This is a genomic window from Klebsiella michiganensis (genome assembly GCF_002925905.1).
Lineage (GTDB): Bacteria > Pseudomonadota > Gammaproteobacteria > Enterobacterales > Enterobacteriaceae > Klebsiella > Klebsiella michiganensis.
Window position 1 is genome coordinate 1 of the sequence record NZ_PRDB01000032.1, and the last position, 57386, is coordinate 57386.

The 57386-nt window shown below is 52.3% G+C and carries 59 protein-coding genes and 5 pseudogenes (1 of these 64 running past the window's edge); 38 read left to right on the forward strand and 26 right to left on the reverse strand.

Translation table 11 applies throughout. The annotated features are described in order from the left end of the window. From CDA56_RS29745 to CDA56_RS29790, 7 genes and pseudogenes are all read left to right on the forward strand, one after another. Positions 1–298, forward strand: a 298-nt coding sequence (locus CDA56_RS29745; protein ID WP_139536120.1) for an ABC transporter permease, incomplete at its 5' end; no start/stop codon positions are given. After that, positions 291–1103 carry an ABC transporter ATP-binding protein gene (locus tag CDA56_RS29750; RefSeq protein ID WP_032489966.1) on the forward strand — a complete coding sequence of 271 codons (813 nt, stop codon included), beginning with the start codon at positions 291–293 and terminating at the stop codon, positions 1101–1103. The genes CDA56_RS29745 and CDA56_RS29750, both read left to right, overlap by 8 nt. Positions 1104–1194: 91 nt before the next feature. Beyond that, a complete protein-coding gene (gene atzF / locus CDA56_RS29755) occupies positions 1195–2982 on the forward strand; it encodes an allophanate hydrolase (protein WP_044257532.1) in 1788 nt (595 codons plus the stop codon). 105 nt (positions 2983–3087) lie between these two features. After that, positions 3088–4485 (forward strand): annotated as a pseudogene (locus CDA56_RS29760) (dihydrolipoyl dehydrogenase). A 77-nt stretch (positions 4486–4562) separates the two neighbouring features. Next, positions 4563–5060, forward strand: coding sequence for a DinB family protein (locus tag CDA56_RS29765; protein ID WP_044257530.1), 498 nt, complete (start codon positions 4563–4565; stop codon positions 5058–5060). Between the two features lie 278 nt (positions 5061–5338). Beyond that, positions 5339–6043, forward strand: coding sequence for an IS6-like element IS26 family transposase (locus tag CDA56_RS29775; RefSeq protein WP_001067855.1), 705 nt, complete (start codon positions 5339–5341; stop codon positions 6041–6043). Positions 6044–6251: 208 nt separating this feature from the next. Beyond that, positions 6252–7232 (forward strand): IS5-like element IS5 family transposase, encoded by a 981-nt coding sequence (locus tag CDA56_RS29790; protein WP_000019402.1) that lies wholly within the window; start codon positions 6252–6254, stop codon positions 7230–7232. Between the two features lie 794 nt (positions 7233–8026). Here CDA56_RS29790 and CDA56_RS29795 read toward each other — a convergent pair. From CDA56_RS29795 to CDA56_RS29830, 8 genes and pseudogenes are all read right to left on the reverse strand, one after another. Continuing rightward, positions 8027–8929 carry a LysR substrate-binding domain-containing protein gene (locus CDA56_RS29795; protein ID WP_001549940.1) on the reverse strand — a complete coding sequence of 301 codons (903 nt, stop codon included), beginning with the start codon at positions 8927–8929 and terminating at the stop codon, positions 8027–8029. 247 nt (positions 8930–9176) lie between these two features. Continuing rightward, on the reverse strand, positions 9177–10139 hold the full coding sequence (locus tag CDA56_RS29800; RefSeq protein WP_001549941.1) for a carbamate kinase: 963 nt from the start codon (positions 10137–10139) through the stop codon (positions 9177–9179). Further along, entirely contained in the window at positions 10136–11557 is a 1422-nt protein-coding gene (locus CDA56_RS29805) for a YlbE family protein (protein ID WP_001549942.1), read from the reverse strand. The genes CDA56_RS29800 and CDA56_RS29805 overlap by 4 nt, the downstream gene beginning before the upstream one ends. Positions 11558–11566: 9 nt before the next feature. Beyond that, the gene (gene fdrA / locus CDA56_RS29810; RefSeq protein WP_024194858.1) at positions 11567–13117 is read right to left on the reverse strand and encodes an acyl-CoA synthetase FdrA; all 1551 of its coding nucleotides are present in this window, start codon (positions 13115–13117) and stop codon (positions 11567–11569) included. A gap of 95 nt (positions 13118–13212) precedes the next feature. Beyond that, positions 13213–14091 carry an oxamate carbamoyltransferase subunit AllH family protein gene (locus CDA56_RS31040; RefSeq protein WP_044257108.1) on the reverse strand — a complete coding sequence of 293 codons (879 nt, stop codon included), beginning with the start codon at positions 14089–14091 and terminating at the stop codon, positions 13213–13215. A gap of 197 nt (positions 14092–14288) precedes the next feature. After that, positions 14289–15593, reverse strand: coding sequence for a uracil-xanthine permease family protein (locus CDA56_RS29820; protein WP_001549946.1), 1305 nt, complete (start codon positions 15591–15593; stop codon positions 14289–14291). A 121-nt stretch (positions 15594–15714) separates the two neighbouring features. Continuing rightward, positions 15715–16817: pseudogene (atzD, locus tag CDA56_RS29825) on the reverse strand (cyanuric acid amidohydrolase). 52 nt (positions 16818–16869) lie between these two features. Beyond that, positions 16870–18105, reverse strand: coding sequence for a hypothetical protein (locus CDA56_RS29830; protein ID WP_001549948.1), 1236 nt, complete (start codon positions 18103–18105; stop codon positions 16870–16872). 1232 nt (positions 18106–19337) lie between these two features. On the opposite strand from CDA56_RS29830, the gene CDA56_RS29835 reads away from it, so the two are divergent. Beyond that, positions 19338–20473 (forward strand): IS3 family transposase gene (locus tag CDA56_RS29835; RefSeq protein WP_104011511.1). Its coding sequence is split into 2 segments (ribosomal slippage): positions 19338–19584 and positions 19584–20473, totalling 1137 coding nucleotides; the frame shifts between segments, so codons are not numbered across the junction. Between the two features lie 101 nt (positions 20474–20574). Here the strand turns inward: CDA56_RS29835 and CDA56_RS29840 are convergent. Both CDA56_RS29840 and CDA56_RS29845 read right to left on the reverse strand, forming a co-directional pair. Next, positions 20575–21255, reverse strand: coding sequence for a hypothetical protein (locus CDA56_RS29840; protein WP_228276624.1), 681 nt, complete (start codon positions 21253–21255; stop codon positions 20575–20577). A gap of 133 nt (positions 21256–21388) precedes the next feature. After that, positions 21389–22093, reverse strand: coding sequence for an IS6-like element IS26 family transposase (locus CDA56_RS29845; protein WP_001067855.1), 705 nt, complete (start codon positions 22091–22093; stop codon positions 21389–21391). Between the two features lie 799 nt (positions 22094–22892). Between CDA56_RS29845 and CDA56_RS29860 the strand changes: the two genes are divergently transcribed. Beyond that, entirely contained in the window at positions 22893–24368 is a 1476-nt protein-coding gene (locus CDA56_RS29860; RefSeq protein ID WP_020324153.1) for a YecA family protein, read from the forward strand. 1374 nt (positions 24369–25742) lie between these two features. Here CDA56_RS29860 and CDA56_RS29870 read toward each other — a convergent pair. Both CDA56_RS29870 and CDA56_RS29875 read right to left on the reverse strand, forming a co-directional pair. Beyond that, complete coding sequence (locus CDA56_RS29870; RefSeq protein ID WP_000427623.1) at positions 25743–26747, reverse strand: IS110-like element IS4321 family transposase; 1005 nt, start codon at positions 26745–26747, stop codon at positions 25743–25745. Positions 26748–26825: 78 nt separating this feature from the next. After that, a complete protein-coding gene (locus tag CDA56_RS29875) occupies positions 26826–29792 on the reverse strand; it encodes a Tn3 family transposase (protein ID WP_032673378.1) in 2967 nt (988 codons plus the stop codon). A 156-nt stretch (positions 29793–29948) separates the two neighbouring features. Between CDA56_RS29875 and CDA56_RS29880 the strand changes: the two genes are divergently transcribed. The 5 genes from CDA56_RS29880 to CDA56_RS29900 all read left to right on the forward strand — a co-directional run bounded on the left by CDA56_RS29880 (position 29949) and on the right by CDA56_RS29900 (position 32798). Further along, positions 29949–30239: a nucleotidyltransferase family protein gene (locus CDA56_RS29880; protein WP_025999361.1), complete on the forward strand. Its 291-nt coding sequence runs from the start codon at positions 29949–29951 to the stop codon at positions 30237–30239. Next, positions 30236–30625, forward strand: coding sequence for a HepT-like ribonuclease domain-containing protein (locus tag CDA56_RS29885; RefSeq protein WP_017901438.1), 390 nt, complete (start codon positions 30236–30238; stop codon positions 30623–30625). Before CDA56_RS29880 ends, CDA56_RS29885 begins: the two co-directional genes overlap by 4 nt. A 150-nt stretch (positions 30626–30775) precedes the next feature. After that, entirely contained in the window at positions 30776–31135 is a 360-nt protein-coding gene (locus CDA56_RS29890) for a cupin domain-containing protein (protein WP_017901436.1), read from the forward strand. A 22-nt stretch (positions 31136–31157) separates the two neighbouring features. Then, complete coding sequence (locus tag CDA56_RS29895; RefSeq protein ID WP_017901435.1) at positions 31158–31715, forward strand: recombinase family protein; 558 nt, start codon at positions 31158–31160, stop codon at positions 31713–31715. 78 nt (positions 31716–31793) lie between these two features. Continuing rightward, complete coding sequence (locus tag CDA56_RS29900; protein ID WP_000427623.1) at positions 31794–32798, forward strand: IS110-like element IS4321 family transposase; 1005 nt, start codon at positions 31794–31796, stop codon at positions 32796–32798. A 181-nt stretch (positions 32799–32979) separates the two neighbouring features. Here the strand turns inward: CDA56_RS29900 and CDA56_RS29905 are convergent, their stop codons facing one another. The 6 genes from CDA56_RS29905 to CDA56_RS29930 are packed head-to-tail and all read right to left on the reverse strand — an operon-like array spanning position 32980 to position 35188. Beyond that, complete coding sequence (locus CDA56_RS29905) at positions 32980–33183, reverse strand: hypothetical protein (RefSeq protein WP_004197809.1); 204 nt, start codon at positions 33181–33183, stop codon at positions 32980–32982. A 13-nt stretch (positions 33184–33196) separates the two neighbouring features. Beyond that, a complete protein-coding gene (locus CDA56_RS29910) occupies positions 33197–33400 on the reverse strand; it encodes an HHA domain-containing protein (RefSeq protein WP_004197808.1) in 204 nt (67 codons plus the stop codon). 33 nt (positions 33401–33433) lie between these two features. Beyond that, complete coding sequence (locus CDA56_RS29915; RefSeq protein ID WP_004197807.1) at positions 33434–33802, reverse strand: hypothetical protein; 369 nt, start codon at positions 33800–33802, stop codon at positions 33434–33436. Positions 33803–33845: 43 nt separating this feature from the next. After that, entirely contained in the window at positions 33846–34340 is a 495-nt protein-coding gene (locus CDA56_RS29920; protein WP_020805591.1) for a hypothetical protein, read from the reverse strand. 30 nt (positions 34341–34370) lie between these two features. Continuing rightward, positions 34371–34943 (reverse strand): hypothetical protein, encoded by a 573-nt coding sequence (locus CDA56_RS29925; protein WP_020805590.1) that lies wholly within the window; start codon positions 34941–34943, stop codon positions 34371–34373. Then, entirely contained in the window at positions 34940–35188 is a 249-nt protein-coding gene (locus CDA56_RS29930) for a hypothetical protein (RefSeq protein ID WP_000272716.1), read from the reverse strand. The genes CDA56_RS29925 and CDA56_RS29930 overlap by 4 nt, the downstream gene beginning before the upstream one ends. Before the next feature lie 174 nt (positions 35189–35362). Here CDA56_RS29930 and CDA56_RS29935 point away from each other — a divergent pair. From CDA56_RS29935 to CDA56_RS29970, 7 genes and pseudogenes are all read left to right on the forward strand, one after another. Further along, positions 35363–35575, forward strand: a pseudogene (locus CDA56_RS29935) (hypothetical protein); the annotation flags it as partial. Between the two features lie 208 nt (positions 35576–35783). Continuing rightward, positions 35784–36002, forward strand: a complete 219-nt coding sequence (gene ccdA, locus CDA56_RS29945; RefSeq protein ID WP_004197642.1) for a type II toxin-antitoxin system antitoxin CcdA — start codon at positions 35784–35786, stop codon at positions 36000–36002. A gap of 1 nt (position 36003) precedes the next feature. Beyond that, positions 36004–36309, forward strand: a complete 306-nt coding sequence (gene ccdB, locus CDA56_RS29950; RefSeq protein WP_004197633.1) for a type II toxin-antitoxin system toxin CcdB — start codon at positions 36004–36006, stop codon at positions 36307–36309. 168 nt (positions 36310–36477) lie between these two features. After that, positions 36478–36879, forward strand: a complete 402-nt coding sequence (locus CDA56_RS29955) for a hypothetical protein (protein ID WP_072199347.1) — start codon at positions 36478–36480, stop codon at positions 36877–36879. A gap of 26 nt (positions 36880–36905) precedes the next feature. Continuing rightward, positions 36906–37229, forward strand: coding sequence for a hypothetical protein (locus CDA56_RS29960; protein ID WP_004197641.1), 324 nt, complete (start codon positions 36906–36908; stop codon positions 37227–37229). Further along, positions 37226–38241: pseudogene (locus CDA56_RS29965) on the forward strand (hypothetical protein). The gene CDA56_RS29960 and the pseudogene CDA56_RS29965 overlap by 4 nt, the downstream one beginning before the upstream one ends. Positions 38242–38438: 197 nt before the next feature. Beyond that, positions 38439–39233 carry a site-specific integrase gene (locus tag CDA56_RS29970; protein ID WP_004197635.1) on the forward strand — a complete coding sequence of 265 codons (795 nt, stop codon included), beginning with the start codon at positions 38439–38441 and terminating at the stop codon, positions 39231–39233. 447 nt (positions 39234–39680) lie between these two features. Here the strand turns inward: CDA56_RS29970 and CDA56_RS31460 are convergent, their stop codons facing one another. From CDA56_RS31460 to umuD, 8 genes are all read right to left on the reverse strand, one after another. Beyond that, the gene (locus CDA56_RS31460) at positions 39681–39983 is read right to left on the reverse strand and encodes a hypothetical protein (protein WP_004197636.1); all 303 of its coding nucleotides are present in this window, start codon (positions 39981–39983) and stop codon (positions 39681–39683) included. Next, complete coding sequence (locus CDA56_RS29980) at positions 39980–40606, reverse strand: ParA family plasmid-partitioning AAA ATPase (protein WP_004197649.1); 627 nt, start codon at positions 40604–40606, stop codon at positions 39980–39982. The genes CDA56_RS31460 and CDA56_RS29980 overlap by 4 nt, the downstream gene beginning before the upstream one ends. 313 nt (positions 40607–40919) lie before the next feature. After that, positions 40920–42458 (reverse strand): IS66 family transposase, encoded by a 1539-nt coding sequence (tnpC, locus tag CDA56_RS29985; RefSeq protein ID WP_004181747.1) that lies wholly within the window; start codon positions 42456–42458, stop codon positions 40920–40922. 49 nt (positions 42459–42507) lie between these two features. Then, positions 42508–42855 carry an IS66 family insertion sequence element accessory protein TnpB gene (gene tnpB, locus CDA56_RS29990; RefSeq protein WP_004114612.1) on the reverse strand — a complete coding sequence of 116 codons (348 nt, stop codon included), beginning with the start codon at positions 42853–42855 and terminating at the stop codon, positions 42508–42510. Then, entirely contained in the window at positions 42852–43229 is a 378-nt protein-coding gene (tnpA, locus tag CDA56_RS29995) for an IS66-like element accessory protein TnpA (RefSeq protein WP_023280007.1), read from the reverse strand. The genes tnpB and tnpA overlap by 4 nt, the downstream gene beginning before the upstream one ends. 456 nt (positions 43230–43685) lie before the next feature. After that, positions 43686–44561, reverse strand: a complete 876-nt coding sequence (locus CDA56_RS30000) for a RepB family plasmid replication initiator protein (RefSeq protein WP_004197644.1) — start codon at positions 44559–44561, stop codon at positions 43686–43688. 411 nt (positions 44562–44972) lie between these two features. Next, positions 44973–46244, reverse strand: coding sequence for a Y-family DNA polymerase (locus CDA56_RS30005; RefSeq protein ID WP_004197646.1), 1272 nt, complete (start codon positions 46242–46244; stop codon positions 44973–44975). Further along, positions 46244–46675, reverse strand: coding sequence for a translesion error-prone DNA polymerase V autoproteolytic subunit (gene umuD, locus CDA56_RS30010; RefSeq protein WP_001568036.1), 432 nt, complete (start codon positions 46673–46675; stop codon positions 46244–46246). Before umuD ends, CDA56_RS30005 begins: the two co-directional genes overlap by 1 nt. A 406-nt stretch (positions 46676–47081) precedes the next feature. Here umuD and ltrA point away from each other — a divergent pair, with 406 nt between their 5' ends. From ltrA to CDA56_RS30100, 17 genes and pseudogenes are all read left to right on the forward strand, one after another. Beyond that, entirely contained in the window at positions 47082–48569 is a 1488-nt protein-coding gene (gene ltrA, locus CDA56_RS30020) for a group II intron reverse transcriptase/maturase (RefSeq protein WP_004178082.1), read from the forward strand. A 248-nt stretch (positions 48570–48817) separates the two neighbouring features. After that, positions 48818–49789 (forward strand): plasmid segregation protein ParM domain-containing protein, encoded by a 972-nt coding sequence (gene parM / locus CDA56_RS30025; protein ID WP_001568038.1) that lies wholly within the window; start codon positions 48818–48820, stop codon positions 49787–49789. A gap of 2 nt (positions 49790–49791) precedes the next feature. Continuing rightward, entirely contained in the window at positions 49792–50463 is a 672-nt protein-coding gene (locus tag CDA56_RS30030) for a plasmid partitioning/stability family protein (protein ID WP_015345000.1), read from the forward strand. A gap of 62 nt (positions 50464–50525) precedes the next feature. Beyond that, positions 50526–50756, forward strand: coding sequence for a hypothetical protein (locus tag CDA56_RS30035; protein WP_001568040.1), 231 nt, complete (start codon positions 50526–50528; stop codon positions 50754–50756). Between the two features lie 195 nt (positions 50757–50951). Then, positions 50952–51121 (forward strand): annotated as a pseudogene (locus tag CDA56_RS31465) (hypothetical protein); the annotation flags it as partial. A gap of 71 nt (positions 51122–51192) precedes the next feature. After that, on the forward strand, positions 51193–51894 hold the full coding sequence (locus CDA56_RS30040) for a DNA methylase (RefSeq protein ID WP_001568041.1): 702 nt from the start codon (positions 51193–51195) through the stop codon (positions 51892–51894). After that, positions 51894–52115: a hypothetical protein gene (locus CDA56_RS30045; RefSeq protein WP_032411297.1), complete on the forward strand. Its 222-nt coding sequence runs from the start codon at positions 51894–51896 to the stop codon at positions 52113–52115. The genes CDA56_RS30040 and CDA56_RS30045 overlap by 1 nt, the downstream gene beginning before the upstream one ends. A 9-nt stretch (positions 52116–52124) precedes the next feature. Continuing rightward, positions 52125–52544: a DUF1380 domain-containing protein gene (locus CDA56_RS30050; RefSeq protein ID WP_001568043.1), complete on the forward strand. Its 420-nt coding sequence runs from the start codon at positions 52125–52127 to the stop codon at positions 52542–52544. Positions 52545–52597: 53 nt separating this feature from the next. Beyond that, the gene (locus tag CDA56_RS30055) at positions 52598–53365 is read left to right on the forward strand and encodes a hypothetical protein (protein WP_013214013.1); all 768 of its coding nucleotides are present in this window, start codon (positions 52598–52600) and stop codon (positions 53363–53365) included. Between the two features lie 680 nt (positions 53366–54045). Continuing rightward, positions 54046–54474, forward strand: a complete 429-nt coding sequence (locus CDA56_RS31165) for an antirestriction protein (RefSeq protein WP_023279469.1) — start codon at positions 54046–54048, stop codon at positions 54472–54474. A gap of 42 nt (positions 54475–54516) precedes the next feature. After that, positions 54517–55023 (forward strand): antirestriction protein ArdA, encoded by a 507-nt coding sequence (locus CDA56_RS30065; RefSeq protein ID WP_013214014.1) that lies wholly within the window; start codon positions 54517–54519, stop codon positions 55021–55023. A gap of 42 nt (positions 55024–55065) precedes the next feature. Beyond that, the gene (locus CDA56_RS30070; protein WP_104011513.1) at positions 55066–55257 is read left to right on the forward strand and encodes a hypothetical protein; all 192 of its coding nucleotides are present in this window, start codon (positions 55066–55068) and stop codon (positions 55255–55257) included. 187 nt (positions 55258–55444) lie between these two features. Further along, positions 55445–55699, forward strand: coding sequence for a DNA polymerase III subunit theta (locus CDA56_RS30075; protein ID WP_004152357.1), 255 nt, complete (start codon positions 55445–55447; stop codon positions 55697–55699). 34 nt (positions 55700–55733) lie between these two features. After that, positions 55734–56054 (forward strand): hypothetical protein, encoded by a 321-nt coding sequence (locus CDA56_RS30080; RefSeq protein ID WP_023287108.1) that lies wholly within the window; start codon positions 55734–55736, stop codon positions 56052–56054. Positions 56055–56761: 707 nt separating this feature from the next. Further along, complete coding sequence (locus CDA56_RS30090; protein WP_001568050.1) at positions 56762–56989, forward strand: hypothetical protein; 228 nt, start codon at positions 56762–56764, stop codon at positions 56987–56989. Positions 56990–57080: 91 nt separating this feature from the next. Continuing rightward, positions 57081–57311: a CCDC81 family HU domain 1-containing protein gene (locus tag CDA56_RS30095; RefSeq protein WP_001568051.1), complete on the forward strand. Its 231-nt coding sequence runs from the start codon at positions 57081–57083 to the stop codon at positions 57309–57311. Between the two features lie 51 nt (positions 57312–57362). Next, a protein-coding gene (locus CDA56_RS30100) for a DUF3560 domain-containing protein (protein WP_013054814.1) crosses the window boundary here: on the forward strand, positions 57363–57386 show its start. 1332 nt of this gene lie beyond the right edge of the window; the window shows 24 of its 1356 coding nt (coding positions 1–24); its start codon is at positions 57363–57365; its stop codon lies off the right edge, out of view.

A 57386-nucleotide genomic window follows, 5' to 3' on the forward strand; every position in this document is an offset into this window, starting at 1 on the left:
GTTGGGATGTAAAGGACCATCTATGTTCCGTCAGGTTGTATTGCCTGCAGCAATGCCATCAATTTTCAATGGATTACGCATGGGGCATGCTATCGCCTGGTTCTTGATTGTTGTTGGAGAAATGACCGGAGTACCTGAAGGACTGGGTGCGGCCATTATGGATGGCCGGATGCTTTCACGCACCGATGTGGTTATCGCGGGTATGGTAGTCATCGGTCTCACAGGTTTTATCACCGATCGCCTTTTGGTAACACTCAATAATCGTTTACTCAAATGGAGTCCACAACACAATGCCTGACACTATCACAGCCTTTGCCACCCCTTCTCAAAAAGGGATGCCCATCCTCGATATCGCAGGTGTAAGCAAAGTCTTCAGCCTGAATGGTCGTCCTATTCATGCTCTGAAAGACGTGAATCTGCAGATTTGGAAGGGAGAGTTCATCTGTTTGATTGGCGCCTCGGGTTGCGGCAAGTCCACACTGTTACGCATTATGGGGGGATTCGAATCCGTATCCTCAGGTATGGCGCGTATGTATCGCACCCCGATTACCGAACCTGCATCAGAGCGGGGTATGGTTTTCCAGGATTATGGATTATTCCCCTGGTTGACAGTGCGGCAAAACATTGCTTTCGGCCCTAAGCAGCGTGGACTATCCAAAGCCATGCTACGTGAGATTACCGATCGTTATTTGAATATGGTCGGTCTCACAAAATTTGCAGATCACTTTCCAGGCCAACTCTCCGGCGGCATGAAACAACGAGTTTCCATTGCACGGGCATTAGCCAATGATTGCGAGGTCTTGCTTATGGACGAACCCTTTGGTGCCCTTGATGCGTTAACCCGGGACGCCCTGCAGCAGGAACTACTTGAAATTTGGGAACGGACCCGACTTACCGTGGTATTTGTTACTCATGCTGTAGAGGAGGCTGTCTTGCTGGCTGATCGCGTGGTGGTAATGACGGCCGGTCCTGGACGGGTAGAAACAGATTTTTGTGTGCCACTCGACAGACCTCGTTGCATTACTGCGCCGGAGTTTAACGACGTGCGTCAGCAGTTAACCGAGATGTTAACAAGCCATGTGGTACACACCAAAGCAGTGTGAAAAGAAACGAGCTAAATACCAACAATCACCTTTTCTAGACTATAACGTTGGATATAACTGCAATATGAATTTGACAATTACACATTCTTTAATGACATCTACCGTACTCGAACAGCAGGCTCCACTTAATCTGGCATCATTCAAACATGCATATGCATATTGTTCTGATCCAAAAGATGTTCTGCGCGAAATTTACCACCGCATTGATATCGCTGGAACACATCCTGTATGGATTAGTCTGCTTCCACTAAATGTGGCCCTCGACATGCTAGAACAAGCTATGGCCCGAAAAGCCAGAGGTGAGGAGCTTCCGTTGTTTGGCATCCCATTCGGAGTGAAGGATAACATTGACGTTTTTGGGCTGCCTACAACGGCGGGTTGCCCTGAGTTCTCCTATATGCCTCAGAGCCATGCCTTTGTCGTAGAACAGTTGATTGCTGCTGGTGCTATTCCTATAGGAAAGACTAATCTGGATCAGTTTGCTACTGGGCTTAATGGGACTCGGTCGCCTTATGGGATCCCAACTTGTGTGTTTGATGAGCGCTACATATCGGGTGGCTCCAGTAGCGGGTCCGCGGTAGCAGTGGGCAGTGGTTTTGTACCATTTTCACTTGGCACTGACACGGCAGGATCTGGCCGGGTACCGGCTGCCTTCAATAATTTGGTAGGTATCAAACCGACAAAAGGTACCATATCAACCAGAGGACTCGTCCCTGCTGCGAGAAGTCTGGATTGCATATCCATATTTGCGCACAGTGTAGATGATGCGCTGACTGTTGCACGTATCGCTTCCGCCTACGATGCGGCTGACTCATTCTCACGGCAGGTTCAGTCATCCACCTGGACCGAAAGGAAGTGGCCAGCACGCTTTACCTTTGGAGTGCCGTCCGCATCACAACTCAAGTTTTTTGATGACATGCAAGCTGAGGGGCTCTTCGAGGAGGCTATTCGTAAGCTGGAAAAGATGGGGGGGCAATGTGTACGTTTCGACTATACTCCATTCCAGGAAACGGCTGAACTGCTCTATAGCGGCCCTTGGGTGGCCGAGCGGCTTGCGGCCATCCAAAGTTTTACTGACGAACACCCTGGTGCGATCCACCCGGTAGTGCGGGACATAATCCTGTCGGCCCAGGACATGAGCGCGGCTGACGCATTCCGGGGCAGCTACCGTCTCAGCGAGCTGAACCGGCGCACACAGGCTCTTTGGCAGCAGATCGATGTGATGTTGCTACCCACAGCTCCGACGATTTATACCGTTGAAGATATGTTAACCGATCCCGTGTGCTTGAACAGCAATCTGGGCTTCTACACGAATTTCGTGAATTTAATGGATCTCTCAGCAATAGCCGTTCCGGCTGGCTTTCGTCCAGATGGGCTACCGTTCGGTATTACTTTCATCGGCCAGGCATTCGAAGATGGTACGATCGCGAGCCTGGGTAAAGCATTTATGGCCAGGGACCGGGAGGAATCTCCGTGGGAGGCATTACAGGAAAGCGCTATCCGTATCGCTGTTGTGGGAGCTCATTTGTCTGGTCAGCCACTGAATCACCAGCTGACCGGCCGCGGTGGAACCCTGCATGCGACAACGAAAACATCCGCCGGTTATGCGCTGTATGCCATTAATGATTCCAATCCTCCAAAACCCGGTTTGCTCCGCGACAGGAATGCTGCAGGGTATATCGAAGTCGAGATCTGGGAACTGTCAGCAACTGCATTTGGCTATTTTGTTGCCGAGATACCTCCCCCCCTGGGAATAGGCACTCTGACACTGGAAGACGGCAGCCAGGCCAAAGGTTTTGTATGCGAACCTTACGCTATTGAACATGCAACCGACATTACTCACTACGGAGGCTGGAGAGCATATCTTGCCGATCAATAGCATACATGTTTACATTAAAAATCAATTGTTTGAAAAATGATGATGAGTAATCATCGCTATATAAACAACAATATCAAGACTGCTGATATCAAAGAACATGGGCAACTGGAGAAGGTTGAAACTGATGTTGCAGTCATTGGCGCAGGGACTGTCGGGCTTGCATCCTAAAGAGCAGCACGTGAGGCCAGAAAGCGCGTCGTAATTATTGAGGGCGGAGTTGGGGGCACTACCTGTGCACGTGTTGGATACATGCCTTCCAAGCTATTGATTTCCGCCCCAGAAGCGGCATACGAAGTTTGTTATACCACACCATTCGGTATTCATATCGAGGGTGAAATTCGTATTAATGGACGGGAGGTCATGGCGCGGGTTTGGTCTGAACGTGATCGTTTTGTCGGCCGAGTACTAGGCCGAGCTGCAAGTATTCCTGCACAAGACAGATATACCGGATATGCGTGTTTTATCGATGATACAGTGCTGGCTATTGGTGATTATGCTACCGTCCAAGCCCATTCCGTCGTCATCGCAACGGGGTCAGGCCCTTACATTCCACCGGCATTACTTGTTTTCGGAGATCGTCTGGTTGTAAATGACGACGTATTCAACTGGGAAGACTTGCCGCATCGTATTGCCGTATTTGGTCCTGGAGTGATTGGGCTTGAAGTAGGACAGGCATTTGCTCGTTTAGGAGTACAGGTTCGTGTATTTGATGTACAGGAAGCTGTCGGTCTGTTAACTGATCCGATGGTTGTCGAACAAGTTAAGTTTGACCTTGGCGAGGAGTTCTACCTTCATCCAGATGCAACCATTCATGAGATGAAGCTTGATGACAACGAGGCCGTAATTGTTTTCACCGAACTCGATGGTTCTGTCGTGACAGGACGATTCAACTATGTACTCGCATGTACAGGGAGAAAATCCAATGTGGACTCACTGAATCTCGAAAACACCACCTTACAGCTTAATAAGCTGGGTATTCTAGTTTTCGATGCTAAGACCTTACAATGTGGTACCGCGCCTGTGTTTATCGCAGGAGATGCCAACAATATTCTCCTGTTGCTTCATGAGGCTGCTGATGAAGGGAAAATGGCTGGCCGGAACGCAGCACACTACCCAGATATCGAAGTTTTACCAAGGCGGGCACCAATTAGCATCGTATCCGCTGACCCTCAGATCGCCATGGTAGGGCAGCGTTATGTGGATCAGGAACCAAGAAATATTGTCACGGAAGCAATGGATTTCACAGATCAAGGACGCAGCTGAGTTATGCTAAAAAACCGTGGAAGGATGCATATTTATGCTGATATTAAAACTGGTCTATTTCTTGGAGCTGAGTGGTCCGGACCAAGAGCAGAAAATATCGCTCATTTGCTGGCATGGACCTATCAGCAAGAACTCACTATTTCCAGAATGTTAGAAATACCTTTCAACCACCCAGTGGTCGAAGAAGAATTAGCGAATGCAATGCAGAATGCGGCACCTAAACTAAAAGTTTGTTTATAGTTTTAGTCGTGTTATAAATTTAATTTGATTAATGATTAGCCATCTTAATGTAAGTAGTTTAATCGAGGAATAAAATCATGATGAAAGTCGAAACAGCAATAAATTTAGCAAAATACAGCAACTGGGCAGACCAAGTTTTATTTACTGCTATGAAATCACTTCCCGAAGGTGCTATTTATCAGAAAAGCAATACTCTCTTCAAGTCTATGGTTGGCACGTTAAACCATAACTATGTTGTTGACCTTATTTGGAGAGCACATTTGCTTGGGGAAAAACATAATTTTTCAACACGACGAGATGTTCTACATCCAGTATTTAATGATTTAATTGATGCGCAATCTCGGGTTAATCAATGGTATATCGATTGGGCAGGTGAACAGACCATTGAAACTTTTAGCGAATGTCTGAAATTTAACTTCGTCTCCGGTCAATCTGGTGAGATGACCCGAGGTGACATGTTCCTGCATATCATTAATCATAAAACTTATCATCGCGGATGGGTTAGTCAGATGTTTTTTGAATATGAAATAAATCCTCCTGAGACAGACTTATGTGTGTTTTTATGTGATCAATGATAGATGCCTGATGATTTCAAATGGTATAAATCACTTTTTCGATCCGAACATCGATATAACACTTTAACCCTGAGTAACGCTATTGTCGCGATAAAGGAAAATATGTATGCTAGAACAACAGCAACCGCATACATTCATATCAGTGAGAATCAATTTATTTAAATTAACCTGGTATATGGGTAAGAATAAGGTTACCGTTTGAAGGTCGTTGAAAGGGCACTGTTGCAAATAGTCGGTGGTGATAAACTTATCATCCCCTTTTGCTGATGGAGCTGCACATGAACCCATTCAAAGGCCGGCATTTTCAGCGTGACATCATTCTGTGGGCCGTACGCTGGTACTGCAAATACGGCATCAGTTACCGTGAGCTGCAGGAGATGCTGGCTGAACGCGGAGTGAATGTCGATCACTCCACGATTTACCGCTGGGTTCAGCGTTATGCGCCTGAAATGGAAAAACGGCTGCGCTGGTACTGGCGTAACCCTTCCGATCTTTGCCCGTGGCACATGGATGAAACCTACGTGAAGGTCAATGGCCGCTGGGCGTATCTGTACCGGGCCGTCGACAGCCGGGGCCGCACTGTCGATTTTTATCTCTCCTCCCGTCGTAACAGCAAAGCTGCATACCGGTTTCTGGGTAAAATCCTCAACAACGTGAAGAAGTGGCAGATCCCGCGATTCATCAACACGGATAAAGCGCCCGCCTATGGTCGCGCGCTTGCTCTGCTCAAACGCGAAGGCCGGTGCCCGTCTGACGTTGAACACCGACAGATTAAGTACCGGAACAACGTGATTGAATGCGATCATGGCAAACTGAAACGGATAATCGGCGCCACGCTGGGATTTAAATCCATGAAGACGGCTTACGCCACCATCAAAGGTATTGAGGTGATGCGTGCATTACGCAAAGGCCAGGCCTCAGCATTTTATTATGGTGATCCCCTGGGCGAAATGCGCCTGGTAAGCAGAGTTTTTGAAATGTAAGGCCTTTGAATAAGACAAAAGGCTGCCTCATCGCTAACTTTGCAACAGTGCCTGATTCAAGTGTACAATAAAAATCCGTATTGAATATAAATGAAATTTAACATGTCAAACACAAATAAATATCAATATGATAAAGCTAAGGAAGGTGCGAACAAGTCCCTGATATGAGATCATGTTTGTCATCTGGAGCCATGGAACAGGGTTCATCATGAGTCATCAACTTACCTTCGCCGACAGTGAATTCAGCAGTAAGCGCCGTCAGACCAGAAAAGAGATTTTCTTGTCCCGCATGGAGCAGATTCTGCCATGGCAAAACATGGTGGAAGTCATCGAGCCGTTTTACCCCAAGGCTGGTAATGGCCGGCGACCTTATCCGCTGGAAACCATGCTACGCATTCACTGCATGCAGCATTGGTACAACCTGAGCGATGGCGCGATGGAAGATGCTCTGTACGAAATCGCCTCCATGCGTCTGTTTGCCCGGTTATCCCTGGATAGCGCCTTGCCGGACCGCACCACCATCATGAATTTCCGCCACCTGCTGGAGCAGCATCAACTGGCCCGCCAATTGTTCAAGACCATCAATCGCTGGCTGGCCGAAGCAGGCGTCATGATGACTCAAGGCACCTTGGTCGATGCCACCATCATTGAGGCACCCAGCTCGACCAAGAACAAAGAGCAGCAACGCGATCCGGAGATGCATCAGACCAAGAAAGGCAATCAGTGGCACTTTGGCATGAAGGCCCACATTGGTGTCGATGCCAAGAGTGGCCTGACCCACAGCCTAGTCACCACCGCGGCCAACGAGCATGACCTCAATCAGCTGGGTAATCTGCTGCATGGAGAGGAGCAATTTGTCTCAGCCGATGCCGGCTACCAAGGGGCGCCACAGCGCGAGGAGCTGGCCGAGGTGGATGTGGACTGGCTGATCGCCGAGCGCCCCGGCAAGGTAAGAACCTTGAAACAGCATCCACGCAAGAACAAAACGGCCATCAACATCGAATACATGAAAGCCAGCATCCGGGCCAAGGTGGAGCACCCATTTCGCATCATCAAGCGACAGTTCGGCTTCGTGAAAGCCAGATACAAGGGGTTGCTGAAAAACGATAACCAACTGGCGATGTTATTCACGCTGGCCAACCTGTTTCGGGCGGACCAAATGATACGTCAGTGGGAGAGATCTCACTAAAAACTGGGGATAACACCTTAAATGGCGAAGAAACGGTCTAAATAGGCTGATTCAAGGCATTTACGGGAGAAAAAATCGGCTCAAACATGAAGAAATGAAATGACTGAGTCAGCCGAGAAGAATTTCCCCGCTTATTCGCACCTTCCCTAACGCCGATCATCATGCAAATCAGCTTAACAGGAACAAAGGAACCAGCGAACTAATAAGGGAAATAGCAAAAGCACAAGAAATACTGATAAGCAAAAAAAAACTAACCAGTATAAATGATAGATTGCTCTACTTGTCAAATGGTGTTCTCTGGTGAACACCATTACTTTATATCGTCCTAGCGCATCAGCTACAGGATAATATAAATAAGATATTTCAATTAAAAATTACCAAACTAAAAATCCCTATGAATCTTTAAATATTGCAAATATTTTCGCCACCTTCGTTAATAGGCATTAACTACAATCAAAAATACAATGAGAATGAAACCATAATGAGCTCGGCTCCTCATGATTTGATATTAGTAATATGCTAAATTTTTATGATTTTATCGCTAGCTTCTTATGTTGGCCCTGAACAACCCAAACAAATGCATATATACAACTGTAGCAATTTTTGCGTGATAACAGTCTAATACCTTAGAAACCACAAGAATTGCATAGAAAATATTTGCACTCTAATAATATTATCAATTAATTTTATCAGGGAGTAAAAATAGATTTCGTTCACAGATACAGAGCAAGATCATAACATACCTTGTTCAACAGATTTACTGGGTAAAAATGAGGAAGACTTTTTATTCGAACCTAACCATTCAGCCTGAATTTAATATCCGGACGCAGCCAGTATTCAAGGCACCAGCGGCCTGCCTCTCCCAAACCATCCGTTTTCGCGGCCACAAATAACTGCGTCGCGTGCTTATGCTCAAGCATAGATTTCTTTATTAATCTACCATTGTTCAGTAGCGGCCTGGCTAAATGATGGGGAAGGTATCCTATCGCAGTATTTCTTTTTATCAGCGAAATAGCGATTTCAAGATCGGGTACAAATACTGCTTTTTGTCCCTCAAGATGCCAGGCATAAAGAGGGATAAAATTCGTCGCCGTATCCCGGATGCAAACAGCAGTATATTGGCGTAACTCTCTGTTTTCTAATGGGTGAATGTGAGTAGCTAGCGAATGTTGCGGACCAACAACAAAATCCCAATCCATATAGCCAACATGTTCGCTTATTATTCCATCACTGGATGGCACGGAGTGAGGGGCGCCAACAACCACATCCGCACGATTGTGATAAATGGCGTCCCAGCAGCCGTTATAAACTTCAGTGTTTACTGTTAACTGCGTAAAGTCGAATGTTTTTTCAAATTCTGAAATAAATTCTGAAATAATATTTTTAGGCACAATATTATTAAATGCTACCGTTAATTCTTGTTCAACCCCAGTATGGATTAATGTGGTATTACGACATAAAGAATCAATATCGTTGAGAATGGGTTTACTGTGTTGAATAAAGTACTCCCCTGAAGGAGTTAGCCCGATGTTTCGTCCCTTACGCTCGAATAACTCCACGCCGAGGCTTTCTTCCAGCTTTTTTATTGTATAGCTTAACGCCGAAGGTACTTTATTGAGCTGTTCAGCGGCCGTTGCAATGCTCTGATAGTGTGCAACCAGATGAACTATGCGCAATACTTCATCAGAAATGAACATCTCTATCTCCCTGTGTTGCTATCCCGGCAGTACCTCTGATTCTGATCGTCGCCTGTAAATCATAGATGATGGTGACACCTATAAACATAACACAAGGGATTTAGTTTGGAAAAAGCCAGCACCCGATAGCGTGACGCCAGGCTGCAAGGATTTGTCGCAGGAGCAAACTCTCCCCCCTCCTGCTAACGCCGCGATTGTCATCAGCATGGATAGCAGCCGCGGCGGATTTAAGGGTTACCGCAGCGGATTACTCCTCTCCAATCCAGGTGCCGGTTTTATGCTGCAAAGCCGCGTGAATGGCATTCGGACTGGTAATAAGTCCCTTCGCACTTCTCCCTTTCGACTGGCTACGCGACACAAAATCAACAATCGCTTCGACCTTGGGCTGCATACTTCCTTCACCAAATTGCCCTTCTTTGAGCAATTGTTGAGCCTCAGCGATAGTCAGGCTATTGATCCCCCGCTGCTCGGGCGTACCAAAGTTGACAGCAACCTGTTCAACCCCAGTGGATATCAGCAGTAATTCGGCATGGAGTTTATCTGCTATCAGGGCTGAGGCTAAATCCTTATCAACAACCGCCTCTACACCATGCAACATTCCATCACGATCGCGAACAACGGGAATACCGCCACCGCCACAGGCAATCACAATACAACCGTAACGCAATAACTGAGCAATGGTTTCAAGCTCAATAATTTCCAGTGGCTGAGGTGATGGAACGGTACGTCTCCAGCCGCGCCCTGAGTCCTCCATGATTGTCCAGCCCAGCTCTTTCTGGCGCTGCATAGCGGTATGGCGATCCAGAAACGCGCCAATGGGTTTTGAGGGGTGGCTGAACGCGGCATCATCTTTATCGACAAGGGTTTGCGTCACTAGTGAGACTATAGGTTTGTGAATACCGCGCCGCTGCAGCTCATTTTTGAACGCTTTCTGGAACATATAACCAATCGCTCCCTGCGTATCACCCACCGCGTAGTCGAGGGGGACCGGAGAGACTTCCTCCCGGGATATTTCAGAACGACGCAGAATGAAGCCGACCTGTGGCCCGTTGCCATGAGTTAACAACATTTCCCAACCGACCTCGATCATATCGCAAAGATAGCGAACGGAATCAGTGACACACGCATACTGTTCATCAATACTATTACGCTTGTCATCGGCAATGAGCGCATTTCCGCCCACGGCCACAACGGCTAAAGGTTTACTCATTCGGGATTCTCCTCAGTGAGCTTTTGCGCAAGAGCCCGAATCGCTGCACTAAAGCAGGCCATCGGAGCCGTGGTGATTCCGGCGCCAATCTGGCCAACGCCGGCTTCCTTATGGGCGATACCGGTGTTGATAATCGGTAGTATGCTGCGATCGACAACTTTACGCGCGTCGATACCGGCCGCGGTCGGTGAAAAGTTCAGGGCAGGTAGAGTAAACGCAGGGTTTGAGCCCACGGTAATAAACTGCATGCGTCGGCTATTTTCAGTTGCATCAGCGGGGGTCCCCCCCACAAATTTAACGATGGCCGGGGAAGATGCCATCGCAAAGCCGCCCACGCCTGCGGTTTCAGTAATGGCGCTATCTCCCAGATCAGCCGCGGCGTCCTCTACGCTATAGCCAGGGAAAAATAACCCTTCTACCGGGTTGGCCGGCGCCTGGAACCACTGGTCACCAAGGCCCGAGAGCCGGATACCGAAGTTGACGCCATTTCGTGCCATAACAGTCACTAGCGAGCTGAATGGTACATTAGCGGCGGCATCCATCATCGACTTACTTGCCGCCATAGAAAGATTCAGGAAGAAATGATCGTTACCAGAAATAAATGACACGACCTTCTGAAGCTGGACGTTCGGTAAGTTACATCTCAGCAGCACGGGAAATAAACGCTTAATTAGCAGCCCCGTCGCGGCGGCATTACGGTTATGTACCTCATCCCCCATATGCAACGCCTGAGCCATTATGGGTTTTAGTTCAAGCTCACCCAACTGGCACACCGCCGCTTTCATTACCGGGCCTAATTCCTGCGATATCCATGTTAAGCGCTCCAGGACCTCTTCATTGTTCGCCCCAAAGCGTAAAACTTTGCCCAGGCCTTCATTAAAGTTACTGAAGGCACGCTTGCCGTTAGTTTTATTTTCGATTACCCACAACGGCATCGAAGGACTAATAACGCCGGCCATAGGGCCAACGGCGTCGTAATGGTGGCACGGAGCAAGGGCAATTTCGCCATTAAGAACCAAACGAGATGCCACATCTTTACTTGCCGCCCAGCCTTCAAACAATATTGCGCCGATAATGGCACCCTTGACCGGCCCGCACATCTCTTCCCAAGCGATAGGGGGACCGGCATGCAGAATTAATTTTTGTTCCGCCATTGCCGGAATCGCCACAGCCGCGGTCAGGACATCCACTAATACCGGCTGAGCGTCAAGATAGCGCCCCATTGCCACCTGATTGGCGCGCTCCACGACGGGATGGTTAATAAGCCCCGCGAGGGACAGCCCGGTAAAACGATCCCCTTCAGCGGGCGGCTGCCAGTTCAAAGGAGTGACCTCTCCCCCGGCTTGCCTGATATTATCGGCAAAACTGGCAAGGCCTTCGTTAATCACATTAAGTGACTGAGAAAATAATGAGTTCATATCAGTTCCTTATTTATTTCCCAGATTATTTACTGCGCTGGCGGCCCAGCATGTAGCCTGAGCGTTGCTGTCAGCGACCAGAACGCCATAGCGTCTCAAGGCGCCAATTTGCACGCTACGCTGTTGTGGATCGCTCTGTGTTCCACAAACATGGGCTATTAATAACGGGCTGGCCGCTCTGTTGGTAGCATTGAGCAGTTTCAGTAATTCTTCGGCTGGCTCCGGTGCTGCGCCATAGCCAAGAACAAGATCAAAAAGCACAACCGCCGTTTGCGGATCGTTAATTTCAGCGATAATCCGCTGATTACGCAGCGTCGGGTCGATCATGGGGTGTGGACGGCCGCGGGTGAAATCATCATCCCCCATATCAATTAAGGTATGCCCCTCACTCTGCCAGATATTATTTAGCGCTAAGTTTCCTTTTATTGGCGTATTAGAATGGGCGGTTATACCATTACGCTGGCAAATTAACTGACTTTCATAACAAAATGTTCCGCCCGCAAAAACGCCCCGTATATATCTACGTGAATTATCGGCGCCGTTAATCTGCGTTTGCTTTTGAATAAATTCATCTTCAGTACAGCATGCTGATGACTGCGCCTGCTGAGCGGACTCTGGCGCAACAAACGACATAGCCAGTTCAGCGGCCTCTGCCAGCGTTAATGCGGCAACAACACCTGGCCGCGTAACGCTCTGCGGTGCAGCACCTAAAAAGTTTACAACAACGGGTTTTCCTGCTTTCTGCGCTTGGGTGAGAACCCTTTCCGCAACGTCATAGGCTGGCGGTTTGGAAATAAGGACAATCACCTGCGTCTCATCATCTTCCGCCAGGGCATTCAGCCCCATCAGCATGCTGATACCACCAATTTCCTCGTGTAAATCATGGCCACCGGTCCCTAACGCCTGGGAAATCCCTCCGCCCAATTGATCAATGCGGCAGGTGACTTCCTGCAACCCCGTGCCGGAAGCACCAACAATGCCAATACCCCCTCTGCGGACAACGTTAGCAAACCCCAGCGGGATCCCATTAACAATCGCCGTACCGCAATCAGGCCCCATCACCAACCGATTTTTCTGCCGAGCAAGGGTTTTGATCGCTTTTTCCTCGGCGAGACTCACATTGTCACTAAACAGCATGACATGCATACCGAGCTCAATAGCTTTGATTGCCTCGGCGGCAGCATAATCGCCGGGAACGGAGATCAGCGCCAAATTAGCCTCTGGATCCTGTTCAGCCGCCATAGCCAAGCTGGTAAACTGTACCAGCCTTCTCCCGGCTTCTGTATCAGCCTGCGGCTTACTGTTAAGTTTCTCCTTCGCCAGTGCCAGTGCCTGCTCGCAGGCCTCATCTTCCCCCATAATCGCAATAATAAGATCGTTAGGACCTGCAGCAATATTGTCGCCCAGCCTTGCGTCTCTTAATTGAATAAGATTGGTCTCACTTCCCATCACAACGGATGCCTGCTTAATACCAGGCAAATTGATGATGCTTGCGGAAACCTGCATTAGGGAAACGGAATCCTGATAAAGATTTTTAAAAATACCGTGTAGTACTTTCATGTAGGCTACCTGTTCATTCGCCATTGCCATAAGAAATCAGCAACAATTAGTCGTAAGAGGGAAAATCCCTCCGGTAAAACACATCGTGTTATGCCTTAATGAATGCGGGTTGACGCACGTATGCCATGAAGTAGTCCAGCCAGACAATCGACTCCGGAAGAGGCGCCAAACCGCATGACAGCTGTCGCCGCCGCCGCAAGAGGCGAAGGTGAAAAAGGCGCCGATAGGTGCGTCAGCAGCTGACAAATCGCTTCAGAAAAATGGCCCTCCGTCGCGCGCTTCAGATAATGCTGGCTAATATCATTGGTACGATCCAGCCTCGATATAATAATTCTGGTAAGCGCCCGTCGATGCCTCGAAATAATGTCCTGTGGCAAAAAAGAGATGGCTGCGAGATATCCGAGAAGATAATCGTCGCCATCGGGTGTCAGACCGAAACCAAAACCAATTAATCCGTCAACCAGCTGGCTAATCTGCTGCTCATTATCTTCAATGGCGATATTTACTTCGCGCAATGGTCGATTTACCTGTTTAGCCATATTATCGGGCAACAGCATAATTGCACTTTTGATCGGATATCTCTGACTGTACACTTTTAATTGCTCAGCAAGAAACGTATATTTCCTTTCAGTTTCCGTCATTATTAATGGATATAAGTCTGTTTGCTGCCAACGTTTAACATGGCGTATATCCATTTGCCAAACCGGGTTGCTGAATATACCATCACCGAACGTAATCCCCGCACGCCCGGTACAACGCCAATCCCAGTTCGCCGGTACGCTAACAATAATAGTATCAGGATGATTTAAACCGGTGTGCTCCGAAGCCAGTATCAGTAATTCACCATCAGACAACAATAAATTCATCGTATTTGTAAAGCAGCTGTGAACATTTATTTGTTGATTCCCGGCATCGTTCAGACGGTCAATGGCCAAATACCCGACCGTAACGGGAATCAGTGTTAAAGATGTCATATTTCACCTCCATCGGAGAATTACCGATAATGATTCAACCTTATATCCACCACAAGTAAAAATAAATAATTGGCCATCTTCCATTGGTCAGGTAAATACCTGCCAGAGACTGGAATCATAAAATATCATTTATACGGCAGAACAATTCAATAAAAGCGAAAAATGAATTAAATAAATAAACTTCAACCCTCGCGATTTCAGCTAACGGATGGTTCAGGTGATCGCGGAAGAACCAGATTCAATATAATTGCCGCCATTCCACCAATCGCCACACCCGACTCCAGGAGCACGGCCAGCGATGGCGAAAAGGCATCAAAAGCGTCTTTCGGCGCCAGGCCAAACCCCAGTCCGAGTGCGAGAGAGGTTGAAAAAACCATGGCTGCTCGCTGGTCGAACGGTCCTGAATCCTTAATCTGGGCGACGCCTGACCCGACGATAGAGCCGAACATAATCAGAGACGCTCCACCGAGCACCGGTGCCGGCATTCCCGCGACCAGGGCTGAAAATTTGGGAATCAACCCAAGTGCAATCAGAACCACACCCGCTGAGGCAACCACATAGCGGCTTGCCACGCGAGTGATACTGATGACCCCTATATTCTGGGCAAAACAGGTCAGAGGAAAACCGTTAAGCAGCGGCGCGACAATCGAGCCGATACCATCGACTGAGATTGCGCCAGACAAATGCTTATGCGTGATCTCTCTGCGTACCGCAGCTCCCGTACCGTATGTATTACCAATGCTTTCCAGTACGGCGGTAAGTTGAGCAATCATCATGATGACAATGGCCGAATACGAAAAAGTCGGCCAACCAAAATGCAGCAAATCAGGAAAAGAGACCCAGGAAGCATCCTGCACGTGGTGGAGGTCAAGAATGCCGAGCAGTGCCGATACAACATATCCCAGCATAATGGCAATAATGACGGAAAACGATGATAACAAGCCTTTTCGCGACTGGCTGGCAACCAGTAATGCCACCAGCACAACGCCGCCGATCAGAAAACATACCGGCTTGCCATAAAGTTCACTATGCCCACCAGCAAGCCAGGTGAATCCCAGCGGCAGCAGCTTGATACCAATCAGTGAAACAATAGTTCCGGTCACCAGCGGAGGAATCAGTTTCTGCACTCTTCCAATAAAAAAACTGAGGATCCAGGCGACAAACCCGCACACCATGGATGCGCCAAACACGGCCTGGATCCCCATCTGCGACCCCACCGTGATACTGGGTGCAATGAAGACAAACGCCGAGCCCATGCAAATGGGCAACCGGGATCCCAGATGTCCTAAACCAAGGCATTGAATCAGCGTACCAGTACCGCTAACAATCAAGCTGCCCTGGACCAGAACAGTAATATCCGTACTGGGCAGACCAAGCGCCATGCCCACCACCAACGGTACGGCTACCAGACCTGAGAACAGCACCAGCACGTGCTGAATCCCCATTAACAGCAAAGATAGAAACGGGGGCTTCTCATCAATTCCGACAAAGTGGTTATTCATGTGCATCACCTCTCATCGTAAAACCAAGTCCGGCTCGCTCCCTGCCCGGCAGGGCCGCCCCGCGGTTGTTCTGGCGCAGGAGTGAGCGTGATTAACCGCTCGTTCCCCCTTGCCAGGCTGCTTACACTTTCGCGATTACGCTAATGGGACCGCCGCCATCTGGCCCCTGATGCTCAGCCCCCCGGAGACATACACGAGCGGGTCACGTGTAATTGCGGCAATGGCTGCATTGACCACGGCCCGGGCCGAGCGGGTATGGTTGATATCAGAGTCGTCCTGCATCGTATTTCTTCTTCCCCGCACCGTTCCTGTGGAGCTTGCTTCAGCCTTGGCCAACACATTTACGATCCGATCCAGCTCTTCCTGCGGCGGCAGACCGTCAAATTCAAGACCGGCTTCACGCATAGCGGCAAACAGGGCATCGATATCAATAGCATCCTGCATCACCGCATGCCCGATGCGCAGATCGCTGGTCGTGTTTTCAGCGTTTCCGATAACAATAATTTCATCCTTCAGAAGTTCCACACCTGCCGAAGTAGACGCCACACCGGAATAAAGCGTCCAGTCCTGACAAATGACCTTATCGTTCAACGCATCTTCTGACACTTCACCGAGGGCCAGCGCGACGCCGAGGGCGGATGCCCCTCTGGAGTAGGCCATTGATTTATACGTATCATGAACAGCAACGGTTTGACCGCGCACTCTGGCGTCCTCAATACGATCTGCCGTCAGTAAAGGACACTTGATTTGCACAAAATGAACATCCTGCGGATCGGTAATGCCAGCATCTTTCATCGCAATACGCACCCCTTCAGCGACTTCTTTCACCTGCGCCATTCTGCCAATTTCTTCTGGGAGAAAATCCCGGGTAAAGGCAATACCGGCTGCCAGACGTTTACCTTCCTTTGCGGGTTGATCCACCTCTTTGCGGGTAAACACCGTCAGATGGGGCGACATTACGCCTTCCGTGCCGCCTGACATGACAAATGCGATCCGCTCCTGTACGGCGCTGACGGACATATCTAATTGCTCAGCCATGAAGATAGAGAGGCTTTGCGTTGCAAAACCGCGGGTAAAGTCGTTAACGCAACCATTACCTTCAGTTTTACCCAATACAGCAATAATATCACGTGGATCAACACTACCATTCTCAATCAAATTTTTCAGACCAGATACATCATCCGGCGATGCAGTTGGAATACGGAACACTTCAACTTTTTGCATAGTGTATTTCCTCTTTTTCAGATACCAGGGACAGCAAGTTTTGTAAGATGTTTTATAAGAAGAATCCCATGATGCACAGTATCGCCGCAACGCCAGCCATATAAGGTGCATTAATTTTAACAATTCGCTGAATATCCAGCTTGAATGACTGTGACAGTGAAGCCACGTTGATTTGAACCGGGCTCATTTGCGTGCCCACACCTACAGCAAGTGCCGCCAGACCAATTTGTGTAATAGAAAGCCCGGACTCCACCATAATCGGCATGACCAGGGTACTGACCCCCACGCTGTATCCTCCTGCCGGAATCGAGATGCAAAAAGCAATAAATACAGCCACGGGTACGGTAACAAAGGCGGGTGATGATTTAATAAATTCAGCAATGTAGGTGAACGTACCAATTTCCGCCAGTATGTTGATAAAACCGAGGAAAATGCCAATTGCGAATAGTTTTGTTAGCAGGAAAGAAGAGTTCTGTACCAGTTCTTCAGCCAGCTTACCGGGAGACTGACGTGTTACTGCAAAACCCAGCATCAACGTACTGAACATATTAAATATCGGGCTAAACAGCGAATAATCGAATAACTCATTCAAGTTTTTGCCTGCCACAACGACTACCAGAAAATATACGGGAGGCATGACCTTAATTAACTGTTCTTTCAGCGTAACATCGGACATCGTATCCTCATCCTGCAGGACGCTTCCGCTTTTCCAGACGCCGAATGCAGCGATAGTCATTCCCAAAGTCCACAAGCAGACGGTAATGGGGAACATCGTATCGCTATAGGTTGCAATTTCAATGTTGGCAATTTTTGAAATAGCGGCCGCATCGGCCCCTGAAGGTGACGTCATAAAGCTCGCGGCAGTCACAATTGCCATGCCCGCTATCAGCTGTGGAACAGCACCTACAATCGCCAGCGCAAGAGGCCCGGTTACCATGGTATTACCCGCCCCAAGCCCTGCGGCATAAGTTGCTAACGCCTGAGTGAGTACAATCGCCGCCGCAATGAGATATTGCTTTCGGCCAAACACTCTGCGACTCAGACCGAGCAACGCTTCAAAACCACCGAGTTTAGCCAGTACCAACGCCACAGCAGAATAGATAACCGGGGTGATAATTCCCGTCATCCCGGGAATTGATGTCATAACGATCTTACTTGCCTGCGAAAAACCGATGCCACCAACCAGCATCGCGGTTAGTCCGCCCACCAGTCCTGCCAGAATCATATGCTTATTTCGCAAAACGAGTATCAGCATTACCAACAATGGCAATAACACGACTATTTCCATAAAAACATCACCGCCGTAATTTTATTATTCACCAGAATTAAAATACCGGATCACTGTATAAATTAGGTTTCACTAACACAGGCAATAATTAATCATCTTTTCTGCTACTGACAACTTACGATTATTATTGAACTAAAAAAAGCAAAATTATTTATACCTCAACAACGATTTATTTGTATCTCACCAGCCCACTACGGCTAAATGTGAGCCACTGCGCATCGACTAGGCTTCCAGTCAAATTATTTGAGTCAACAGATTCGCTCGCATCAAATTTTTACATGTAAAAAGGTCGTCTGGCGCAGATATTATAGGAAGCTGGATATTCTTCATCCGATCTTGTCTGAGTTGATTACCCGCACGTCCCAGGAAAATGACACAATTGTTTATCACAATAAAGAGAAAATGTATTAAATATGTAAAAAATATTTTTCTGGCACTCTGTCATTTAGTTAAGTAAGGTTTTCTTAAACAGATCACGTTTTTCCAATTTTTCCTCTCCCCCTTAAAAATATGTATTATGCTATTTGCTGCCACATAAAATTATTCAATCTCCCCGAGGCCTTGATATTGGAGAATGTAATCATCCGATTATAGTGATGTGATTGACGCCCCTTCCTAAGGTAGTCAGTGCCATTCTTTTACTGACTCCATTGATCCGGGAGTAACATCACATGAACATGATCAGAGTTGTTGGTATCGGAGTTGCTAAATCTGTTTTTCAGGTATGTATCTGGATGATTGATGGTTCCGTTGCCTAGAACAGAAAAATATCGTGTCAGAAATTGCTGAATACGCTTCGCCAGTTTGAACTGGGTAGCGCCAACGGCATGCCAAGCGCCCCCAGTTTGAGCAGGGGGCTCACCACTAGGCAGTCAAACCGAAGTGTATCATTCACCCCTCCATCAGTCGCTCAATGCATATGCAGTGCCCCAAGATCTTTTACGCCCGCCGTCAACTACCGTAACCCGCCATGGCATTTGCTCACGTCTGCGTTGGAGTGAGGGGTTCACCAACGGTGCAGCCTCTACAAACACTGGGATCAATAACGGCAATGTCGACACGGCCGGTAACGGTACGGTGATGTGGTTTATCTGGACATCTGGCCCCTTTGGCCCTTAATTGGACATACACTCCCCTTTTTATGGCGATTGCCGACACGCGCTGCGTGACGACTGGACTGACCCCACACAGGTAGACGATCCTGCCCTGTAGTTGGAGCACAGGGGGAGCATATGGGCACACCACGATTTACACCTGAATTTAAGGAAGAAGCCGTCCGTCAGATAACGGAACGCGGTTATTCCGTTGCCGAAGTATCCGACCGTCTGGGTGTTTCTGCGCACAGCCTCTACAAGTGGCTACGGGCTATCAAGCCTGATAACAGCGAACAACATGCCCGGGATTTACTGGAAGCCAAAAGCGAAATCCTGAAACTACGCGCGCAGCTAAAACGCACCGAAGAAGAACGGGATATCCTGAAAAAGGCCGCGCGGTACTTTGCAAGGGAACCCGACTGAAGTACCGCTTTATCAATGAGCATCGCACTGTATGGGGTGTGATGACGATGTGTCAGGTCCTCAGTGTCGCCCGGGCCGGGTTTTATGCGTGGCAGCACAACCCGGTCCCGGCGCGTGATAAAGATAACCAGCGTCTGCTGACGCTTATCCGTGACTCCTATTCACTGAGCGGAGGCGTATACGGTTACCGGCGGGTTCATGGCGATCTGAACGAAATCGAGGAAACCTGCGGTAAAAACCGGGTGGGCCACATCATGCAACTGAACCGGATTAAAGCGGTACGCGGCTATAAAGCGCCACGTCGTATCGCCGGCAGACCTTCAGTGGTTGCTCCTAATCGCGTGCAGCGGCAGTTTACCGTTGTCCGGGCCAATCAGGTCTGGGTCACCGACATGACTTATATCCGCACCTGGCAGGGATGGTTGTATCTGGCGGTGGTTATCGATCTCTTCGCACGTAACGTGGTTGGCTGGTCGATGAAACCCACTCTCTCACGCGAGCTGGCACTGGATGCGCTGATGATGGCGGTCTGGCGTCGTAAACTTGACGGCGAAGTCATCGTGCACTCAGACCAGGGCAGCCAGTACGGCAGTGACGACTGGCAGCGCTTCTGCAGGGCCAATAACCTGGCCCCGGGCATGAGCCGGCGTGGCAACTGCCGGGATAATGCGGTGGCAGAATCGTTCTTCAGTTCACTGAAAAAAGAACGCATCAGAAAACGCATATATAAAACCCGGGATCTGGCCTGGGCGGATATCTTCGATTACATTGAAGTGTTCTACAACCGGGCCCGGCGTCACAGCCATCTCGGCGGCGTCAGTCCGGAGGCCTTCGAACAGGCCTCGTCGTGAGGACAGGAAATGTCTACTGTTGTGGGGTCCTGAGGTATCTGTTAAACCCGCGGCGATTCATTCTGGTCTACACCTCACAGGCCAGACGTTTACGCTCAGTGTTAATACTGCTCAATGTCAAAGGAGACGCCCTGACGAGGGTTACCGTTCATGGTGATAATGCTCAGCAATGCACGATCGCCTGAGAGGACCGAGAATTTTTGTCTCAGGTGGTGCCTCAGCGGGTCGCTTGCCGTCGTCAGCACTAACCCAAGTCCCTTCTCCTGCATCGTCAGCATCCTGAAAATGTCCGTCATGGCCACCCGGTTCATATCATCCAGGTGAGCGACAGGCTCGTCAAGGAAGAAGGTGCCGCCCAGGGTCCTTGCTCTGGCAAGATACAGGGACAATGCAAGATCCTGCCGCTGCCCCTGACTGAAATAATCCTGCGTAATAAGTTCATCATCCGCTTTGTCACCTGTCAGTGCCCGCCATCTCAGCTTGCTGTCCTTTGCCACTTTCAGTCCGTCGTAAACTTCATTGGCATGCATTCGTGAAAACATCTCCGAAGCAGGTTCGATGAGATTCTTAAGACTGAGGCTGGTCAGACGTTCGATTTCGGATGCTAGCTCATCACGGGCCTGCTCACCTTCCCGCTTTCTGCGTGTGTGTTCATCTATCCTGCGCTCAAGCGTCTCAATGCTGGTGCGAAGCGCTCCCGCGCGAGCAATAGTCCTGTGCAGATCCACGGCTGTCTGAGCCAGTGAATATAGCGTCTCCAAGTGATTCAGGCGGTTCTGCATGCCTGCATGCGCCTCTTCACACTGGAGCAGATTCGCTTTTGTCAGGTCTGCAGCACTGACTTTTCTCCACTGAGTCTGGATGGCACTGTTGCAAAGTTAGCGATGAGGCAGCCTTTTGTCTTATTCAAAGGCCTTACATTTCAAAAACTCTGCTTACCAGGCGCATTTCGCCCAGGGGATCACCATAATAAAATGCTGAGGCCTGGCCTTTGCGTAGTGCACGCATCACCTCAATACCTTTGATGGTGGCGTAAGCCGTCTTCATGGATTTAAATCCCAGCGTGGCGCCGATTATCCGTTTCAGTTTGCCATGATCGCATTCAATCACGTTGTTCCGGTACTTAATCTGTCGGTGTTCAACGTCAGACGGGCACCGGCCTTCGCGTTTGAGCAGAGCAAGCGCGCGACCATAGGCGGGCGCTTTATCCGTGTTGATGAATCGCGGGATCTGCCACTTCTTCACGTTGTTGAGGATTTTACCCAGAAACCGGTATGCAGCTTTGCTGTTACGACGGGAGGAGAGATAAAAATCGACAGTGCGGCCCCGGCTGTCGACGGCCCGGTACAGATACGCCCAGCGGCCATTGACCTTCACGTAGGTTTCATCCATGTGCCACGGGCAAAGATCGGAAGGGTTACGCCAGTACCAGCGCAGCCGTTTTTCCATTTCAGGCGCATAACGCTGAACCCAGCGGTAAATCGTGGAGTGATCGACATTCACTCCGCGTTCAGCCAGCATCTCCTGCAGCTCACGGTAACTGATGCCGTATTTGCAGTACCAGCGTACGGCCCACAGAATGATGTCACGCTGAAAATGCCGGCCTTTGAATGGGTTCATGTGCAGCTCCATCAGCAAAAGGGGATGATAAGTTTATCACCACCGACTATTTGCAACAGTGCCCGGCAAGGTGGGCCGATTCCCACACGGCAGCGGCGCCCGGCAAGGTGGGCGGATTCCCACACGGCAGCGGCGCCCGGCAAGGTGGGCGGATTTCCACACGGCAGCGGCGCGGGGCCAGTGGGATTCAGGAGAATAGGTGTTTTACCGAATGCCCTGACGAGGCGTAAAAAAACCGCTTGGCGGCGGCCTCATAAAGCAGAAAACCCGCTCAAGGCGGGTTATCTGCTCTGTAGCCTGTGATGCTTCGCGGGCATCCGGCATACAGCGAGGTGAAATTCTTCTTTTGGTTAAGTGAATGGCATAACCGGATGGGCGGATTAGAGGAAAGGGGATTGCCTAGTAACCTACGCGCCACAGAGATGGAGGTGCGGGGAATGATTGAGCTGATTATCGCTATTCTGACCTTAATTGCGGCTGTATTGCAGTTGATCAACTGGTTCCTTTAATGGTGCCGGAGTCTGTGAAGGTGAAAGCCTGAACGGGCAAAACTGAAAGGTTTATAGCCGTCCTTCGGGGCGGCTTTTTTTCGGCAAAATTAGGGTTTTACCGAATAATGCAGAGTTTTAAGGTGAGAATTTGCAGACTTGGCGTTTTACCGAACATAGATACTCCCTAGGCTGATAGGTGCATTAGTTATCACCCTACCTGAACATATTGTAAAAGATGTCAGTCTCCAGTGACTTGTGTACTATCAACTGACAAGACTCTTACACGCAACGCAGGGGGATGGAGTTTTATGCTTAGAAAAATAATCAGGGGTAGCGGATTCACTCAGTCAGAAGAAAAACTGATAGAGTTCGCTGATGATGCTTTTTTTGGTCTTTGGTCTTATCCTAATGTTTATAGCGATGAGGGTTACTCTAAAAATAAAATTGGGAAAGAAGTTAGTGACTTATTAGTTATTTTTGATAAAGATATAATAATTTTTTCCGATAAAGCTATTACATACAATAAAAACAAAGATCCTAAGGTTGCATGGCAGAGATGGTTTAAAAAATCAGTCATACAGTCTTGCACACAGTTATTTGGCGCAGAGAAGTTTATAAAAGATCATCCCGAAAGACTTTTTGTTGACAAAGAATGCTCAGTTAACCTCCCCATTAAAATAGATAATTCTTTTAATTTTCATTTGGTGGCCGTCACTAATAATATTTCAGATCCGGCGATCTCGTACTTTGACAAAATAGAAAAAGGCAGCTCTGCTACTTTAGTTAACATATTTCCTTTAAACGCCCATCAATGTCTAGAAAATCCATTTTGTGTCGGAGACGTTTATCCTGATAAGACTTTTGTCCATATACTTGATGAGACTGCCCTAAAACTACTGTTAACCGAGTTAAACACAGCAACTGATTTCATTGGCTACCTTAACGAAAAAGAGAGGGTTGTAAGAGAAAGAACATTATTGGTCAGCGCTGGGGAAGAAGAGACTCTTGCTGCTTACATTATGGGTGATAAAACCATAATATCAAAAGAAATTATTGGAAACGATCAAGGGATGACCATACCGGAAGGTGAATGGAAAAACTATAAAACCACTTTCAATTATCAATATCAGCTCTCAATGAAAAAGGGTAGCGTTTTCTGGGATAACCTAATCCACAACTTCTCGACAAGTATATTGTCAGCTAACGTTGGTTTTTTTAGTGAAATTGAATTTTCTACACATGAATTAGGTGTTAGAGAATTAGCCAAAGAAAGTAGGCAATCTAGATATTACCTTTCAAAGAACTTTAAAGAGAAATTAAAAACAACTCAGCCTCATCTAAGAACGTCAAGAATGGTCGAATCAATCGATGAGCCTGGAAAGTTTTACTTATTCCTTTTTTTTCCTAACGATAGCAAGTTGAGTTACTCTGATTACAGAATTCAACGTATATCTTATATAAATGCTTATGCTGAGGTTGCCTTTAATAAATACAGACATATTAAAAAATTAATTACTATTGCAACAGAGCCGCAAAATACAGAAGGAAGATCTGAAGACCTAATATATAGCATATCCCCAGAGAAATTTACCAAAGAGCAAAATGAAAAAGCCAAAAGATTATCAAGAGAATACAAAATACTAAGTGATTTTTTACCTACTAAAACGACAAAGAGCGATAACTTTAAATCAGTTATATCAAAAGGTGAAAAAATAGGGCGGAATACACCTTGTCCATGTGGCTCCGGTGTTAAATTTAAAAAGTGCCATGGTGCGAATAATTAGCATTATTGTATGTATAACGGTAATGGCGCGGCAGAGAAACCGGCGCGTTCTGCCCTAGTGTTGGCCTGCGGGTTCCCCCGCACCCGCTGTATGTAGTATCGGCAGCATCTGAGAAAACCACTACATGTAGTTATCAGCGCCACAACGGCGCGGGGACGAGTGCGGTTCGGAAAAATTGGGGTTTTACCGAATCCGGCAAAAGATTGCTTCCTATAACGTCCGCTTCTGGCACACAGCAGCCGTTAAGATGTAAGGCCTTACGCCAACTAAATCTAATGGGACAGATTTAGTTGGTGATGGTCAAGTAATCTGCAAACGGTCACCAAGTAAAATGCAAATGGGTAGTCAAGTCCGATGCAATTACGCACCCGGCAAGGTGGGCCGATTCCCACACGACAGCAGCGCCCGGCAAGGTGGGCGGATTTCCACACGGCAGCGGCGCCCGGCAAGGTGGGCCTATTCCCACACGGCAGCGGCGCCCGGCAAGGAGGGCCGATTCCCACACAGCACCGGCGCGCGGCAAGGTGGGCCGATTCCCACACGACAGCAGCGCCCGGCAAGGTGGGCGGATTTCCACACAGCACCGGCGCCCGGCAAGGTGGGCCGATTCCCACACGGCAGCAGCGCTCGGCAAGGTGGGCCGATTCCCACACGGCAGCGGCGCCCGGCAAGATGGGCGGTTTCCCACACGGCAGCGGCGCCCGGCAAGATGGGCGGATTTCCACACGGCAGCGGCGCCCGGCAAGGTGGGCCGATTCCCACACGACAGCGGCGCCCGGCAAGGTGGGCCGATTCCCACACGACAGCGGCGCCCGGCAAGATGGGCGGATTCCCATATCGACATGTATGTAGCTTGTGTTATCCGTGGATTGTGCAGCTCAGCGGGTCGCTTGTCGTATGGCGTAGTGTCCCCCGTAACCGGCCGCGTGCGGCCGCTAACGCGCAGTACGGCGCCGCGACCCGAAGGCGGGCCGCCGTTCCCGCGCGCAGGCGCGCGGCGCCCACTGCGCACCCCCGTGGGGGACGTACGGCAGCTGTGTGGCGGTGAGCGGGATTAGGGCTTTGCAGGGAGGGGGCTGGGTCGGGCGATACGTTCAGGGGTCGTCTCAGAAAACGGAATCTATGGTCACTCCCGTTTTTGCAACACCGATTTTGACGACAAGTTGGCTTGCTTGAATCTATCCGGCGTCTGAATGGGATTTTATTCCCGCGCCTTGATGAGTTCCGCGCCTGATGAACCTCCAGAAAATATACGGCTTCAATGAGCCTTTCCGTTTTACAGGTTCCTCAACAGGCCGGTGGGCCGTTAGTATCATCAATATCAGTATTCGCAAAACCAGATCAGTAATTCTTTAAACCGGTGTATTTCTGCCGTTATGCTACATAAGTTTGCTGTCGTGCCGTTAGGGCCCAGGCTATTCTGGCCAGCTTGTTTGCCAGAGCACAAGTGACGACAAAGTTGCTTTTCCGGCACAGTAAATCCCTGACCCAATCGGCCAATTTGCCAGACTGGTGTTCCAGTTTTTGTATGAATACCCTGGCACATTGAACCAACAAAGTTCGGATCTTTTTATTACCTCGCTTACTAATTCCCAGCAATGTCGTCCTACCTCCCGTGCTGTACTGCCGAGGTACAAGCCCTGTTGCCGCCGCAAAGTCACGGCTGCTGGCGTACTGCTTCCCGTCGCCAATCTCAGTTGAAATAGTACTCGCTGTCAGTGTTCCGACGCAGGGAATGCTCAGCAAGCGCTGTCCAACCTCATCTTCGTCCAACTTTCGTTTCAACTGGGATTCCAAATCTTTAATCTGCTCAACAAGATAGTGATAATGCTGTTGTAATTTCAGCAATAACTGGCTGAGGTAAAGAGGCAAACTATTATCCTCAAGAATGGTACTCAGTCGGCTAATAACGGCAGCTCCTCGGGGAACGCTAATGCCAAATTCCAGCAGAAAAGCATGCATTTGATTGGTTGTTTTTACCTTATCCTGAACCAGGGATTCACGGACACGATGCAGAGCCCGCATTGCCTGCTGAGATTCCGTTCTGGGCTGCACAAAACGCATAGACGGACGCGATGCAGCTTCACAAATAGCTTCGGCGTCGACAAAGTCGTTTTTATTGCTTTTAACGAACGGGCGGACAAATTGTGGTGATATCAGCTTTGGGGAATGCCCCAACTCTTCCAACTTGCGTGCCATAAAGTGAGAACCGCCACAGGCTTCCATTGCGATGGTTGTAGCGGGGCATGTCGCCAAAAATTCGATCAACTTTGGCCGGGTAAATTTTTTACGGTAAACAGCCTTCCCGCGACGATCCTGGCAATGAATATGGAAAGAGTTTTTACCCAGATCGATACCAATGAGCGCAATGTTTTCCATGATAGTTCTCCGAATGAAAGCCTGTCCTCAGCATAGTACCGGGAAGGAGGGAGTGACCATCTCATTAAAAATCGTACGCTAAGCCGGTTGCAGCGGTCGTAGCGGCCTGAACTTGCCCGCGCCGATCTTGGCGCTGCTGCGCCACAGGTAATCGCCGGTCAGGTTGATGTGCTCCCAACCTAGCGGAGACAGGTACTGCAACAGGGTGCCATCGACGGTATGCCCGTTGCCACGCAGCGCGTTCGCCGCTCGCTCCAGATAGACCGTGTTCCACAGCACGATGGCCGCTGTCACCAAGTTGAGGCCGCTGGCCCGGTAGCGTTGCTGCTCGAAACTGCGGTCGCGGATTTCACCCAGGCGGTTGAAGAACACGGCGCGGGCCAGCGCGTTGCGGGCTTCGCCCTTGTTCAGCCCGGCATGCACGCGGCGGCGCAGCTCGACGCTTTGCAGCCAGTCCAGGATGAACAGCGTGCGCTCGATGCGCCCCAGCTCGCGCAGGGCCACGGCCAGGCCGTTCTGGCGTGGGTAGCTGCCGAGTTTCCGGAGCATCAGCGAAGCCGTCACCGTGCCCTGCTTGATCGAGGTGGCCAGCCGTAGGATTTCGTCCCAATGGGCGCGGACGTGCTTGATATTGAGCGTGCCGCCGATCATCGGTTTCAGCCCGTCATAGGTGGCGTCGCCCTTCGGGATGTAGAGCTTGGTGTCGCCCAAGTCGCGGATGCGCGGCGCGAAGCGGAAGCCCAGCAGGTGCATCAGACCAAAGACGTGATCGGTGAAGCCTGCCGTATCGGTGTAGTGCTCCTCGATGCGCAGATCGGATTCGTGGTACAGCAGGCCGTCGAGCACGTAGGTCGAGTCGCGCACGCCGACGTTCACGACCTTGGTGTGGAACGGCGCGTACTGGTCGGAGATGTGGGTGTAGAACGTCCGCCCAGGGCTGCTGCCGTATTTCGGGTTGATGTGGCCCGTGCTCTCGGCCTTGCTGCCGGTACGGAAGTTCTGGCCATCCGACGATGACGTGGTGCCGTCGCCCCAGTGCTCGGCGAAGGGATGCCGGAATTGTGCGTTGACCAGCTCGGCCAGCGCCGTCCCGTAGGTTTCGTCGCGGATGTGCCAGGCTTGCAGCCAGGCCAGCTTGGCATAGGTCGTGCCGGGGCACGACTCGGCCATCTTGGTCAGGCCCAGGTTGATCGCGTCGGCCAGGATCGTGGTCAGCAGCAGGTTCTTGTCCTTGGCCAGGTCGCCCGATTTCAGGTGCGCGAAGTGCCGGGTAAAGCCCGTCCACTCATCCACCTCCAGCAGCAGTTCGGTGATCTTGACGTGCGGCAGGATCATCGCCGTCTGGTCGATCAGCGCTTGCGCGGTGTCGGGCACCGCCGCATCGAGCGGCGTGATCTTCAGGCCGGATTCCGTGATGATGGCGTCTGGCAGCTCGTTGGCCTGCGCCATGCGGTTTGCGGTGGCGAGCTGCGTTTCCAGCAGCGTCAGCCGCTCGTGCAGGTACTGGTCACAGTCGGTGGTCACGGCCAGCGGCAATTCGCTGGTCTGCTTGAGGCTGGCGAACTTCGCGGGCGGCACCAGGTAGTCCTCGAAGTCCTTGAACTGCCGCGAACCCTGCACCCAGATGTCGCCCGAGCGCAGCGAGTTCTTGAGTTCCGACAGTGCGCACAGCTCGTAGTAACGCCGGTCGATACCGGCGTCGGTCATCACCAACTTCTGCCAGCGCGGCTTGATGAAGTTGGTCGGTGCATCGGCGGGCACCTTGCGGGCGTTGTCGCTGTTCATGCCGCGCAGCACCTCGATGGCATCGAGCACGTCCTTGGCGGCAGGCGCGGCCCGCAGCTTGAGCACGTCGAGAAATTCCGGCGCGTAGCGGCGCAGCGTGGCGTAGCTCTCGCCGATGCGGTGCAGGAAATCGAAGTCATCGGGCTGCGCGAGCGTCTGCGCCTCGGTGACGCTCTCGGCGAAAGCGTCCCAGGACATGACAGCCTCAATGGCGGCGAACGGATCGCCGCCATTCTGCTTGGCCTCGATCAGCGCCTGCCCGATGCGGCCGAACAGCCGCACCTTGGCATTGATCGCCTTGCCGGACGCCTGGAATTGCTGCTGATGCTTGTTCTTGGCGGCATTGAACAGCTTGCCCAGGATGCGGTCGTGCAGGTCGATGATTTCGTCGGTGACGGTGGCCATGCCCTCGATTGCCAGCGCCACGAGCGTGGCGTAGCGCCGCTGAGGCTCGAACTTGGCCAGGTCGGCGGGCGTCATCTGGCCACCCTCGCGGGCGATCTTGAGCAGCCGGTTCTGGTGAATAAGCCGATCGATGCCGGAAGGCAGGTCGAGCGCCTGCCAGGCTTTGAGGCGTTCGATGTGTTCGAGCATGTGCCGCGAGTTCGGCTTGGCCGGGGACTGGCGCAGCCAGGCCAGCCAAGTGGTCTTGCCGTTGTCGCGGCGTTTGAGCAGATCGTCGAGGCGGCGGCGATGTGCGTCCGACAGCGGTTCGGCCAAGGAGTCGTAGATGCGCCGGTTGGCGCGGGTGATCGCTTCGGCACAGACGCGCTCGACAACATCCAGCGTCGGCAAGATGATGTGTTGGTGTCGCAGAGCGTCGAGGACGCTGCTGGCCAACACGATGCCCTTGTCGGTCTGCAAGGCCAAGTCGGTCGTGGCATGGACAGCCTGCCGATAGTGCGCCAGGCCGAACGGCTCCATGCCCAGGTACGTCCGCAGTTCGAGCAGGTGTTCGCGCCGGGTTTCCTCCCGCTCGGCATACTGCGGCCAACACGTCGCGTCGAGTCGCAGTTGCCGTCCGATCCATTGCAGCAGAGGAACCGGCACGACGGCATCGGGCAGTAGGCCCTGACCGGGGAAGCGCAGTAAGCACAACTGCACCGCGACACCCAGGCGGTTGGCGTCGCCACGCCGCTGGCGGATCAGTGACAGGTCGGGCTCGCTGAACGTGTAGTGCCGGATGAGTTCGTCTTGGGTATCTGGCAACGCCAACAGACTGTCGCGCTCGGCGGCGGAGAGGATCGAACGGCGGGGCATGCGGTTTCCTTCTTGAAAACGTTGGTTTGTGACAAGCCCGCCAAGGCAGCCGGCGCGGCACGGGAAATCAAGGCATTGCGATTCTCAAAAATAGTTCTTGAAATTCTATTCTTGATTCCATACACTCTCAACGAGTTTCGATAAGAAAGGATGCCCATGCGACCGTCTGTTGTGCTTGACATGAAGCGAAACGCAGTGCGTGAAGTGGTAGGCCGTTTCCGCACCGCGAACCCACGCGTTTTCGGTTCGGTGCTGCATGGCACCGACCGCGATGGCAGCGACATCGATCTGCTGGTCGATGCGCTGCCTGGTGCAACACTGTTTGATCTGGGCGGCCTGCAAGACGAGTTGGAATCGCTGCTCGGCCTCCACGTCGATCTGCTGACCCCCGGCGACCTGCCGCCGAAATTCCGGGCCAAGGTGCTCGCGGAGGCGCAGCCGGTATGAGCGAGAACCATCGACTACCCGACTACCTCGACCACATCCAGCAGGCCGCAGCCGATGCCTGCGGCTTCGTGGAGGGCTTGGCCAAGGAGGACTTTCTTGAGGACAAGCGCACCCAGCAGGCCGTCATCATGAGCCTCATCATCATCGGCGAGGCCGTCACGAAGGTGATGGATCGCTATGCCGAGTTCGCCCAGGCGCACGGGCAAGTGCCGTGGCGCAATATGCGCGGCATGCGCAACCGCATCGCCCACGGCTACTTCGACATCAACCTCGATGTGGTGTGGGACACCGTGCAGGCAGCACTACCTGAGTTGCTCAAGCAACTGCCCGCCGTGCGTCAGGATGCTGACGACGAAGACTGCAACGACTATGGGATGGAACCATGACGGAATCATGAAAGCCATCAGCGAGCGGCTGGAGCAACGCGAGAAGCAGGGCCTCGTTATCGCTTGTATCGCCGACATCTTCTCCGCGTAGGCCCTTGGCTCTGGCGTGTAAAAGAGTTTCCGTATACGTATGAAATGGAGGTTGTCACTATGTCTATTGCAGCAAGAATATTTGCGATTTCGGAGTTTGCCCGCCCATCTGATGGCGAGCCTATTCGATCGGTGGTGCTTGAAACTGAAGAGTCCACAATCGTTGTTTGGCATGTTCGTCCAGGGCAAGAAATTGCCGCTCACGTTCATCCCCACGGTCAAGACACTTGGACTGTTCTTTCTGGTTCTGCCGGTTACTACCAAGGAAGCGGTGTGGTTACCAAGCTCCAGGCCGGAGAAATTGCCGTAGCGAAACCTGGGCAGGTTCACGGAGCCATGAACACCGACTCGAAGGAATCCTTCATTTTCGTTTCCGTCGTGGCTCCAGGCAATGCTGGCTTTGCCTTGGCTGAAAAATGATTGACCGGGCGCGAGACAAGCCATGTTGATCGGCTATGCGCGCGTCTCGACGCAGGATCAGAATCTTGAACTGCAACGCGAAGCCTTGACCAAGGCTGGATGCCAGAAGGTCTTTGAGGACAAGGTGAGCGGCACGCGGGCCGACCGTCCAGGCTTGGCCAAGACGCTCGAAATGCTGCGCGAGGGTGACACCCTGGTGGTTTGGAAGCTGGATCGCCTGGGGCGCAGCGTCAAACAATTGGTCGATCTGGTCGGCGAACTGCACAAGCAGGGCGCCCAGTTCAAGAGCCTGACTGACGCCATCGACACCGGAACGCCCTCTGGCCGGTTCTTCTTCCACGTCATGGCCAGCCTCGCCGAAATGGAACGAGAGCTGATCGTCGAGCGTACCCGCGCCGGATTGGATGTCGCTCGTCAGCTTGGCCGCAAGGGCGGTCGCAAGCCCAAGATGACCGGGAGCAAGATCGAGTCAGCCAAGAAGCTGCTGGCCAGCGGTGTGCCACCCAAGGACGTTGCCAAGAACCTCGGCGTGTCCGTTCCTACGCTGTATCGCTGGGTTCCAGCATCGACGCACGCTTAGCGTGCTTTATTTAATGAGATGGTCACTCCCTCCTTCCCGGTACTATGCTGAGGACAGGCTTTCATTCGGAGAACTATCATGGAAAACATTGCGCTCATTGGTATCGATCTGGGTAAAAACTCTTTCCATATTCATTGCCAGGATCGTCGCGGGAAGGCTGTTTACCGTAAAAAATTTACCCGGCCAAAGTTGATCGAATTTTTGGCGACATGCCCCGCTACAACCATCGCAATGGAAGCCTGTGGCGGTTCTCACTTTATGGCACGCAAGTTGGAAGAGTTGGGGCATTCCCCAAAGCTGATATCACCACAATTTGTCCGCCCGTTCGTTAAAAGCAATAAAAACGACTTTGTCGACGCCGAAGCTATTTGTGAAGCTGCATCGCGTCCGTCTATGCGTTTTGTGCAGCCCAGAACGGAATCTCAGCAGGCAATGCGGGCTCTGCATCGTGTCCGTGAATCCCTGGTTCAGGATAAGGTAAAAACAACCAATCAAATGCATGCTTTTCTGCTGGAATTTGGCATTAGCGTTCCCCGAGGAGCTGCCGTTATTAGCCGACTGAGTACCATTCTTGAGGATAATAGTTTGCCTCTTTACCTCAGCCAGTTATTGCTGAAATTACAACAGCATTATCACTATCTTGTTGAGCAGATTAAAGATTTGGAATCCCAGTTGAAACGAAAGTTGGACGAAGATGAGGTTGGACAGCGCTTGCTGAGCATTCCCTGCGTCGGAACACTGACAGCGAGTACTATTTCAACTGAGATTGGCGACGGGAAGCAGTACGCCAGCAGCCGTGACTTTGCGGCGGCAACAGGGCTTGTACCTCGGCAGTACAGCACGGGAGGTAGGACGACATTGCTGGGAATTAGTAAGCGAGGTAATAAAAAGATCCGAACTTTGTTGGTTCAATGTGCCAGGGTATTCATACAAAAACTGGAACACCAGTCTGGCAAATTGGCCGATTGGGTCAGGGATTTACTGTGCCGGAAAAGCAACTTTGTCGTCACTTGTGCTCTGGCAAACAAGCTGGCCAGAATAGCCTGGGCCCTAACGGCACGACAGCAAACTTATGTAGCATAACGGCAGAAATACACCGGTTTAAAGAATTACTGATCTGGTTTTGCGAATACTGATATTGATGATACTAACGGCCCACCGGCCTGTTGAGGAACCTGTAAAACGGAAAGGCTCATTGAAGCCGTATATTTTCTGGAGGTTCATCAGGCGCGGAACTCATCAAGGCGCGGGAATAAAATCCCATTCAGACGCCGGATAGATTCAAGCAAGCCAACTTGTCGTCAAAATCGGTGTTGCAAAAACGGGAGTGACCATAGATTCCGTTTTCTGAGGCGACCCCTATCTGGATAGCAACCTGTTTTAGCTCAGGAGGGAGGTGTTCCAGATTGATATGATTATCACCCGAAATGTCATCATCCGGACTTTCGAAGAGCCAGCCGTAACTCATAAGGTCTCCTGTTCTATTTCACAAATTTCCAGACACCTGACGGTACCCGGTCATACAACTTTCCCATCGTCATCTCCGCCAGCCGGTGATCAACCGCGGCATTGAAATGCTCAAGCTCATCATCTGACAGAGAATATTTATTTTTTTCTATAATCCTTTCCAGGGTTTCCTTCGATGTACAGCGCCGTAGTCGTAAAATCCATTCCTGTTTCGTCATTGGTTTTTTATATCCTTAGGTGTCCCGGTAGTTTCATTTTGGAAGAAGCTTTCCTTTCAGCCAGTTATGAGTGAACCATTTTGCATATATGATGTAACCCACAAAAGTTAAGAGTGCGGACAGACTATATATCCGGAGAACAGGTACCACGTGATGAAAACGTATCATCTGACCGGATTCATCTGCCAGACTCATTAATACATTGCTGTATGTTTCAGTCTGAAAAAACTCGTAGTAAGGTACCATCACAACATGAAGAAAAAATAAATTAAGCAGATACGTCAGAGAAAACGCGTGTTCCTGCCCGTTATAGGGCGCATACTGCGCAAAGGCGAACATCCATCCGGTGAAAAGCAGAAAACACATCGTTAAATACACCACCACCCATATCGCTGTTTTCATCACTGCCCCTCAGTTATATAATTTTTCTGTAACGCAAATTTCTTCAGGCGTTATGGCCCGTGCCGTTCTGCTTCAGATAATCACTGATGCTCAGGCCGGACAAGCGAATTTTATCAGAAATCTCCCTGAACTGCTCCTCCCAGCCGTCCTGCAGCTCCCTGATTGCCGCGATCTGGAAAGCAACACTGAAAGGCGTTCTGCCCAGTTTCTCGGAAAGCCAGAACAGATGCCTGCCAATCTCTTCGTCCGGTACCGAATCGAGCGCATCACTCAGTAAGGTTTTTTCGTCTTCCTGCCAGGGATGACCGGCTCGCGGAAAACGCGGATCAGGCTGGCGGTCTTTTTTCTCCCTTTTTTCCCGTCTGGCAACGGTCGGCGCATCGCCTTTTTTCAAGCCGACGCGCGCTTTCATGGCGCCGATAGCGGCGACGGCCAGTACCAGCGTTTCACGCTCCTGGCGCGTGAGCAGGCTGTCCTCGCAAATCAGGGTGTTCAGGTTATCGATCAGCTTATTCAGCCCGGGTTCAGTGACTTTCATTTTATGCTCATATTCCTTGTGTGGTGGCGATCAGTCCCGGCTCTCATTCACCTGGACGGTGACCGGCAGGCCTGCATCAAAACAGGCCTGATACCAGCTGGCCACCTGCAGGGGATCGCCCTCTTTTATCCGGCGTATGCCGCCGGCATCCGTCAGCTGCAGGCAGGTGGTACCGTCCAGACGGATCACGTAGGCCGCTTCCCTGATCGTGTAATGGCCGTCATCCAGCTGCAGCTCCACCGCGTCACCGGCAGCCGTCTGGCGTAACGGCAGACGCCGGACGTCTGTCAGTCGTTTTCGTGCCGTTTCAGCCTCGCGTGCTTCCTGGAAGAGCGGTTCTGCAGTGCAGCGACCGGCCTCCGTCAGCTCGACGGCCAGCTGCAGGTTCGGGGCGCGCAGGGTGCGCAGCCAGCCCGCGGCTTCCATGCGCCGGCAGGAGGCGCGCAGGTTCGGCCCGTACACCGGGGCGTCCCCGCCCTGCTCCAGCACCCGCTCAATATCCCGCGTCGCCACCGGGCCCGGCCGTTTCGCATCAAGGGCGGCCAGCACAATCAGCACCCGGCGCTGCAGCGGCGACGGACGTCGGGATTTTTCCCGCATCATTGTCCCTCATTCCTCTGGGAAATGAGCGTTTTAAGCCGTTTATAGTCTGCTTCGACCCGTGTTGTGGCCAGGCCAGTGTGTCCACGCAGCGCCAGGAGATACCAGAAGCGGAGGATGTCATGAGCCTTGTTCACTTCCCAGACATAATGGGTGCCATCCCTGCGAAAATCGCATTGCTTTATTTCCTCTTCTGCCATCTGCGTCATCTGCTCATAGCTGAGCGAAAACAACATATCTTCATACATCCTGCACACTCCGTCTGAACATGTCCGGTTTAATCAAAAATCATACTTCGTATAATTTACATCACATTTAGAAAACATCATATCAGATATGATTTTATAATTAATGAAAAATATCACATTCAGTATGATTTTATGTACTTGGCTTGATTATCATATCCTTTGCGCGTTTCCCGCCGTGCAGATCCGAAAATTGTCTGTTCCGGATCTGCCGGAACGGCTCCGGCGCGCAGCGGCCAGGCAACACAAGATGTAGCGGTGTTCCCAGCTGACGATGACGCTATATGTTGTGTCCCTCCCCTGCCCCGTGACCGGCCGCTCACCACCGGAAAACGCCGCTTTGCTTATTCCCTGACCGTGGTACACTTCCGGAAACTTCGTTATACGTGAAAAGTCGGATCCGGGCGGAACAGCCGTCAGGTAATTTAACGGCGTGGCTGTATGGCTGCTTGTTATCTCTAAGGTGATTATTTTGTATGTGAATTTCACGAAATGAAATTAATGGCGACATAACAGTATGTTTCAGGCGGGCGTGAGTCAGCTGCATCCTTACGCTATACTGATATGCATATCATCAGTATGTATTCCGGAGTGCATTATGAAGCAGCGCATCACTGTCACCATAGACAGCGACAGTTATCAGTTACTGAAATCCGCAGACGTCAATATCTCCGCCCTGGTGAACAGGGCCATGCAGAATGAGGCCCGTCGTCTGCGTGCCGAACGCTGGCAGGCTGAAAATCAGGAAGGGATGGCCGAGGTTGCCCGCTTTATTGAGATGAACGGTTCATTCGCCGACGAAAACAGGGACTGGTGAGATGCAGTTTAAGGTTTATGCCTATAAAAGAGAGAGCCGCTATCGTCTGTTCGTGGATGTGCAGAGTGACATCATCGATACCCCCGGGCGACGGATGGTGATCCCGCTGGCCAGCGCCCGGCTGCTGTCGGATAAGGTTTCCCGTGAACTCTATCCGGTGGTGCACATCGGGGACGACAGCTACCGCCTGATGACCACGGACATGGCCAGCGTCACGGCCTCCGTCACCGGGGAGGAAGTGGCCGATCTCAGCCACCGGGAAAATGACATCAAAAATGCGATAAACCTGATGTTCTGGGGAATTTGACAGCCTCCCCGCCCTGAAAGACATCGAGGATGTCAAAACGAAGCATTGCCGCAGAGCTTAACCCTCAGCATGAACTGCCCACCGGAGCGGATGCCCTGCAGGCTTTCGCAGGGGCAGCTTAAACGAACGGTTCACACAAAAAACCTTAAGTCAGTTAAAGGAAACCAGATGAACAGAACTAATGGCGAACCAGAGACAGAAACAGACGTGATGGCCACCGCTTTCAGCACCATGCGCAAGTACGGCATGAATATCATCACCGCCACGCAGCATATGGATATTAATGCTTACGTGAAATCCGATCCGCGGATGCCGAGAACGCGGCTGCGTCGTTACCTGGGACAGTACGGCCTGCGCGGTGAGGCCCTGAGCGCGGAGGTAAGACGTATCGTCGCTGGCCCTGAACGACCAGATAACACGCTGAAAGCCGGAATCTTCTATACGTGGCCCTATGGCTGGGAGCCTGCGGATTTCACGCCAGTGATGAGGCGCATTTTCAAGGGAAAGCGCACCCGCCATGTGATGTTGTTTGATGAACTGCCTCAGCTGTTTGGCAAGAATGACTATTGAACCGGATACTATTTTTGAGGCGAGGTATGGGTACACCAACATTTAGCTCATTTAACGATGTGGTCCGGGAGCTTGAGGATGTATATGGCCACCAGGAGCTGTGGCTTTATTCTGGCCTTAATGAGGACAGCCCCATCGAGACAGCCCGCCGGCGTCAGAAATGGCGATCTCCAAAAATTCTCAAACGAAACGGCAGAATGGTGGCAGAACAATCAGGCCAGCCTGATTTCTGGGTGCTCACGGGTGACTACCATCTGCCGCAGTCTGAACACAGCGCTCCGCCGTGGAAAGCCTGCCTCATCAATAAGGTCTTTAAAGTGTATTGTTCACTGTTAGGGAAAAAAACATGACCGACTGTGTTACCCGGACTGGTGACGACAAAACAATGTGGCTCGTGACATTGCCGGAGATCATTACAAATAACAGTACCCGCCAGGAGGAAAATCTGGTCGTTATTCTGAGCAGGGAGGAATCGTGGGGGCCAACTTCTGACCATTTTCCCGACGGATTGTACCGGGTCTCCTGCATAATGACACTGTACCTGGCCGATACCGAACAGACGAAGACTCAGACTTTCACTGCAATCTACTGGCCTCAACAGAAGGCCCTGCATCTGTTTACAGATGAGTTCAGACTGGAACGCCGCCTGCAGGGACTCGGCCTGGGTAGCTGGATCACGCAGCAGTTTGTTCTCTGGGCCAGAGGCCTTCCGCCAGCAACCCTGGTTTTGCCGATTGAAATTTCCCGGGTTGATGAAGAAAACGAAGAAAACAAGATCCGGAGGGACAGGCTGTGGCACGCAATGGGTTTCCGGTTCCCGCCGGGGGAAACCAGCTCAATGCCGCTGCGGGCAGACGAACTGCAGTTGCCGCGGGGCAGGTGTTCAACGCTCCGGGTGGAGCCCCTGGTATCCGCGGTACGCCGGCTGGAAGACAGTTATCGCGCGCTGCAGGAAAAAATCGTGCAGCTCGAAGGCAAAAAACGGTCGCAAAAACAGTTAATTACTTCACTTCAGAATCGTCCATTTTATCATCTGTTGCACAGGAAAGGGGGCCAGCTCCCGGACGAGAAATATGACGCCCTGCCGCTGCGGGCAGAAAAACTGTCTCTGCCGCAGAGCGGGGATTCTGACCTGGAGGTGGCGCAACGGGCAACCGGGGTCATCCGGCTGGCTACCCTGTGTGCTCAGTCGCAGAAAAGAATCCTGGAGCTGGAAAGGGAGCTTGCCTCGCAAAGTGAGGAGCTCGTTGACCTGCAGGCAAATCTCCTTTCTATCCTGCGTGAGAAAGTCGGCAACGAGGCCTTATTCTGGGGGGCGTGGTGAGTATTATTGGATTTATCTACTGGATGTTGGGGTCATGAATGTTCCCGTTCCATAGCCACCCACTGAAGAGGAGTGAAACCTGTGCCCGAAAATATCGTGTCTACCGTCATTGACGGGGTAGTTTTGTTTGTGACTTCGTCTGTTTTCTGGCTGGCTGTCGCTGGCTGGTTAGTCATCCTGACTCCGGTAATATTACGAAGAAAATTCTCGGCAAAGAAAAAAGTTAACAGAAATTATGAATAACCTGGTTCCAGTTGGATCTCCGGCATCTCCCGGAACATTGCTCCCGGTGGCCATCGATTACCCTGCCGCCCTCGCCCTGCGCCAGATGGCGCTCGTGCAGGATGAACTGCCGAAATACCTGCTGGCGCCGGAAGTCAGCGCCCTGCTCCATTACGTGCCGGATCTTCACCGCAAGATGCTGCTGGCGACGCTGTGGAACACCGGCGCGCGCATTAATGAAGCGCTCGCGCTGACCCGGGGGGATTTTTCGCTGGTGCCGCCGTATCCGTTCGTGCAGCTGGCCACGCTCAAGCAGCGCACCGAGAAAGCGGCCAGGACGGCAGGTCGTGCCCCCGCAGGCAGTCAGGTCCATCGTCTGGTTCCCCTTTCCGATCACCACTACGTCAGTCAGCTGCAGATGATGGTGGCCACCCTGAAAATTCCGCTGGAAAGACGAAACAAGCGCACCGGCAGAATGGAGAAGGCACGTATCTGGGAGATCACAGACCGTACCGTGCGCACCTGGCTTAGCGAAGCGGTGGAGGCCGCAGCGGCCGACGGGGTGACGTTCTCAGTACCGGTTACCCCCCATACGTTCCGTCACTCCTACGCGATGCATATGCTGTACGCCGGCATACCTCTGAAGGTTTTGCAGAGCCTGATGGGCCACAAATCGATCAGTTCCACGGAGGTCTATACGAAGGTGTTTGCGCTCGATGTCGCGGCACGGCACCGGGTGCAGTTTGCTATGCCGGAAGCTGAAGCTGTTGCGTTGATAAAAAAGTTAACCCCAAACCAATCTACATAGGTCAACTATGGGTAATACCCCAGGTTTCGACCAAAAGTAGTTCTTGTGTGGGAAACAGTCCAAGCTTAATGGGGGCTTATCCAGCCTCACTTTTTACAGCTTTCAATCACATTAATTATGTTCAGAAAGGCCCTCATTGCCCTAAAGAAAAAAAATGCAGCCATGAAAATAAGGAATAATTGAGATACAACTCCTGCTAAATCATGGTTGCTACCAGCCACTGATAGCAACGTAAATAGTAATGCAAGCGAAAAATGTAAGGCGATTGTAGTATTTGAATTCATGTATATCCCCTTATGTATAGGACTGAGGCCATCCGCAAATTTTCACTATCGCGAAGTTGTTGCCTCGATATAAAAGGTGTTACCACCCTGAACAAGATAACAAGATAACAAGATAACAAGATAACAAGATAACAAGATAACAAGATAACAAGATAACAAGATATTATCGTTGTTTCGCTTCTGCGATTAATCTGGATATCTCTGTTTTTGATAAACTTTTTAGTGCCTCTACCGCTGCCCTGACTACGTCAGAACGATTCACTCTGCTTTTACCTGAAATCATTTCACCCGTTATAAGATCATCAATGTCTTTTAAGTTTTCTTCAAAAAAGGAAATGCTCACTGGTTTTGCTTTACTTACAGCCAATGGTCTCTCTGAAGTCACTTTGGTATTATCAATACCAGCAGTACCACCGTTAATAAACGCTGCCTCATCACGAGATGGAGTATTTGCTCTATTTCTCACAGAATAACCTCTTTAACTAACGATTCGATTTCTTGTTGTGCTTTGTCATTTTGCGTTTCAAAAATTGTCATTGATTCTGCCCAGGCATCTCGATGCGCTTTTCGATCACAAACTCGGGAACTAGCCAGACGCATTTCAGGATAATCCTTGAGTACGTCAGCTGCCTGATTTGCTTCATTGACAAACATGTTCGTGGGCGTCATGTTTAAAACGAGATATCCCCGGACGTCCTCATTAAAATCTTTTGCTGCTGTAAAAACAGAGCATGTATGAGGCACTACATCCAGGTCCATCTGAGAAGGCCGCAACGGAGAAATGAATACGTCAGCGGCCATCAACCCACTACGCATTTCTGCACTGTCGCGGCCAGCACAGTCTGCGATGACAAAGTCATAAGATTTCTCGTGTTCCTTTAGCATGGCTTTGATGTTGCCTGTTGCGCCAGTAACCGGAATATGGGGAAGATCTTCAGGACGATTGTTGTACCAGGTCAATACAGATTTCTGGTCATCTGCGTCGACAATGATCACTCGATTGCCCAGTGACATCAGATACGCAGCTATAGATACCGCCAGTGTACTTTTACCAACCCCACCCTTTTGACTACCCAATACTATTATCATCATAGCCTCATATTAAGTTGTTAAGTTAACAACTTAATATTGCCAAACAGGCGACAATATTGCAATTTCTTTATTAAGTTAATATCTTGTTAAGTTGTTAACTGTGTGATTTATAACTGAATTGTTTTTGTATCTTAACAAATTAGTAAGATGTTAGGATGACAAGATAACAAGATAACAAGATAACAAGATAACAAGATAACAAGATGGCAAAGTGGTGCCTTTATCCGAAATCCCCATAGAACCACATAATGCGGCTTTCAACTCCAGGCTACCGTAAGCGTACAGCGAGAACCGTATTGACGGGGATGTGTTATTCAGTTGGCAGTGTGATGCGCCAGGGTAGCAGCTCGCTGACCCGGTTGACCGGCCAGTCAGCTATGACGTCAAGGACATGGCGAAGGTAGCTTTCTGGATCCACGCCGTTCAGTTTGCACGTCCCGATCAGACTGTACAGCAACGCTCCCCGCTCACCACCGTGGTCTGAGCCGAAGAACAACCAGTTTTTACGACCCAGACTGACCATCCGCAGCGCATTTTCAGCGATGTTATTATCGGCTTCGGCCCAGCCGTTTTCTGCATAGTACGTCAGGGCCGGCCACTGGTTCAGGGTGTACGTGAACGCCTTTGCCAGCTCCGAGTGTCGCGACAGAGTTTTCATTTTTTCACGCAACCAGCTTTCCAGGGTACTAAGCAGCGGTTTCGTTTTCCGCTGACGTTCAGCAAGCCGTTGTTCCGCCAGCATTCCTCTTATTTCCGCCTCCACGGCATACAGTTCGCCGATACACTTCAGGGCTTCCTCCGTCAGGGCTGACGGCGTGCGAACGTGCACATCGTGGATTTTACGGCGGGCGTGAGCCCAGCAGGCGGCTTCCGTTATCCGGCCATCGCGGTACAGCTCGTTGAACCCGGCGTACGCATCCGCCTGTAGCACACCGCTGAACCCCGCAAGATGGGTCTGCGGATGGATGCCTTTTCTGTCGGGGCTGTAGGCGAACCACACCGCCGGTGCCAGCGCTGACCCGGCGTTGCGGTCATCACGAACATACGTCCACAACCGCCCGGTCTTCGTCTTCTTATTGCCCGGCAACAGCACCTGGACCGGGGTATCATCGGCATGGAGTTTACCGTCAGTCAGGACATAGTCCTGAAGCGCCTCCTCCAGCGGGGACAGCAGCCGGCAGCATGCATCCACCCAGCCCGACAGCAGTGAACGGCTCAGTTCCACGCCCTGGCGACCGTATATTTCAGACTGACGATACAGCGGTGTGTGCTCTGCATACTTTGAGGTCAGCACGCGGGCCATCAGCCCCGGTCCGGCGATACCCCGCTCAATGGGGCGCGAAGGCGCGGGGGCCTGCACGATGGCATCACATTTTGTGCAGGCATGTTTTTCCCGTACAGTCCGGATCACCCGGAAGGCGCTGCGCATCAGCTCCAGCTGTTCAGCGGCATCCTCACCCAGGTAACTCAGCGCACCACCACACTCCGGGCAGCAGGAACCCGCTGGCCGCAGGCGTTTTTCATCGCGGGGGAGTGATTCGGGGAACGGTTTGCGGGTGCGGGTCTGACGCAGAGTGCGCTGTACTGCCGGGTCATCCACCCGACCGGTCAGCGTATCGCTCTCTTTCTGAAGCCGGTTCAGATCGGCTTCCATTTGTGCGATACGGCGGGAGACTTTTTCAGAACGGCTGCCGAAGTTCATCCGGCGAAGTTTATCCAGCTGCGCCTGCAGATGGTCTATTTCGCGCTCCCGGTCTGCCAGCTTTTCCAGCAGGGCACGGTTCAGCGCTTCCTGTTCGGCAAGGCGCTGTTTCAGCAGAAGGATGTCGTCAGAAGAGATGTCATTCATAAGCCAGCATTTTACCAGGCTTATTCTGCGACAACCAGGATAAAGAAGCCTACAGCATGGTCAGGGAGGTCAGCAACCGCTTCGGCTGTCGCCAGTCGATGCCTTCCAGCAGCATTGCCAGCTGCGCCGGGGTCAGGAACACTTTGCCATCGCGAGCTGACGGCCAGGCGAAGCGCCCGCGCTCCAGCCGTTTGGTCAGCAGGCACAGCCCGTCGCCGGTGGACCACAGAAGTTTAACCTGACTGCCGCTGCGGCCCCGGAAGATGAAGACATGGCCGGACATCGGTTCGTCTTTCAGCGCCGTCTGCACTTTTGCAGCCAGCCCGTTGAAGCCGTTTCTCATATCGGTAATACCGGCAACCAGCCAGATTTTGGTGCCTGTTGGTAGCGGGATCATCGCTTCAGTTCCTGTATCAGCAGAGTCAGAAGCTTTTCGCTGACAGTGCCGTTGAGGCGGAGTGTCCCGTGCCGGAACGTTACCTCACAGCTGATGCTGAGCTCTGAGTCCTCAGCGGGCGGTTCTGGTTGTACGGCGGTGGCATCGAGAGTCACAGGAAGTAACTGAGGCCTCTCAGAGGAAGGTAATAGCAGCTTTCCCTCGCGCCACTGCTGGCGCCATTTAAAGAGCAGATTGGCATTAATGCCATTTTCAAACGCCAGTTTTGAGATGGATATCCCGGGTTCACAGGAGGCAGCAACGAGTTGCTGTTTAAACTCAGGAGAATAATTAGGGCAGCCTTTACGCCTGCCGGGAGTCATATTTTTCTGCATATCTGACACTTTGGTTCCCACTACTTATTTGGTGGACACCACTTTGTCGTATGCTTCAGATTATGACCAGACGGTTCACGCTGTACGCTTACAGGCTACCTTTAGGGAGGGTAGTATCAACCAGTTATGACCGCGTGAAGCAAAAAGTGGGGCGTAGTGGGAAGCCTTTGAATCTTCGGTGTGTCGAAGTGGGGAGTCGGTGAGACAAATTTGGTAAAAGGTGGTGAGAAGCGGGATAGCTTCTCACTTCTATCCAAAAAGGTGTGTTGAAGTGGGAAGGTGCGTAAGTATATACAGATAAAAACACACATTTAACAGGTTCTCATCCCGCTACAACACACCTATTAAGACGTTTAAGGCGAGGCTTCCCCCTACAACACACCTATCAAGATGTTTAAGAAGAGACCTCCCGTTTCAACACACCTTAATCGCGTTGCTTTCCCGTTTTGACACACCTTATACAGCTGTTCCTGGTTTCAGATTTGCTGAGCGACGGTGGATCAGAATGAAAGTCTCTTTACCTTTTTTGGTGATGCTGTGGTCAAGGTACCCAATATCCTGCAACTGCTTGAGGGCCAGTTTAATGATACGGTTCTGTTCCTTTACCGGAGAGAGCAATGAGAGCCTGTCTCGTATCCGTTTGAAAGATATGGGGACTGGGTTCGTAGGCAGGCTTTCGATGAAAGTATACAGGGCCTGAGCTGCTTCCTTTCGGGTTAAAGCGTTTATCGGCTTATGTCGTAGCAGAACAGTGTAATCAGTTTGGTAGAGCTCCCATAGTCGCTGATCAGCTTCAAGTTCCACCAGGTCGTTTGCAAAATCCAGTTCACCTGTCTTAAGCAAACCTGTTACGGAAACTTTTTGAAGGCCCTCTGAATCGCTACGGGTAAAGGTAATGGTCTTGCCACGTATCCTGGTCAAAGCTTCTGAAATACTTTTTCTAAGACGGGAATCGAATCTCTTAGACTCAAAGCGGCACATTCCAGCAAACTCATGAAAAGTAAGCTTAATGCTGTTGGTTTTTAAACCGTACTTACTGAAAGCTTCTATGATACCGACCCATACCTTGAAGTCGATGGCCATACTCAACCGTTCACCGGTTATACGAATATCGTCGTACCCCTCCCGCCTTGAGAATTCCAGATCCTTGAGAACAGAGGTCGCATCGATTGATGTTCTGGTGCCCTTTGCAGGCCTGCTTGAGGGAACAAAAACATTTAATCTCATCAGGGCTACAGGCTGAACTGTGGCCTTACTTGTGACGGTGAGTTTATTGTTAACACTTTCACAATCTGGACCTATAACCTCGCCAATATAAACATTCTCATTCATATAGTTATATCCATTCATAGCATATGATCGATATGTGCCTAAATATTAACTATTTCCCGTTTCGACACACCTTTCTTCCCGATTCTACCCACCCTTACCCCGTTTTGACACACCTTTTTCCCGCTTCAGAACACCTTTTTCCCACTACGACACACCTGAAATCGCTACGAAGCCCGTAAACAAAGGTTTTGCCGCTAAAGGGATCAGTTTGGATCTATTTGGATAACTAAGGGTAAGTTATTGGATCTACTCAAAGGATATGTGGATAACTCATTATGGAATCTATAGAACTTAAGTGCGTAAGGTGCTTTAAAAGGCTTCAGCTCCCCTGGTGCTTCCTCGCTCACTCGCGGGCTTCGCCCTGTCGTTCGGCTGCGGCGAGCACTGCTGGCTCTCTCTGAAAGGCAAAATTTAACCGATCCTCGCAACGGGGATATCTCTCCAGCGAGTGGTGTACGCAGGGGAGAGCATATCGCGTTTCATTTGCCAGGATGGCGCAATTCCTCTACCGGCAAACCATACTTTACCCAGCCCTGAGTTGTTGATCCCGTCCAGAACCCTCATCAGCTCAGCACTGTGAGGGCGTGGCGGGCGTTCGTCAAACAGCTGCAGCTGCGAAACGCCGGAGCCGGTGAAGTCATTCAGCATAACTCCGGCTTTGGCATACCGGTGCCCATCCCTCCAGATACGCTCCAGAGCCATTGTGGCGGCTGCAATGATGTCCCTGGTGTCCTGAGTGGGTGTAAGCAGTTTTTCCGTAGCCACGTTGCCGTAGTAAGGCTCTTTAATGGCGAACGGAGACGTTTTGATGAAAACGGAAATATGCCGGCAATACTGGTGCTCTTTACGCAGTTTTTCAGAGGCCCGCTCTGCGTGCTGACAGATAGCCTGACGGAGTGACTCGTACTCCGTGATCTTCACGCCAAAACTGCGGCTGCAGACAATTTGCTGTTTCGTCGGAGGGGCTTCCTCAAGCGAAAGGCAGCTTTCCCCGTTCAGTTCCCGTACCGTTCGCTCAAGGACCACAGAAAAATTTTTGCGGATGAAGGCCGGGTTCGTCAGAGCCAGATCGAGCGCGGTTTTTATGCCCAGCACATTTAGCTTGCGTGCAATACGGTTACCCACCCCCCAGATTTCTTCAACCGGCTGCAGTGAAAGCAGTTTCCGCGTCCTTTGCGGATTTCCCCTGGTCAGCGCGAGTACGCCACGAAACTGTTTCCACTCTTTTGAGGCCCACTGGGCTGATTTTGCGAGGGTTTTCGTTGGTCCGGCGCCCACGCCAATGGTCAGGCGGGTACAGTCATACACGTGCTGACGCAGCTGCCGGCCGAAGTCCTCAAGCCCCATACAGTGCTCCACGCCGGTCAGGTCGAGGAACATCTCATCAATGGAATACTGTTCCACCCTGGGGGCCAGTTCCTCCAGGCAGTTCATCACGCGCGCCGACATCGAGGCGTAAAGTTCATAATTACTTGAAAACGCATATATTTTTTCCGGGTACCTTTCGTTTTTTATCTGAAACCACGGAGTTCCCATTTTGATCCAGGGCTTCGCCTCGGCACTGCGAGCGATTACGTTCCCGTCGTTGTTGCTCAGGACGACTATCGGCTTTCCTTTCAAATCCGGGCGGAAAACACGTTCACAGCTGGCATAGAAGCTGTTCACATCGGCCAGGGCAAACATCAGTACATCTCCCTCGGGCGGTGGATGATATGCGTGACAACGCCAAAGATATCCAGCTCGTCGGGATCAGGATAAATCGGCGACCAGGAGGCATTCATGGGCTGCAGCGTCAGTCGCGGCGTCAGCAGAAGCCGTTTCACCGTAAACTCCCCCTGTACGCTGGCGACAACGATATCGCCGTGCCGCGGCTTTTCAGCACTGTCCACAACCAGCAGATCGCCATTGTACAGACTGCCGTCGGCCATGCTGTCTCCGCTGGCACGCAGGTAGTACGTCGCGCTCGGATGCCGTATGCAGTAATCATGGAGATCCAGATCGGACTCGACATAGTCAGCAGCAGGGCTGGGAAAACCGCAGCTGGCCAGATCGGCAAACAATGGATGGGCCTGTGGCGGGAGTTCTTTCCCGGTGCTGAAAAGTTGTAGTTTCATCTTTCCTCCTGACACTCTAATTTTTACTGGTTATGCATACAGTGTGCGCCGGGAGACCGGTAGAGATCAAGGGGTGAAAGTCCCCGACCATTGAAGGACCAGCAATCCACAAGGTCCCCGAGTCATGCGTTGCATACCGCGAGGTATGGGGCGAAGCGTTGACAGGGGTGTTGACAGGCCAGCCATTGAGCCACGAAATGTATATTAAATTACCGGGTGCCGACGTTGTACTGTTAACGGAAGGCAACATCATAGGGTGCGATACTGCGAGTGCCACATGGACCCGGCGGGGTCTGAGACCCTGGCATGTCAATACGATCTCTACGCGGGAACCGGGAGATCTCCCCTCTGACCATCTGCCAGTGTCGGAGATGGCCCGCACCGGGAAGACGAGGAGTCATAGCCGGTGATGTACGGAGAGGAGAAGTCGGACTCGCTCATAGTAGCGGCGAAGCAGGCGAACAACCCGAAAGGAGCGGAGTCAGTGGAGCGAAGGAGCGGGGCCAAGGGGAACGCGGAACAGCCACACATGCGCCGGACACAGAGCCGGGAAAGCATGTCACAGAGGCTGTCACGCGTGCGGGAAGCTGCGAAGCAGCGGAAGAAAGAACGGTTTACAGCATTGTTCCACCTGCTGACAGTCGAAGCACTGGAAGCCGCATTCCTCTCCCTGAGCAGGAAAGCGGCCGCCGGAGTGGATGGCATCAGGTGGATGGACTACGCCGGAAACATGAAGAACAACATAACAGATCTGCACCGGAGGCTACATCAGGGCAGCTACAGGGCGCAGCCCGGCAGGCGTCACTACATCCCAAAAGCGGATGGAAAACAACGCCCGCTCGGCATCGCCTCGCTGGAGGACAAGATCGTCCAGTATGCGCTGGTGAAAATCCTGAACGCAGTCTATGAAAACGACTTTATGGGGTTCTCATACGGGTTCAGACCCGGGCGAAGCCAGCACGATGCACTGGACGCACTGGCCACAGGGCTGGTACGCACTAACGTAAACTGGGTACTGGATGCCGACATCAGTCAGTTCTTCGACAGGGTGAGCCACGAATGGCTGATCAGGTTCACAGAGCATCGGATCGGCGACCGGAGGGTAATCAGGCTCATACGTAAGTGGCTCACAGCCGGGACGTCGGAGGAGGGTCAATGGCGAGCAACGGAGGAAGGCACCCCACAGGGTGCGGTCATCTCACCGCTGCTGGCAAACATATACCTCCACTACGTCTTCGATCTGTGGGCGCATCAGTGGCGACGTCGCTATGCCACAGGCAATGTGGTAATGGTCAGATACGCCGATGACATCGTCATCGGGTTCGACAAACGATACGATGCCCGGCGCTTCCGTATAGCCATGCAGCGCAGACTGAGGGAGTTCGGACTCACGGTTCACCCGGAGAAAACCCGTCTGATGGAGTTCGGCCGCTTCGCTGCCGAAAACCGTGCCATCAGGGGAAAAGGCAAACCAGAAACGTTCAACTTCCTCGGGTTCACGCACATCAGCGGGAAAGATCGCAACGGCAGGTTCATGCTGATACGAAAGACCCGCCGGGATCGGATGACGGCAACTCTGAAAGCCATCAAAGACGGTCTGCGAAGGCGCTGGCATTACTCAATCCCCGAACAGGGAAAATGGCTCAGGAGAGTGGTTCAGGGATACCTGAACTATCACTCGGTACCGGGCAACTTCCCCACCATGCAGAAGTTCAGGACACACGTAACAAACCTCTGGCGCCGGGCGCTCAGGCGCAGGAGCCAGAAGGATGATACGACCTGGACGAAAGCAAACAAACTGGCAGCCGCATGGCTACCAAGGGTTCGGGTTCTTCATCCATGGCCTGTGGAGCGGTTCACCGCCAGACACCCGAGGCAGGAGCCCGGTGCGTAAATCGCGCACGCCGGGATCTGTGCGGGGGGTATCCGGTAACGGGTATCCCTACCGCGACATATTTAACAGCGTGACGATAATCCAGATCGCATGCCTTAAGAACATTTTGAGTAAATAAAGGTGTTCAAAATGCTTATATTAGTCATTTTGATATTTTTATATTGCTCATATTGAGAAATGTTACTTTGTTTTTTTCATTTTGCTCTTATAATTGGTATCAAATTGAGTGTAACTAACGGAGCATATTGATGAATATTTACTGCGATGATGGTTCAACTAATGTTAAGCTGGCATGGTTTGAAGGAGATGAACTTCAGACACGTGTCTCTGCGAACTCCTTCCGGCATGGCTGGAAAGTGGCGGAATTCAGTGCGGCAACGTTCAATTATCAGGTGGGCACGCTGAAATACACCTGGGACAGCGTCAGCCGGGATGCCATCCCGACAACAAACGTGGAATATCAGTACGGTGATCTCAACCTGCTGGCCGTGCATCATGCGCTGCTGAACAGCGGACTGGAGCCGCAGCCGGTGAGCCTGACCGTGACGCTGCCCCTGAGCGAGTATTACGACGGGGACTGCCAGCGGAACGAGGAGAACATACGACGCAAACGGGAAAACCTGATGCGTGAGCTGGTTCTGAATAAGGGCAGAGCATTTACCGTAACGGACGTGAAGGTGATGCCGGAATCACTACCGGCGGCGTTCTCCCGTCTCGCGGAGCTGAAACCCGGCCCCGCTGAGACCACCCTGATTATCGATCTCGGTGGCACCACGCTCGATGCCGGTGTGATTGTCGGCCAGTTTGATGATATCAGTGCGGTGCACGGTAATCCGTCTGTCGGCGTGTCACAGGTCACCCGCGCAGCTGCAGGCGCGCTGCGGGCGGCAGACAGCGAAACCAGCGCCCTCATCGCTGACACTATCATCCGCAACCGCAATGATCGTCAGTATCTGCAGCGTGTGATCAACGATGCCGGTAAAATCGACGAGGTTCGGAACAAAATAACAGAGGCGATCACTTCCCTGGGGGCGCGTGTCACCAGTGAGCTGACGGCCTTCAGGAACGTTAACCGGGTATTCCTGGTCGGGGGAGGGGCTTCCCTCATAGAAGAAGCTATCCGTCAGGCCTGGCCTCTGGCTCCTGACCGTATCGAGGTTATTGGCGATCCGCAGATGGCGCTGGCCAGGGAGATTGCCCTTTACAATAAAGAGGACTAAACGTGCCGGACGGCCAGTATTCTTTCTATCTGCACAGCGACGATCGCACCGACATCGCGGCAATGGCAACCATCAGCACCATCTCACAGCCCCTGCGCGGTGAGTTCATCCGTACCGCCGCCACCGCCGGGGCGGTGGTATACCAGGTGGATGCCCGTTTACCGGCGCTGATCCCGGTGTTCTTTGCCGGGCAACTGAGCGCTGTCCGCCTTTGCGCCGTGATGGCCCTGGTCTCCGGAACCTGGTCCTCACTCACCGGCCTTCCGGATGAGCCCGAAAATGGTGAGGCAGCTCTGCCCGTGTCACCGGAGACAGAATACCAGCGCCGGCGTTACACCCTGACGCTTCAGAATGGCCGGAGTGGGGAACGGGTGGAAAGTGTGCTGACGGAAGCGTCATCCCGTCTGCGTGGGGATCTGCTGAGAAACCTGATTATCACCGGTCTTGCCCTCCACACGACGGCGCCGGAACTGCCGCGCCTGCTGGCCAGTATGCCGGTACCGCCCACCTCGGTCAGTGAGCTGCAGGCACTGGTTCAGCAGATGGCCGGCACCGCTGACGTGAACAGGGCTGCAGCTGCAGTACCGGATACGCCGGCAGCATCTGCCGCGCCGGTGTCCGGGGCGGATACCCGGGAAATAAAGAAAAATATGCGGCGTGCATTCGGCGACTAACTGTACGAATCACATCCACTACTACACCGATTTCAAATGACTGGCATCCCAGGGAGGTTCTCATGTCACCAGGATTCAGAAATGTTCTCCGTCTCGCCCGCATTCCCGTCGACAGCAGTGAACCGGTGCGCAGAAAATTTGGCAGCCGGCTGATTGGCATTGTGACGGTATGTCTGCTTCCGCTTCTGGTTTTCGACGTTCCGCAGTGGGTTTTCATTTTGTCGCAGGTCATCTGGGGGGCGGGCGTCTATATTGGCCTGTCACTGGCCGGGGATAAATCCCTGAACCGCTGATATAAACATTCCGGTTGTTCAAAAAAAGAACAGGCGTGGTGGCGTCTGTTCTCCCGCGCTTCTCCGTCGTTTGCCTTCAGGATATCCACAATCTTAAGCCCCGGATTTGTGGACAGGTATGCCGGTAATTCCCCGTTCGCCTGGAGTTAACGCAAGCCTGCCGCCCGCTGCCAGTGTCTCGCGTCCGGTCTGGTACGGGACGGGCGGTTTTTCCGCTCCGGCCCGGCGTCGTTGAGAGTGTACGCCAGTCCCTCGCCCTTTTAAGGAACGCCCTTCAAGCCGCTTTCGCGGCATATCCTTGCCGTCCAAAAGACGGACGGCTGCGGTATTCCACGGTCGGCCTGACCCGTGACCGGACGCGATGAACAGGCAGCGTGCGGCAGGGAACGGTATCGCGGTGATGCCTCCTGCCCCCTCAGACTACAGGAGTGCTGCCATGTCCAGATTCATTCTCGGGAACTGTATTGATGTGATGCGCGGATTCCCCGACCGTGCCGTGGACCTTATTGTGACCGATCCGCCTTACCTCGTCGGTTTTAAGGACCGTCAGGGCAGACAGATTGCCGGGGATGTGACGGACGAATGGCTGCAACCGGCCACGCTGGAGATGTACCGCGTCCTTAAAAAAGACGCGCTGATGGTGAGCTTCTACGGCTGGAACCGTGTGGACCGCTTTATGGCCGCGTGGAAGGCGGCAGGATTCTATGCCGTGGGCCAGCTTGTGTTCACCAAAAACTATGCCTCCAACCGTCGTAACGCCAGGGCCCGACGCGGATTTGTGGACTACTGCCATGAAGGGGCTTATGTCCTTGCCAAAGGCCGCCCCGTGCCGCCCCTTAAACCGCTGCCGGATGTGCTGCCCTTCCCGTATACCGGTAATACCCTGCATCCGACGCAGAAACCAGTGGAGGCGCTACAGCCGCTGATTGAGTCATTCAGCGCTCCGGGCGCGATTGTTCTCGACCCGTTTGCCGGAAGCGGTTCGACCTGCGTCGCTGCATACCGTGCCGGACGCCGCTATATCGGCATCGAAATGCTGGCGCAGTACCACCGGGCCGGAACCGAACGACTGGCCGCCATGCACCGGGCCGTAAATACCCCGGCGGCGAACGATGAATGGCTTCCGGAGGCCGCGTAATGAATTACGACGGACACGAAACCCTGCGCCGCGATGTGGCCGGGCTGGCGAACAATCTTTGCGACCTGAAAACCACCCTGAAAGTGCTGGAAGACACGTACCACTACCGGTACGACGGACTGGCGGAACGGCTTGCCGGTATCAGTCTACGACGTCTCAGCGTCCTGATGGATGAGGCGTTCAATATTGCACTGATGCTCGATGAAAGCTTTCTGGATTGAGGAGAGAACATGTACGGAACCCGTGAAGATCTTTGCAGGATGCTGAATGAGCAATATCCCGCAGAAACCCCGCTGAACCTGATTATCTGGACCCCGGCGGATATTGAAGCACTGGCTGACGGGATGGAATATTCCTTTTCAGAACATGACGTAAGGGCAGTACTGGAACGCATGGACACTATACCGGAAGAACAACGGCTTGAGTCGGGCGTGTCAGCCGGCCTGGTGATGGCACTGATAGACCAGGTGAAAGAGAACGGGCAGAGGGTGACTGTGCCGGTTGACCTGCTTGAAACCCTGCTGATTACCGCCGAACAGGCATTGTGGGACAGGGAATGGACCGCACGGGATCGCAATCTCCCGGTGCCGGAAAGCGTAATGCGCCGCCTGGCGGATACAGCAAAAGTGCGGGCATTACTGAAAAGCTGACAGCAGATCGCCCCGCCACGCGGCGGGGTGATATAACCCGGACAGAGACGATAATGATGAAAAAAGAAACCCTTAACACGCTTATTCTGCGTCACGGCGACCGGATGCTGCGCCAGGCTGGCTGGCCCGACACTGTTGATATGGCGCCCGTCGCCCCCGAAACCGTACCCGGCTGGCTTGCCGCCTGCGGCTCTCTCAGTGGCGTGGAAATCCTCACGCTTACGGAACAGCTTTGTCAGCCGCTGACGTATGGCCGGGCAGCGTTGTTGCTCGCCAGCGCCCGGCGGCTGGCGGGAACCCCGGCTCGTCTGCATCTCTTTCCGGTGCAGGCATATCCGCATCCGGAGCGGCTGGCTGACTGTCAGGTTATCCGCCTGCCTTACGCTCAGGAGTGGCTGACAGCGGCGGAATGTGACGATCTGCTGGCCTTCCTGAAAGCCTCCCTCACGCAGATATCGGAAATCGTCCACCGGGATACGAAGCGCATCGCCGCCGCGCTTACGCCGTCCGTCAATCCCCGTCTGATGGACAGGCGGATCGGTGACTGGCGCTTGCTGGCCGTGGAGTATGATCATGATAACTGCCTGGACGAAGACGAAACCGACAGGCTGGATCAGGTCCTCGATGCCATTCTGATTCGCGATGCGCGATTCTGCCCGGTCCTGCTCACCCTGGTTAACGAGCGGGAGGAAACTATCAGGAGCGCAGGGGTTATCGCTGATCAGCTGCGTTTTACGGACACTCCGGTCCGGCGCTGGTTTGATCGCCGGGTTTTAAGGGAAATGGTGAGGGAGGCCCGCGCCAGCAGAACTCAGGAGTGACAGCCCGGAGCGTCAGGGGAGGGGGACCCTCCCTTGTCAGCTTGCCGGCACAGGAGGTGTGGTGCGATAAGGATGTCGCCGTGCCGGCTCCGCGTCCACCCGGCCCGGTTTCCGGGCCTTTTGGGTGAACACAACCCTCTGTTATCGCCGTGCCGTGTGCTGGCTGTGCCGTGCCTTCACTTTAGCCCGGCAGCCGCAGAGGCTGGAGTTCGCTGGCGCCGCCATCCCCGGATAAGGCAGTCGCCGGCTTGCCGTTGCCGCCGGCTCCGCTTCACCCGGCCCCATCCCTCCGGTCCGAGGCCTTATTACTGCGTCTGTCGCGTTGCGACATCTGCTTCCGCTTTTCTCCCGGTGGTCGAAAAACGGGGGAGAGAAACCCTGTATTCAACCTCCTGCATCGCGACGGGTTGTGCCGTGCCTTCACTTTAGCCCGGCCGCTGCAGATGCAAGGGTGCGCTGACGCCGCCATCCTCGCCCGGTCGCAGGTTTTTTATGATGCTCGCCGTTCTTCCCGTCGTTTTCTCGCTCAGGTTTCGCTCGAAAACCGTCCAGACCAGCTTCGCGCTATATCTGCGCTGCGGCCTCCGGTGTCGCCCCTGCATCTTCCGCTTTTCGCCGGGCTGTCGTGTCGGCACGGCACAACCCGGTGCCGCAGTCTATGTGATTACGGAGGTTTATCCATGCAGTATGTGAATACATGCCCGGTCCTGAATGTTGAAGAGTGTGACCGCCTGTCTTTTATGCCGTACCTGTTCGGCACGGATTTCATGCTCGCGGAATTACAGGTGTACGCTCTGGCCAAAAAATGGATGCCCGGCTATGAGGGCGGCTTCTGGCATTTTATTCGCCTGCCGGAGGGGGGCGGCTACATGATGCCGGATTGTGGCCGGGTACATCTGGTCAGTAGCGAAAACTGGTTTGATCGCACTGTCAGCGCCGACGCGGCGGGCATTATTCTGACCAGCCTGGCGATTAATCGCCGTCTGGCGGCCCATCATGACAGCAGTAACCCGGCGCTGACTCGCCTTTATATGCTGCGTGATGCCCAGCTCTGGAATCACATCACCTTTCACCCCGAATGCAGTGCTATTTACGCCGCGCTGGACTGATTAACGACCGGGGCGGTTACACCGCCCCGCAGGGAGACAAAAATGACTTCATCAGTAACCGTTCCGGCCGTCTACGTGGGCACATATCACCAGTACAACGGCGGCAGTATTTTTGGCAAATGGTTTGATTTAACCGACTTCGACGACGAAGACGAATTTTATGACGCCTGCCGGGCGTTGCATGCCGCCGAGGATGACCCCGAGTTTATGTTTCAGGACTGGGAAGGGATCCCGTCTCAGTTTGCCTCTGAATCCTCTGTTAAGTGGGCGTTTATCGAGGCATTCCGGCAGGCGCAGGACGAAGGACGCGCTGCCGCGTTTGTGGCCTGGGCGGACTATACCGGCGAGTGCGACTATGACGCCTTTGATGAGGCGTATTGTGGCGAGGCTGAAAGCGAGGAGGATTTTGCTTATGGCTTTGTGGAGGATCACGGCCTGTTAAACGAGGTGCCTGAATCCCTGCGCGTCTATTTCGATTATGAGGCTTACGCGCGGGATCTGTTCAGCAGCGGCTATGTCTTCCATGAAGGCTATGTATTCAGCAACTGATGACTATCCGGCGGGGAAGCCCGCCGGTTAAGGAGAAAGCACATGAAACTTGCACCACAAAGCCGCGATATCCTGCGACAGTACAAAGCCCTGATTAATGCCAGCCGCCGCGATGCCGGTCAGCGGGAACTGACCACTGCGCAGGTGATGGATGAAATCTGCGAATACATGACCTGTCAGTGCGCCGTCTATATTGGCGGCCATTTCATTCTTCAGGGGGGAAAGGCACGATAAATCACAGGGCAGGGGGGAACCTCTGCCGCTTCCGGCCGCGCGAAAACCCGGGCAGGCTGCGCCTGCCGGAGAGAGACGTCGCCGCGCCTCCGGCGCCGCGCACTCTCCTCTCCGTTGTCAGTCGCTGTTGCCCCGGAATTCGCGTATTATCAGGGATATCTTCCTGTAAAGCAGACCGGTAAAGCATATGTCAAAGTGGAATATCGCCTCTTTTTCAAAGGAGGAGCAGGATAAAGTTGCCGTCGATAAGGTGGCTGCTGCTGTTGCCTGGCAGGAGCGCATGAACAAGCCCGTCGTGCCGGAACTTGTTGAACGGGAACAGCCTGAACACCTGCGCGAATATTTCCATGAACGGCTCCGCGTACATCGACTGAACAGTCAGCAGCTGCCGCGCGCAAATGCGCCCGAATATAATAAACCGGGCGATGATCAGCAGAATTGATTTTCTTACTCAGTGTGTCCAGGGAGGGTAATCTGTGCGTATGTCTCTGATGTTTGCTGCCGTGACGCTTTTAACCGGTATTAACCTGTTTTTTATTCCGTTTCAGCCTGTTCCGGCTCTGTGGGGGGCTATCCTGGCCGTTGCTTTTGTTCTGATTAATGTCGTGGCGGATAAGCTGCGCCTCTGGAGTGGCATTGTGTGGATTATCGTTGCCGGCATCATCATAACGCTGATGCTGAAGGGGAAAGAGCCGGGTGACGAATTACGCGGGTTGATCACCGTTTTTGCTTTCCTGGCTTCGGCCTGGTACTGCGTTGTTCAGTACAGAAAAGAGAAGGGCGAATCTCAGTCCTGACCAGACCAGACCAGACCAGACCAGATCAGACCAAACCTGACCGGTACTCTCCATCTTGCTGCTGCTCTTCCTCCGCCTGACTTTCTTTTCACACAATCTGCCCCGGGGCCACCTTCGGCTCCTGACCCGCTGCCGCGGTTCAGTCGTCGAGCCACACTCCGCTAACCGCGAAAAGACGCGGTAAGCTCCGCCGAACCCGCTACGCGGTTTCGGGCCTGGCGGCTAGTGTCTGATGTCTGACGTCAAGGTCAACGGCAGCGCTTGCTGCGACCGTCCCGGTCGCGCCGCTTTCACCGTGCCGGCGAAGGACTGCCGGCACTCTGCGGGGCAACGCCGTTTCGCGCCCGCGCTCTTCGTCGTTGCGGCGGGTGCCTGCTCCTTTCCCCTGGTACCCGTATCACCCGTTTGAGTCCATTCGCCGGGGCTGAGACAAGCACAACCCGTCTTGCTGTCCAGGGGACGGCAGGGCCTTTCGCAATAAATTTTTCCCGGCCATTCCGCTGCCGCTTCATTAGGCCGAAAAAAATTTCCCGCTCACCCCCGGACATCTGCACCGGGCCGTGCTCGTTTACGCCCTTGCGGCGAACGGCTCTCAAACGGGTGAAGTTAATACCAGGGGGCAGGTTCAGCAGGTCCCCGCACAAAGTCAAAACCGCGGCCCCGGCAACTCAACGGGTGATGTTCTTTAAAAATCAGGAAAAAGAAAAATGCAGGATCCTTCATTGCGTACGTATCGGATCGCATTTCTGGGAAGCAATGCCAGCGGCAATCTGCCGATGTTTACCCGGGTGCAGGCCACGACCGGAAAACGGGCGATAAAAGCGTTTATTGAACGCTGTGAACCCGTCAAAGGCTGGTTTCTGGGCGAACCGGAAGACATTACCGATCAGCTTAAGAAGGAGGAAGAAGAAGCGGGAAGCAAACCGCAGATATGAAAAAAGCAGGGTAAACCCTGCTTCTCCCACGCCGTAAAAATCGCACGAACGGTTTTTCCGGCTTCGTTAACTACCATAAGGAGTCAACTCTATGATCGTTTCTATTTTTTCACCTTCCGCAGGCGCTGTAAAGCCCCGTCGTCATTCGCGCATTCTGCGCGCAGATATCACCGCACCGGAGATTGATCCCGCTCTCAGAGCTTTCGGGCGTCATATCGCCAGAAGTCACCGCAAAGGGCGCGGTGTCCACATCCCCGCGATGAAAAATACCGCCCTCGGGCAGGTACTCCGCACGCTGGAACTGAAACGCGCATTTAACTGATGAGGTGAGCCGCCCCGCGAGGGGCGGCAACTGCAGGAAGGAGAAAACACAATGGCACCGACTACCGCACAGATC

Coding starts and splice junctions, on each gene's coding strand:
- CDA56_RS29750 (WP_032489966.1), top strand. CDS start 291: ATGCCTGACACTATCACAGCCTTTGCCACCCCTTCTCAAAAAGGGATG.
- atzF (WP_044257532.1), top strand. CDS start 1,195: ATGACATCTACCGTACTCGAACAGCAGGCTCCACTTAATCTGGCATCA.
- CDA56_RS29765 (WP_044257530.1), top strand. CDS start 4,563: ATGATGAAAGTCGAAACAGCAATAAATTTAGCAAAATACAGCAACTGG.
- CDA56_RS29775 (WP_001067855.1), top strand. CDS start 5,339: ATGAACCCATTCAAAGGCCGGCATTTTCAGCGTGACATCATTCTGTGG.
- CDA56_RS29790 (WP_000019402.1), top strand. CDS start 6,252: ATGAGTCATCAACTTACCTTCGCCGACAGTGAATTCAGCAGTAAGCGC.
- CDA56_RS29795 (WP_001549940.1), bottom strand. CDS start 8,929: ATGTTCATTTCTGATGAAGTATTGCGCATAGTTCATCTGGTTGCACAC.
- CDA56_RS29800 (WP_001549941.1), bottom strand. CDS start 10,139: ATGAGTAAACCTTTAGCCGTTGTGGCCGTGGGCGGAAATGCGCTCATT.
- CDA56_RS29805 (WP_001549942.1), bottom strand. CDS start 11,557: ATGAACTCATTATTTTCTCAGTCACTTAATGTGATTAACGAAGGCCTT.
- fdrA (WP_024194858.1), bottom strand. CDS start 13,117: ATGAAAGTACTACACGGTATTTTTAAAAATCTTTATCAGGATTCCGTT.
- CDA56_RS31040 (WP_044257108.1), bottom strand. CDS start 14,091: ATGACATCTTTAACACTGATTCCCGTTACGGTCGGGTATTTGGCCATT.
- CDA56_RS29820 (WP_001549946.1), bottom strand. CDS start 15,593: ATGAATAACCACTTTGTCGGAATTGATGAGAAGCCCCCGTTTCTATCT.
- CDA56_RS29830 (WP_001549948.1), bottom strand. CDS start 18,105: ATGGAAATAGTCGTGTTATTGCCATTGTTGGTAATGCTGATACTCGTT.
- CDA56_RS29840 (WP_228276624.1), bottom strand. CDS start 21,255: ATGCAGAACCGCCTGAATCACTTGGAGACGCTATATTCACTGGCTCAG.
- CDA56_RS29845 (WP_001067855.1), bottom strand. CDS start 22,093: ATGAACCCATTCAAAGGCCGGCATTTTCAGCGTGACATCATTCTGTGG.
- CDA56_RS29860 (WP_020324153.1), top strand. CDS start 22,893: ATGCTTAGAAAAATAATCAGGGGTAGCGGATTCACTCAGTCAGAAGAA.
- CDA56_RS29870 (WP_000427623.1), bottom strand. CDS start 26,747: ATGGAAAACATTGCGCTCATTGGTATCGATCTGGGTAAAAACTCTTTC.
- CDA56_RS29875 (WP_032673378.1), bottom strand. CDS start 29,792: ATGCCCCGCCGTTCGATCCTCTCCGCCGCCGAGCGCGACAGTCTGTTG.
- CDA56_RS29880 (WP_025999361.1), top strand. CDS start 29,949: ATGCGACCGTCTGTTGTGCTTGACATGAAGCGAAACGCAGTGCGTGAA.
- CDA56_RS29885 (WP_017901438.1), top strand. CDS start 30,236: ATGAGCGAGAACCATCGACTACCCGACTACCTCGACCACATCCAGCAG.
- CDA56_RS29890 (WP_017901436.1), top strand. CDS start 30,776: ATGTCTATTGCAGCAAGAATATTTGCGATTTCGGAGTTTGCCCGCCCA.
- CDA56_RS29895 (WP_017901435.1), top strand. CDS start 31,158: ATGTTGATCGGCTATGCGCGCGTCTCGACGCAGGATCAGAATCTTGAA.
- CDA56_RS29900 (WP_000427623.1), top strand. CDS start 31,794: ATGGAAAACATTGCGCTCATTGGTATCGATCTGGGTAAAAACTCTTTC.
- CDA56_RS29905 (WP_004197809.1), bottom strand. CDS start 33,183: ATGAGTTACGGCTGGCTCTTCGAAAGTCCGGATGATGACATTTCGGGT.
- CDA56_RS29910 (WP_004197808.1), bottom strand. CDS start 33,400: ATGACGAAACAGGAATGGATTTTACGACTACGGCGCTGTACATCGAAG.
- CDA56_RS29915 (WP_004197807.1), bottom strand. CDS start 33,802: ATGAAAACAGCGATATGGGTGGTGGTGTATTTAACGATGTGTTTTCTG.
- CDA56_RS29920 (WP_020805591.1), bottom strand. CDS start 34,340: ATGAAAGTCACTGAACCCGGGCTGAATAAGCTGATCGATAACCTGAAC.
- CDA56_RS29925 (WP_020805590.1), bottom strand. CDS start 34,943: ATGATGCGGGAAAAATCCCGACGTCCGTCGCCGCTGCAGCGCCGGGTG.
- CDA56_RS29930 (WP_000272716.1), bottom strand. CDS start 35,188: ATGTATGAAGATATGTTGTTTTCGCTCAGCTATGAGCAGATGACGCAG.
- ccdA (WP_004197642.1), top strand. CDS start 35,784: ATGAAGCAGCGCATCACTGTCACCATAGACAGCGACAGTTATCAGTTA.
- ccdB (WP_004197633.1), top strand. CDS start 36,004: ATGCAGTTTAAGGTTTATGCCTATAAAAGAGAGAGCCGCTATCGTCTG.
- CDA56_RS29955 (WP_072199347.1), top strand. CDS start 36,478: ATGAACAGAACTAATGGCGAACCAGAGACAGAAACAGACGTGATGGCC.
- CDA56_RS29960 (WP_004197641.1), top strand. CDS start 36,906: ATGGGTACACCAACATTTAGCTCATTTAACGATGTGGTCCGGGAGCTT.
- CDA56_RS29970 (WP_004197635.1), top strand. CDS start 38,439: ATGAATAACCTGGTTCCAGTTGGATCTCCGGCATCTCCCGGAACATTG.
- CDA56_RS29980 (WP_004197649.1), bottom strand. CDS start 40,606: ATGATAATAGTATTGGGTAGTCAAAAGGGTGGGGTTGGTAAAAGTACA.
- tnpC (WP_004181747.1), bottom strand. CDS start 42,458: ATGAATGACATCTCTTCTGACGACATCCTTCTGCTGAAACAGCGCCTT.
- tnpB (WP_004114612.1), bottom strand. CDS start 42,855: ATGATCCCGCTACCAACAGGCACCAAAATCTGGCTGGTTGCCGGTATT.
- tnpA (WP_023280007.1), bottom strand. CDS start 43,229: ATGCAGAAAAATATGACTCCCGGCAGGCGTAAAGGCTGCCCTAATTAT.
- CDA56_RS30000 (WP_004197644.1), bottom strand. CDS start 44,561: ATGAATGAGAATGTTTATATTGGCGAGGTTATAGGTCCAGATTGTGAA.
- CDA56_RS30005 (WP_004197646.1), bottom strand. CDS start 46,244: ATGTTTGCCCTGGCCGATGTGAACAGCTTCTATGCCAGCTGTGAACGT.
- umuD (WP_001568036.1), bottom strand. CDS start 46,675: ATGAAACTACAACTTTTCAGCACCGGGAAAGAACTCCCGCCACAGGCC.
- parM (WP_001568038.1), top strand. CDS start 48,818: ATGAATATTTACTGCGATGATGGTTCAACTAATGTTAAGCTGGCATGG.
- CDA56_RS30035 (WP_001568040.1), top strand. CDS start 50,526: ATGTCACCAGGATTCAGAAATGTTCTCCGTCTCGCCCGCATTCCCGTC.
- CDA56_RS30040 (WP_001568041.1), top strand. CDS start 51,193: ATGTCCAGATTCATTCTCGGGAACTGTATTGATGTGATGCGCGGATTC.
- CDA56_RS30045 (WP_032411297.1), top strand. CDS start 51,894: ATGAATTACGACGGACACGAAACCCTGCGCCGCGATGTGGCCGGGCTG.
- CDA56_RS30050 (WP_001568043.1), top strand. CDS start 52,125: ATGTACGGAACCCGTGAAGATCTTTGCAGGATGCTGAATGAGCAATAT.
- CDA56_RS30055 (WP_013214013.1), top strand. CDS start 52,598: ATGATGAAAAAAGAAACCCTTAACACGCTTATTCTGCGTCACGGCGAC.
- CDA56_RS31165 (WP_023279469.1), top strand. CDS start 54,046: ATGCAGTATGTGAATACATGCCCGGTCCTGAATGTTGAAGAGTGTGAC.
- CDA56_RS30065 (WP_013214014.1), top strand. CDS start 54,517: ATGACTTCATCAGTAACCGTTCCGGCCGTCTACGTGGGCACATATCAC.
- CDA56_RS30070 (WP_104011513.1), top strand. CDS start 55,066: ATGAAACTTGCACCACAAAGCCGCGATATCCTGCGACAGTACAAAGCC.
- CDA56_RS30075 (WP_004152357.1), top strand. CDS start 55,445: ATGTCAAAGTGGAATATCGCCTCTTTTTCAAAGGAGGAGCAGGATAAA.
- CDA56_RS30090 (WP_001568050.1), top strand. CDS start 56,762: ATGCAGGATCCTTCATTGCGTACGTATCGGATCGCATTTCTGGGAAGC.
- CDA56_RS30095 (WP_001568051.1), top strand. CDS start 57,081: ATGATCGTTTCTATTTTTTCACCTTCCGCAGGCGCTGTAAAGCCCCGT.